At 48.7% G+C, this 41,603-nt stretch carries 30 protein-coding genes, 1 tRNA gene and 2 pseudogenes; 15 read left to right on the forward strand and 18 right to left on the reverse strand.

Translation table 11 applies throughout. The features are described from left to right. A partial coding sequence (locus tag R2Q26_RS12275; RefSeq protein ID WP_317536546.1) for a cadherin-like domain-containing protein occupies positions 1–963 on the reverse strand: 963 nt, incomplete at its 3' end. Positions 964–1,153: 190 nt separating this feature from the next. On the opposite strand from R2Q26_RS12275, the gene R2Q26_RS12280 reads away from it, so the two are divergent. Together R2Q26_RS12280 and R2Q26_RS15565 are read left to right on the forward strand one after the other, a co-directional pair. Further along, a complete protein-coding gene (locus R2Q26_RS12280) occupies positions 1,154–1,282 on the forward strand; it encodes a hypothetical protein (RefSeq protein WP_317536547.1) in 129 nt (42 codons plus the stop codon). Between the two features lie 121 nt (positions 1,283–1,403). Next, complete coding sequence (locus tag R2Q26_RS15565) at positions 1,404–1,553, forward strand: transposase (RefSeq protein ID WP_411182344.1); 150 nt, start codon at positions 1,404–1,406, stop codon at positions 1,551–1,553. A gap of 228 nt (positions 1,554–1,781) precedes the next feature. Here the strand turns inward: R2Q26_RS15565 and R2Q26_RS12290 are convergent, their stop codons facing one another. From R2Q26_RS12290 to adk, 12 genes are all read right to left on the reverse strand, one after another. Next, a complete protein-coding gene (locus R2Q26_RS12290) occupies positions 1,782–2,603 on the reverse strand; it encodes a class III extradiol ring-cleavage dioxygenase (protein WP_317536549.1) in 822 nt (273 codons plus the stop codon). A gap of 244 nt (positions 2,604–2,847) precedes the next feature. Beyond that, entirely contained in the window at positions 2,848–3,705 is an 858-nt protein-coding gene (locus R2Q26_RS12295; RefSeq protein WP_090569099.1) for a hypothetical protein, read from the reverse strand. 475 nt (positions 3,706–4,180) lie between these two features. Further along, positions 4,181–4,330 (reverse strand): hypothetical protein, encoded by a 150-nt coding sequence (locus R2Q26_RS12300; protein WP_176969689.1) that lies wholly within the window; start codon positions 4,328–4,330, stop codon positions 4,181–4,183. Between the two features lie 237 nt (positions 4,331–4,567). Next, complete coding sequence (locus R2Q26_RS12305) at positions 4,568–5,695, reverse strand: DUF1624 domain-containing protein (RefSeq protein WP_317536550.1); 1,128 nt, start codon at positions 5,693–5,695, stop codon at positions 4,568–4,570. Positions 5,696–5,735: 40 nt separating this feature from the next. Beyond that, entirely contained in the window at positions 5,736–6,077 is a 342-nt protein-coding gene (locus R2Q26_RS12310; protein ID WP_090569093.1) for a P-II family nitrogen regulator, read from the reverse strand. After that, positions 6,074–9,151, reverse strand: a complete 3,078-nt coding sequence (locus R2Q26_RS12315; RefSeq protein WP_317536551.1) for a CusA/CzcA family heavy metal efflux RND transporter — start codon at positions 9,149–9,151, stop codon at positions 6,074–6,076. Before R2Q26_RS12315 ends, R2Q26_RS12310 begins: the two co-directional genes overlap by 4 nt. Further along, positions 9,141–10,307 (reverse strand): efflux RND transporter periplasmic adaptor subunit, encoded by a 1,167-nt coding sequence (locus R2Q26_RS12320; protein ID WP_317536552.1) that lies wholly within the window; start codon positions 10,305–10,307, stop codon positions 9,141–9,143. Before R2Q26_RS12320 ends, R2Q26_RS12315 begins: the two co-directional genes overlap by 11 nt. Before the next feature lie 283 nt (positions 10,308–10,590). Next, positions 10,591–12,345 (reverse strand): hypothetical protein, encoded by a 1,755-nt coding sequence (locus R2Q26_RS12325; protein WP_317536553.1) that lies wholly within the window; start codon positions 12,343–12,345, stop codon positions 10,591–10,593. Between the two features lie 212 nt (positions 12,346–12,557). Next, a complete protein-coding gene (locus R2Q26_RS12330; protein WP_317536554.1) occupies positions 12,558–12,839 on the reverse strand; it encodes a hypothetical protein in 282 nt (93 codons plus the stop codon). 253 nt (positions 12,840–13,092) lie between these two features. Next, the gene (locus tag R2Q26_RS12335; RefSeq protein ID WP_317536555.1) at positions 13,093–15,150 is read right to left on the reverse strand and encodes a sodium-translocating pyrophosphatase; all 2,058 of its coding nucleotides are present in this window, start codon (positions 15,148–15,150) and stop codon (positions 13,093–13,095) included. A 143-nt stretch (positions 15,151–15,293) separates the two neighbouring features. Continuing rightward, on the reverse strand, positions 15,294–16,553 hold the full coding sequence (locus R2Q26_RS12340) for a 6-phosphofructokinase (RefSeq protein WP_090569075.1): 1,260 nt from the start codon (positions 16,551–16,553) through the stop codon (positions 15,294–15,296). Between the two features lie 88 nt (positions 16,554–16,641). Continuing rightward, positions 16,642–17,304: an adenylate kinase gene (gene adk, locus R2Q26_RS12345; protein WP_317536571.1), complete on the reverse strand. Its 663-nt coding sequence runs from the start codon at positions 17,302–17,304 to the stop codon at positions 16,642–16,644. 207 nt (positions 17,305–17,511) lie between these two features. Here adk and recA point away from each other — a divergent pair, with 207 nt between their 5' ends. From recA to R2Q26_RS12375, 6 genes are all read left to right on the forward strand, one after another. Beyond that, on the forward strand, positions 17,512–18,546 hold the full coding sequence (gene recA, locus R2Q26_RS12350; protein WP_317536556.1) for a recombinase RecA: 1,035 nt from the start codon (positions 17,512–17,514) through the stop codon (positions 18,544–18,546). After that, positions 18,546–18,995, forward strand: coding sequence for a recombination regulator RecX (gene recX / locus R2Q26_RS12355; RefSeq protein ID WP_317536557.1), 450 nt, complete (start codon positions 18,546–18,548; stop codon positions 18,993–18,995). The genes recA and recX overlap by 1 nt, the downstream gene beginning before the upstream one ends. A gap of 42 nt (positions 18,996–19,037) precedes the next feature. Continuing rightward, complete coding sequence (alaS, locus tag R2Q26_RS12360; protein WP_317536558.1) at positions 19,038–21,629, forward strand: alanine--tRNA ligase; 2,592 nt, start codon at positions 19,038–19,040, stop codon at positions 21,627–21,629. A 75-nt stretch (positions 21,630–21,704) separates the two neighbouring features. Then, on the forward strand, positions 21,705–22,367 hold the full coding sequence (locus R2Q26_RS12365) for a protocatechuate 3,4-dioxygenase (protein ID WP_317536559.1): 663 nt from the start codon (positions 21,705–21,707) through the stop codon (positions 22,365–22,367). 25 nt (positions 22,368–22,392) lie between these two features. Further along, positions 22,393–23,343 (forward strand): thioredoxin-disulfide reductase, encoded by a 951-nt coding sequence (gene trxB / locus R2Q26_RS12370; RefSeq protein ID WP_317536560.1) that lies wholly within the window; start codon positions 22,393–22,395, stop codon positions 23,341–23,343. Then, positions 23,340–23,900, forward strand: a complete 561-nt coding sequence (locus R2Q26_RS12375; protein WP_317536561.1) for a Smr/MutS family protein — start codon at positions 23,340–23,342, stop codon at positions 23,898–23,900. Before trxB ends, R2Q26_RS12375 begins: the two co-directional genes overlap by 4 nt. On the opposite strand, the gene R2Q26_RS12380 is transcribed toward R2Q26_RS12375, so the two are convergent. Beyond that, complete coding sequence (locus tag R2Q26_RS12380; protein WP_317536562.1) at positions 23,897–25,144, reverse strand: MFS transporter; 1,248 nt, start codon at positions 25,142–25,144, stop codon at positions 23,897–23,899. The genes R2Q26_RS12375 and R2Q26_RS12380 overlap by 4 nt on opposite strands. 30 nt (positions 25,145–25,174) lie before the next feature. On the opposite strand from R2Q26_RS12380, the gene R2Q26_RS12385 reads away from it, so the two are divergent. The 6 genes from R2Q26_RS12385 (at position 25,175) to R2Q26_RS12410 (ending at position 33,472) form a co-directional block, all read left to right on the forward strand. Beyond that, positions 25,175–25,250, forward strand: a tRNA-Arg gene (locus tag R2Q26_RS12385). A gap of 181 nt (positions 25,251–25,431) precedes the next feature. Further along, the gene (locus R2Q26_RS12390; RefSeq protein ID WP_317536563.1) at positions 25,432–27,780 is read left to right on the forward strand and encodes a TerB N-terminal domain-containing protein; all 2,349 of its coding nucleotides are present in this window, start codon (positions 25,432–25,434) and stop codon (positions 27,778–27,780) included. Beyond that, positions 27,777–29,090, forward strand: a complete 1,314-nt coding sequence (locus tag R2Q26_RS12395; protein ID WP_317536564.1) for an ATP-binding protein — start codon at positions 27,777–27,779, stop codon at positions 29,088–29,090. The genes R2Q26_RS12390 and R2Q26_RS12395 overlap by 4 nt, the downstream gene beginning before the upstream one ends. 16 nt (positions 29,091–29,106) lie before the next feature. Beyond that, positions 29,107–31,317: a DEAD/DEAH box helicase gene (locus tag R2Q26_RS12400; RefSeq protein ID WP_317536565.1), complete on the forward strand. Its 2,211-nt coding sequence runs from the start codon at positions 29,107–29,109 to the stop codon at positions 31,315–31,317. 406 nt (positions 31,318–31,723) lie between these two features. Then, complete coding sequence (locus R2Q26_RS12405; RefSeq protein WP_317536566.1) at positions 31,724–32,569, forward strand: transposase; 846 nt, start codon at positions 31,724–31,726, stop codon at positions 32,567–32,569. Between the two features lie 51 nt (positions 32,570–32,620). Next, on the forward strand, positions 32,621–33,472 hold the full coding sequence (locus R2Q26_RS12410; protein WP_317536567.1) for a PA4780 family RIO1-like protein kinase: 852 nt from the start codon (positions 32,621–32,623) through the stop codon (positions 33,470–33,472). Positions 33,473–33,514: 42 nt separating this feature from the next. Here the strand turns inward: R2Q26_RS12410 and R2Q26_RS12415 are convergent. From R2Q26_RS12415 to R2Q26_RS12430, 4 genes and pseudogenes are all read right to left on the reverse strand, one after another. Continuing rightward, positions 33,515–33,787: pseudogene (locus R2Q26_RS12415) on the reverse strand (integrase core domain-containing protein); the annotation flags it as partial. Positions 33,788–33,873: 86 nt separating this feature from the next. Then, positions 33,874–35,217: a GTPase HflX gene (hflX, locus tag R2Q26_RS12420; RefSeq protein ID WP_317536568.1), complete on the reverse strand. Its 1,344-nt coding sequence runs from the start codon at positions 35,215–35,217 to the stop codon at positions 33,874–33,876. A gap of 210 nt (positions 35,218–35,427) precedes the next feature. Further along, the gene (parC, locus tag R2Q26_RS12425; RefSeq protein ID WP_317536569.1) at positions 35,428–37,845 is read right to left on the reverse strand and encodes a DNA topoisomerase IV subunit A; all 2,418 of its coding nucleotides are present in this window, start codon (positions 37,843–37,845) and stop codon (positions 35,428–35,430) included. 6 nt (positions 37,846–37,851) lie between these two features. Then, positions 37,852–39,810 carry a DNA topoisomerase IV subunit B gene (locus tag R2Q26_RS12430; protein ID WP_317536570.1) on the reverse strand — a complete coding sequence of 653 codons (1,959 nt, stop codon included), beginning with the start codon at positions 39,808–39,810 and terminating at the stop codon, positions 37,852–37,854. A 778-nt stretch (positions 39,811–40,588) separates the two neighbouring features. Between R2Q26_RS12430 and R2Q26_RS12435 the strand changes: the two are divergent. Next, a pseudogene (locus R2Q26_RS12435) lies at positions 40,589–41,543 on the forward strand (RecQ family ATP-dependent DNA helicase); the annotation flags it as partial. Positions 41,544–41,603: the final 60 nt, after the last annotated feature.

Here is a 41,603-nt window from a genome sequence, read left to right on the forward strand (position 1 = left end):
GCCATTGAAGTTTTGTGTCGGGGTAATGGTAAAAGTGCCATTGAGATTATCGGTCACAGTGCCATCAGAAGCGATTAGTCCTGCTATTTTCAGCATATCACTAGTATCGACATCATTAAAGCCTGCTAAAAGATCAGCTGCACTAACAATATAAGGAGTATCTTCCGTGCCATCCGCCAATGCAGCAGTAGCTGCGCCAGTAGGTGCATCGTTAACGCCTGTGATCGTGATATCAATTACTTTCGTCGAAACTCCGCCATTTCCATCTGAAACTTCAATCGTCACTTGGTCGTCTGCGGTTTCACCCACTGCTAAATGTTGGAATAAAGAGCCAGGATTGTAACTAAAAGTGAACTCAGTGCCTGATCCCATATTAGGCGTGAGTGAAGACGATCCTGTTTCTGAGACACTCGCGCCACTTGCAGCAACTATTGAAGTGGTTACTGCATCACCATCGAAATCAAAGGCTGACAAAGAAAATGTCAATAAGGTATCTTCATCAGTGGCTTGTGAGTCCGCAGCGATCAATAAAGGAGCATTGTTTCCAACAACATTGAAAACATAATCATTAAATTGCAATCGCTCAACATGTTTCAGGGTGTCGATACCGTCGTCGCCGTTACTCGTATTTAAATCGGTGATAGTAACTTTTCCTTCAAACCAATCTGGGTGATCGCCATCACTTTCACCCTCTCCATCATCCTGAGTGATAACCCAACCGTAATCAAAAATTGAACCGCTAAATATAGCGGTATCAATACCTGCATTCCCATAGATTTTATCGTTACCAGCACCGCCTTCAATGACGTCGTTACCGTTATTACCATGAACAAAATCATCGCCAGCACCAGCAGTAATACTGTCGTCACCGTTGTTACCATTGATAAGATCAGCATCTGCAGTGCCTAGAATATTGTCATTACCATTAGAACCATTAATTTCTTTATTTTTTTTATTTGACACAAAAATACTCCTCGTAAATTATTGTTTCAAATGTAAATTTAAGTGATGACACATACTGCATGACATCGGAATACAAATTAACATGATTATCTTATATAAACAATATTTTTGTCGTTTAGATGAGACAGAATACTGGTTCACCATGGCTGGCATAAACTAGCGCCAGATACCACTCATCCTCAGGGCGATATTGCGCGAGGATTGGAAAAAACTTAAGGAACGGCTAGATGAAATGGTAGCTGCGTGGGATAATCTCGATTCGGAAGCATTGCAAACAGGCGTTATTGTTGGTGTTGCCGTCCAGATCGACCGATGGTGAGTGCCACGATGACGCAAGAGTATGCTTACTCTTACAGAGCAGTCAGGTCCTCTCGATGGAGCCTTCGATAGACTGGTGTTGCCCCATCAATAGCGATTACCTGCAGATTTTCATCAACGAGATTGCCCGCCGTTACCCCGGTGATAATGTTGTTATGATTCTTAATAGCGCCCGCTGGCATAAAAGCAAGAATTTCCATTTGCCTGAGAACATCCGTTTGTTATTCCTGCCACTGTATTCACCTGAATTGAATCTGCAGGAACACCTTTAGGGCGAACTGATAAAAAAATACTTTCATAACTGCGTATTTGACAGCATCGATGCCATCAAAAATTATTTGGATAGCGCATTATATGATCACGAGAAAATGCACCAGTTTTAATCAAAAGTATAACCGGCTGGGATTGGGATTATTAATGCAGTTTTTAGTGAAAATTAGAATAAGACCTTATCCCTTACCCTTTTACCCTTTTCTGCATAGCTACAGGATTACCCCATTCTATTGCCACAGTAAGCTCGTAACCCTTTTGCCCATGATTTCCTGATTAAAAACTACTTCGGCTATCGGCGTGTCGGCACAGGCGATACCGTAACAAATATGTAACGGTAATAAATGATCTTCTCTTGGATGACAAAATCGAGCAGACGGCGCTTTTTCCCACTCAATCAATCGCTGTTCGCGCTTTTCAGGTGAAAGATCCTGGCTGGTGCACGTTTCGATTAGCCAGCTATCAAACTCATTGTTTTCTTTGCTGCCATCAATTTCCCGCGAGAAAAATACTTTTAAATTATGAAACGACATACCTGAGCCGATAATCAAGATGTTTTTCTTTCGTAAAGACGTGATGGCCTTTCCTAAAGCGATATGCTTTCCAGGGTCTAAATTCTTGAGCAGCGATAACTCGATGCAGGGTATCTGCGCATTCGGATACATCAGCTTGAGCGGTACAAATAAACCATGATCAAAACCTCGCTGTTCATCAAGTCTTACTGGAATGCCATTTACTGCTATCAGTTCAAACACTTTTTTAGCTAACTGTGGGTGACCATCTGCAGCGTATTGAATTTGATAAGCTTCAGCAGGAAATCCGTAGTAATCGTAGATTATTCCAGGATGACTGCCACTTGTTATTGTCGCTATATCTTCCTCCCAGTGGGCACTAATGACTAGAATCGCTGACGGCTCACCCAGCTTGCTTACGATCTCTTTCAGAAAAGAAACCATCTTCTCATGTGTTTTATCACCTAGAATGGGCAATGGCCCACCACCATGCGGTAAATACAAAACCGGTGAAAGCGTTTCAGATGTTCGGCTGACCATATGAATTCCTAGTAGTGAAAAATGCTAAAGAAGGTCTGAATAATGAGCTGCTGTGGCACATTATTTCATTTCTAAATCAAACCTGACTTTGCCAACTTCTTTTTGCCGTATTATTTATACTGCCTGCGATTCGTTTTTGTGTCATGTTTAATTTGGAAATGAAATGAGTTCGTTGTGCGGTGCCTCTTCACCTAACTGTGTAGCTCCCCCAAAAGTATCTCCTGATAATGGGTTAGTTCTATGTTTAGGAAAGTAAAGTACGCAGTTTCTGTTCTAACGGATCGAGTACTCCGTCATCTACCCAGTATTGGGTATGAGATAGTGGATTCCAACTCTTTAAGAGCCAACCCATCATCCCTCCTCCTACGTTAATGGGGTGATCAACAACTACTTTTCCATACTGATCAGAAAGTACAGCTAATGGCCAACCCAGGACATCATCTTTGTCATAATAGTTATGCCATTCAAAGCTATTGTTTGGGTGGATGGGAAGGATGTCATCCTTTGCATGCGCGGCAACGAAGATAGGGATATTGCAGCCTGTCGTAATGAATACGCGAAAATGCGAGCCTCGAAGGAAAGCAACTTCTTCCTCTTTAAGATTTCTTCCCCCAGTTATGTCCGCCGCTGCATCTGAAATATTCTGCCAGATACCAGTCGTAGGCAGCTTGTCAGGAGTAGTCTGATTGGCATCCCAGAAGTAGCATGAAATTACCTCACAACCAAGAGATTGCGCCAGAAAAACTACAGGGCCGTCGCCCTCCATTGCATCCCGCGCTTTAAGCAATTCCTTCGCGATTGTGACTTGTGCTTTCCAATAATCACTACCATTTCTGTCCTTATTGCTTTCAAGACCTGTTGCGTCGGCAAAGCCAAAAAGTAAAAATTTCCGAAGTTCATCCCATTTTAATTGGCGGTCAACACTATGCCAGACGCGATCTTCATTTGATTGAAGAATATCTTGGTAATAAACTTTCCCCATGTAGATATTATCTGATAGTGATCCTAATCGTCTCTTTAGTTTCTGTACGATTTCCTGGTTGTAGTTGAGGTCGGTTCGTCCCATTCCATGAACAGTAATGAATGCAGCTTTCTTTGGCATAGGTACCTCCTTTATGTGGTAAGGGTTAACCAGAATTGGGTCTCCGAAATGAAACTTCACTTGGCCGGATCAAAAAGTAAAAAACAATCAACAAAGCAGATCGGCGCTTGAAACTCTGCAGAAGCAACAGATCAAACCAATTCACTTTTATTGCAAGATAATGCTAAGGGATGATAAATAGGCGGGCAATAATGCAACTGTATACAATTTTCACCCCTTGCCATAAAATTGAAAAAAGATCTATATTTGAGAAATTCTCTAAAATGTATAAGTTACTTCAATAACTTAATAAGATTTTTATAGGGGAATGGGAAAGCAGATAGTGTTCGTGGATCTGATTACCATAACGACATCAGACTCTGCGACATCAGACTCTGGCCCCGATTAAGACGCCAATAACAAAAACCGCCCTGAGAGGGCGGTTAAAATATTTTAATCATCATATTTGCATCATATTGGAGCGATATGTTTAGCTCTAGCCTTTTGATTTTTTCTCATCAGCTTTGTCCGGCATAGATTCACGTTCCATCATCGCACTTGGCGGATACTGCCCTGGTTTTGGTTCCATACAGGCAGTTAGGGAAGATGCTGCTAAGAGTACAGCTAGTATGAGTGAAAGTTTCATTTTTGCAGTCTCCTATATAGAGAAAAAAATAAAAAAACTGAAGTCAGAGTAGCTTAATTATTTGACCCCAATTTTTCTGATTGACACTCCTGAAGCAGAGCAGAAGCAACGCATCAAACTAATCCAGCTTCGCTTTATAGTAATGTTAAGAAATAACAAATAGGTAGGCAATAATGCAATTGCATACATTTTTATCCCTTCGTCCCTGAAACCATCAGGAAAGAATAGTCACGTGCCCTAAGAGATGCGTGCGCTTACGCCCTTCAAACAAACCGCAGGATACTGTCTGGATAACGCCATTTCAAGGCGCGATAGAGACAACAAACCGGGTAGAGCGCCGGCCAGCGTGATGATCGCAGCAAGATAAGCCTGTCCAAGTCCAGCGCGCTCCAGAAATAGGGTGAGCATAGCCAGCACGGGAAAATGCGCGAGGTAGAAAAAAAGTGCTGTCTGGCCGAATACCAGAATGGGACCATATGGACGGATGCTGATCTTCGGCTGCAACCATAGCATAGTCGCCAGCATGATCGCCATCAGTCCCACTTCTAGTGAAATATAGCTGATGCTCGGCGGATACTTGCTGACATGCAGCCACTGGATGAGCGAATGGTCTTCGCGATACAGCAACATGTTGCCGTAGCCGTTAAAGCCACGCACGAGCAGGAAGCAAGCTAAGGCCAGCAGGCTTCCCATCAATAGTACGCGAGCAACCGACCAGGCGCTTTTCTTGCGGGTTGTCAGCCAGTCGCCAAACACCCATCCCAGCATCATGATGGCGAGCCAGGGAATCACCGGATAGAGTACCGTAAATGATTCGCTGAACCAGGGAGCGAAGGTCAGTGCCAGCCAAAGCGGCACCTCACCTTGAGGCTGCCAGAACAAGACGGTGAACGCTTCCCCACCAAAGAGCAGGGTCAGCGCGCTGATCAATAGCACGCACTTACCCAAACGATAAAGCAGCGCCATCATCATCATGCTGATACCGATCGCATACAGTACTTGCAGATACAGCTTTCCACTCAGGAATGAAAACACTACGATATCGAGCAGCGCAATGAATGCGCCGCGAATGAGTAGATCACGATCAATGGCTTTGCTATCCATGCCTTTTTCACGTCGTTGCACAATACTGAGCGCCATGGCCGTTCCCGTCAGGAATACAAAGGTAGGCGCGCACAAATGCGTTACCCAGCGGGTGAAAAATTGTTCGGCAATAAAACTTGACCCGACCATATGCGTGACGATGGTATCGTTTGCGACACGCCCCAGGTTGAAAAAAGCGGAAGCGTGATCCAGCGCCATCAGTACCATGACTACACCTCGCATCCAGTCGAGAGCTGCAATGCGATTTATGTTTTTATCCATTTGCTCCAAGGCAATGAACCTTTGTTGCTAGTGATCATTTTTACACATTGTCGGTTGAGTCCCAGGAATATCCTGGAGCGCCCGCGCTAATATGCCCACTTTTTTCAACGTCAATGATGTAGACCCTGCCTGCACCAGGCTGATGCGTATTAGCTGCTGCCATCACTGTATTGAAAATAACATCCACTAATTCATCAGGAGCAAAAATTTCAATGCGCTTTCTCGGCATATACGGAGAATAATCCTGCTTACTGTTAATTTTCTTTTCTCCAAAACCTTCGCAGTCCGAGATACTCATCCCTGGAAAGCCAGGGATGGCTTGCAGGGTCTGGGTGAGTTTCGATAACATGAATGGCTGAATATAGGCACGAATTTCTTTCATGATATCCTCGTGTTGTGTTGTTTATCAAAATTGTGATAGAGCGCAGGAAGCAAGGTCAGAGTCGATATCGTCGCGGTTATCAGTCCACCAATAATAACCACTGCAAAAGGTTTGGCAGTTTCCGATCCCACACCAGTAGAAAGAGCAGCAGGCAATAGCCCCAGCATTGCCATCAACGCTGTCATCAAAATAGGACGCAATCTATCGACGGAACCCTGTAAGACCGCTTCAGAGATTGTCATGCCTTCGCGCCTTAGGGCATTAACATGAGAAACCAGGATTATCCCGTTCTGGACTGCAATACCGAACAACACGATAAACCCGACCGCTGCGGAAATGCTTAAATGGATGCCAGTAAGCAATAAAGTCATCAGTCCACCGATCATGGCGAAGGGCACAATCGACACAATCAGAAAGGCATTTCTGATCGAGAGGAAAGCCCAGAATAGCAACAGGAAAATCATGGTTAAACTGAGCGGTACGATAAACGACAGCCGTTTCATTGCACGCTGCTGATTTTCGAACTGACCACTCCAGACAGTACGATAACCGGGCTGCAGCACAACTTGTTCAGCAATTTTTTTCTGAGCTTCTCTTACAAAACTTCCCTGGTCACGTCCGATTAAATTGCATTTGATAGCGATACGGCGCATACCACCCTCGCGAGTAATTCGTGAAGCGCCTTGATTAATCCTGATATCAGCTAACTCGGCTAATGGGATATGACTGCCATCCGAAGACAGAACGGTGACATTCTCAATTGCCCCCACCGAATCGCGCGCTGAACTAATTAACCGCACTGTAATGTCAAACAGCCGTTCGCCCTCCAACATTTGCGTAGCCGCTTTTCCTCCAATTGCCATTGCAATCACATTTTCCACATCAGCGATATTAATTCCATAACGTGCAATTTTTGCCCGATTTATGGTAATGACCATCTGAGACAGACCTGCTTGCTGTTCAGCAGCCACATCCGTAGCACCCTCTATAGAACGTAGTATATGGGTGATTTGATTCGCTTTTTCTTGCAGGATTTTCAGATTTGGGCCAAAAATTTTGATGGCAATTTCACCCTTGACACCAGAAATGGCTTCCTCTACGTTGTCTTGTATTACTTGAGAGAAATTAAACTGCATGCCAGGGAATATTGCTAGACGATCCTTCATCCCTTTAATCAATTCATCCTTGCTTGCATACCGCCAAGTACTCTTTGGCTTGAGATCTATTAAGACCTCGATGTTATTAAAGCCCTTCGGATCAGTTCCGTCCTCGGGATGTCCCAGTTGTGTAAGCACAGAGCTTGCTTCGGGGAATTCAAGCAAGCGCATACGCACATCTGTTTCCAATTCTTTAGCTTTGCTCAAAGAAACTGAGGTAGGCATTGTGATTGTTAGCCAAATATTACCTTCGTCGAGCTTGGGCATAAATTCAGTACCAATCCATGGGATCGAAGCCAATGACAACGCCAGAGCCAAGCTCGCGCCTATGAATAGCCTGGAAGAATGGCGTAATACCGCTTCCAATAGCTTCTGGTACCATTGTTGCATGCTATGCACCAACGGATTATGTCGTTCAATCAGTTTAGGGCCAATGAAATAACTTAACAGGACGGGGATTAAGGTTAAACTGATGATAAGCGCACCTGCCAAGGCAAAGCTGATTGTGAGCGCCATCGGAGAAAATATCTTTCCTTCGACTTGCTGAAACGTAAAAATGGGTATCATTGCAACAATGATGATGGTCTTAGTAAACAATATGGGTCGGGCCATTTCTCCCGCTATTATCAGCATGGATTGACGCATATGCGCTACACTCATCTGTTGACGCATTTCCAACGTCATTTTAACCATGACCGCTTCGACCATGACTACCGCGCTATCGACGATGATGCCAAAGTCGATAGCGCCGAGGGAAATCAAATTGGCGGAAACATTCGCAATATCAATCAAAATAAAAGCAAATAATAAAGACAGCGGAATAACAATAATGATCACCAATGAAGCTAATATCCGGCGGAGAAAAATAAGTATAATCACCAGAACCAGTGCGATACCCTCCAACATATTCCGCTCAACTGTATGTACAGTTTTCTGGACCAGATCTGTACGATCATAAATGGGAATAATCTTGACCCCGGGAGGTAAGCCATAATGGTTAAGGTGGTTGATTTTTTCTTTTACCCCATTCAACACTTCAATGGCATTTTTTCCTTTGATAAGTAAAACTATCCCCTGGACTACATTATCGTATTTGTTATAGCCAACAATACCACTGTATGTCTGTGGGCCAATAATGACCTCGGCGATATTTTTGACAAAAACAGGCGTGTCCTCCTGAGTAGAAACAACAATTTCTTTAATGTCATCAACAGATTGCAACAAGCCAGTTCCTCGTACTATCAATGCTTCATCACCATACTCAATAAAACTGCCACCGATATTGGCATTACTGGCAGCGATGGCCTGATAGACTTCAGGAAGAGTGAGTTTGTAATTTTTTAGTTTATGAGGATCAATCTGGATCTGATACTGCTTGATGCCTCCACCGAAGCCCACTACGTCAGCTACCCCGGGAACACTGCGAAGCATAGGCTCAATCGTCCAATCTTGTATTGCTCGCTGTTCTATTAAAGAAACTCCGGGCGCTTCAATGAGATAACGATAGATTTCACCTATGCCGGTAGTTAAAGGGCCGAGTAATGGTGTTACATCCGCTGGCAAATGAATACCACGTAATCGTTCAAGTACCTGCTGCCGGGAAAAATAATCTTCAGCAGTATCGTCGAAAGTCAACGTTACAACAGATAAGCCAAAAATTGATACGGAACGCATATTGAGCAAATGCGGAAGACCATTCATTGCCCTTTCGATCGGTAAGCTAATCAATTTTTCCACTTCTTCCGGAGCCTGACCGGGATATTGAGTAACGACTTGTACAAAAACATTTTGTACATCTGGAAAAGCTTGTACTGGCAGACGTTCAAATGATCGAATGCCTAGTGCGATCAGTAGGAGGGATGCGCCAATAATAATCAAATGCTGTTGCAGGCAGAATGCGATGACTCTAGTAATCATTGCGTGTTTCTTCTTTTAGCTGCTCAGTTTCTTGCTCGGCGCGCAGCAAGAGCGCGCCATCGGTCACGAGGCGCTCACCAGGCTTCAGGCCTTCATGAATCACTACTTTCTCTTTGAGACGCAACCCCGTTTTGACAAGCCGTTTCTGGTAGTGATAATTACCGATATTGACATATACCCATTCAGATTCATTTTCAGTAAATAATGCTGTTAACGGTACAACTATTGCCAGATCTGTCGGATCGCTTTCCACTTTGACACTGGCAAACATGAAAGGTAACAGACGACCATCTGTGTTGGATAATGTGCAGCGCACCTTCACTGTGCGCGTTGTTTCATACACTATCTGACCAACGTAATCAACTATTGCAGTGAAATCTTCACTGGGAAACGCTTGGACGTTCAGCACTACTTTGGCACCGGTATGGATCAAACCAATATCCTTCTCAAAGATATCGATTTGTACCCATAATCTAGAGAGATCAGAAATGACAAATAACGGTTCGCTCAGATCAGGTTTGATTTCCATGCCTGGATTGATATTGCGCTCTGTGATAACCCCTGAGAGGGGAGCATGTAAAACAAAACGGTTATCCATACGAGGATTGTCGCGTATACCCAGGTTTGCAAGTCTGAGGCGGGCTCTTTCTGCTTCGCTACGAGCACGGATTAGATCATCTTCTGCTTGCTCCAATTGCTTACGTGGCGCGACATCATTATCGTATAGTAATCGCATACGCTGGAAAGTATGGTTAGCCAGGTTCAAATCAGCTAATGCTTCAGCGTAAGCAGCTTGCGCCTGCCCAAGCTCAGGACTATCCAATTCCGTTAATATGTCACCTATACGAACATGGCTTCCTACTTCGGCAATGGTTCCAACCACTCGCCCTGCAATCGGTGAAGAAACACGAACGGTGCGGGTTTCATCATAAGTAATTTTACCGGTTACTTGCTCCATGAGCGGACGCTGGATTAAGTCGATAACTGCTTCTTTGATATAGCTGTGCTTGGGTGATCTTTCGTCAAGTATCACCTCGTTCCTGGAGAGAACAGTAGTCTGCTGCAATTGTTCATTGTTTTTGGGTTGGCAAGCCAGCAACGAGAGGCATAACAATCCGACGATTAGTTGAGCGATATTGAGAGACATTGTGCTCATAATTTTTCGCCCTAAGCCTATGGAAGTCCGACAACATTTAACATTCTTGAAATATCTCCATTGTTAGGCAAGAAGATATAGATGAAAATCTTAACGCACGTTTTTCAACAAGAGTACTGTTTAGATGGATAAGAATTAAGGAAATTCTTAAGATGGATGCCTTTCAGAGATCACATGATTTTCGCATGGTGATCCACAGGTAAAGGATGTGATTTTCTATCCGGCCTGGAGCAGACAGACCAGCTGGTTCTAATGTACTTCCAGCAGATCTAGAGCGTTGTCATCACTCTCTTTTCATGACAATGGAGTCGACATCCCGCCCAAAGCGTGAGGCATTGAGCATGATGTCAGCACGCTCCCATGCCTTCTTGAAGCGAGCCTCGATAAGGACTGCCTGATCATTTTTCTGCTGAGCACGCAACGCTTGCAGCAGACCGTACAATGCCCAGCCATTATTGCGGTTACGCCGCAGGTCTTCCCAGTAAACTGTTTCTGCTTCGGCTGGACGCCCTGCTTCGAGCAGAATTGCTCCCAGCGCCAGACGTGGCGGGAAATGCCATTCAGCCGGTTCAGTATAAACTAGACCATCTTCCAGGCGAACAGCGCGATCGAGATGTGCAATCGCTTCATCGAACTTCCCATGGGCAGCTTTGATCTCGCCGGCCAATACCTCGGGGCCGATGGCGAGTACCGTGCGAGCTGTATTCTGCGAGAAGAGCGTTGCATCCAGGCTTGGGTTCTGCATGATCTTACGCAATGATGCGAGTTCTTGCTCCGCTTGCTGTAATTGGCCCATCGCCACGAATGCAAGGCCACGCACATAGTGCCAGCTACCTGACAGAAACGCATTGCTCGCAGACGGTGCCGGTTCCTGGAGCACATCTTGCCAGTGGCCAAATCGTGCCAGCGTCCAGTACGGGATGACACGAAATATCGCCGTTTCGGGTAACTCGTTCAGCACGGCATCATCAATTTTGGCTGCTGCCTTGCGGGCTGCCTCAATCGCAATCTTGCTTTGTCCATCCAGTGTGGCTGCAAACCAGAGAAAGTGGAGGTTGTGCGGATAGTAACCCATCGGATAGATCCCTTGCGCTTGATCTTGGGCAAGATAGTCTTCATCCGCAGCGATAGCGAGCTGGTTGCTTTTCATCGAGTCTGCATAGCGTCCGATCCGCTGATAAATATGCGAGGGCATATGCACCGTATGACCCGCATCTGGCATGAGTATCAACAAGGTATCCGCTGCTTTTTCCGCACGCTCAGGCGCGCAGGTGGGTTCCATAAGATGGATGTACATGTGCAAGGCACCGGGATGCTTCGGGTTTTTGCGCATGATTTCTTCGGTAATCGCTACAATTTCGGTTGTGCCGTCATAGGGATGCCCATCTGGCATCCAGTAACCCCAAGGCCGAAGATCCATCATCGCTTCGACATAGAGCATGGCGATATCGAGATCATCCGGAAAACGTTGGTGTGCTGATCGCATGGCTGCTGCATAAGCTTGGTTATTTACGCTGCGATCTTCTGCTTTACCCGAGTAACGTTTTTCCAGTGCACGAATAAGCACCTGTTCTCTCGGTGTTGCGGTCACCATCAATGAAATCGCTTTTTGAACAAGCTCAAGCGCCTGTTGCTCTTTTTTTGGATCCATCATTGCATTAATATTGGGCCCTAGCACGAGCGCCTGCCCCCAATAAGCCATTGCCAGGGTAGGATCGAGTCGCGCGGCTTCGCTGAAGGCACGGCCTGCTTCGGCATGATTGAATCCATAGGCTAGATTCAATCCTTGATTCATGAACAATTGCGCCTGCGGGTTGCTGGTGCTTACTGGAAAAGTATGAGTGCCAAGATTTTGCAGCCTGGGCGCGAGCTGACCGGATGGTTCTGAATGATGAGCTTGCTCCGTGCGTTCATGCTTATGAACCGATGTGGATTGATCTGGTCCCTTTACTAAATTTGTCTGAGCGTGTGCGCTTAACAAGGTAGCAACGGTGATTATGAAAACCCAGCTCAGGAAACGAATGATCTTGTATAACATAATTACCCTTTTCTAGTTTTTTTCCAACTCCAACTCAAAATTTGCTTTACCAGTTTTTCTTTGTTGCATCGTCTGGATAGAATGTGATTCCACCTGAGCATTATGTTTGATTTTGTAACGGAATGAGGTAGAGCTGAATGATTGAGTCGGGTCTGACTGATGATCAGTCAGACCCACAATAATTTGTAGAGTTTTTTAATTCCAGAATTTAGCTATTTGCCTTCTAAAACCAGCCTGCCATTTTTATCGACCTTCATTTTAAAAGTGTCACCGACATGTCTTTTGACATGAACCTCATAAGTGGTGACTGAATTCGCTATTTCCTTTTCAATCTTTTCAGCTTCCCCACCTTGTAAGTTTACAATGATAGTTTTCTGAACGGCTTCTGGAAGCTGATAGAGCTTGACCTCTGTTTCATATTTGTTAGCAAAGGCGAGCGTTACAAAAGAGGTAAGTCCGATCGCTAGTATAAGTATACGTGCTTTGACGTTCATCTTGATTCTCCTGTTAATGTTGTTAATACAAACAGTTACACAGAGTTTCTGATAAAGATTGTAAACACGAGTGATTGCTGGCGAGCAGATAGTACTTTAATTTGCTCACTGGCATTCACGATCAATCCTACGTAATGTAGCCAGAGAATGCAACGACAGGATGATAGCAATGAGGAAAACGCAGTTGATAGTTAGAAAAAAAAGCCCACCAGCTTTAAGTGGTGGGCTTTTTCAATGACCAACAATTATCCCCTTACAGCAACGGAATGATCAGTAATGCCACGATGTTGATAATTTTGATCAGCGGATTGATGGCTGGGCCAGCCGTGTCTTTGTACGGATCGCCAACAGTGTCACCAGTAACTGCCGATTTGTGAGCTTCACTTCCTTTGCCACCATAGTTACCATCTTCAATGTATTTTTTTGCGTTATCCCACGCACCACCACCCGTTGTCATGGAAATAGCCACGAACAGACCGGTAATGATAGAGCCCATCAATACACCACCAAGTGCTTGTGGGCCGAGGAATACGCCTACCAGCACAGGAACCAGAACTGGCAGCAATGATGGTGCGATCATTTCTTTAATGGCTGCTTTGGTCAGCATATCAACCGCACGGGAATAATCTGGTTTAGCCGTTCCTTCCATGATGCCTGGAATTTCCCTGAATTGACGGCGCACTTCAATGACCACTGAGCCCGCGGCACGTCCAACGGCTTCCATCGACATGGCACCAAACAAGTAAGGCACCATGCCACCAATAAACAGACCGATAATGACCAGGTGGTTAGACAAATCAAAAGTGAGCAACTTATTAGCATGCTCCAGGCCATAGGTATAATCAGCAAACAGCACCAGTGCGGCTAGCCCTGCCGAACCAATGGCATAACCTTTGGTTACAGCTTTGGTAGTGTTACCAACTGCATCGAGTGGATCAGTAATCGCACGCACGGACTCAGGCATGCCAGACATTTCAGCAATACCACCTGCATTGTCAGTAATGGGACCATAAGCATCAAGTGCAACAATAATACCGGTCATGGACAGCATGGCGGTAGCCGCAATGGCAATACCATACAGGCCCGCCAATGAATAAGCAATCAGGATACTTGCACACACTGCCAGAACAGGTGCTGCAGTAGCACGCATGGATACGCCCAGACCTGCGATGATATTGGTACCATGTCCTGTAGTCGATGCGTTAGCGATATGCTGAACAGGTGGATATTCAGTCGAGGTGTAATATTCGGTGATGATTACCATCAATCCTGTCAGAATCAATCCAATAGCGGCGCAAATAAACAAGCGCATGACCAGTTCACCGCCAGCTATATCAACACCATCATGATTTAACGAGAGACCACCCATAAACCAGACAGTGACGGGCAGATAGGCAAAAAACGCAATGCCGCCTGCAACGGCTAGTCCACGATAAAGCGCATTCATGATTTTGCCGCCTTCACGCATTTTGACATAGTAGCAACCTATGATAGAAGCGACAATCGAGACTGCACCCAGCATCAATGGATAAACAACAGCGCTGGCAGCATCCGACGTGAACAACAAAGAACCCAGTATCATGGTTGCGATGATGGTAACGGCATAGGTTTCAAACAAATCGGCTGCCATTCCAGCACAATCACCAACATTATCGCCCACGTTATCCGCGATTACTGCCGGATTACGTGGATCATCTTCAGGGATTCCCGCTTCTACCTTGCCTACCAAGTCTGCACCAACGTCTGCGCCTTTTGTAAAAATACCTCCACCCAGACGCGCGAAGATGGAAATCAGCGAACCACCAAAAGCGAAGCCAACCAATGGGTGAATGATGTCACTCATAGGCTGATCCGCGGTTGAATCACTGTATAACAGTGCACAATACCCTGCTACCCCTAATAATCCAAGCCCTACTACCAGCATGCCAGTAACTGCTCCGCCGCGGAATGCAATTTCCAATGCTTCATTCAGGCCAGTACGTGCCGCTTCGGCCGTGCGTACATTGGATTGTACAGATACGGACATACCCATGAAGCCAGCAGCACCAGAAAGCACTGCGCCTAAAGCAAAACCAAAGGCTGTGCTCCACGTGAGGGCCACGCCTATGGCAAGAAATAAAAGCACACCAACCATACTGATCGTCATGTATTGGCGCTTGAGATAAGCCGACGCACCTTCTTGTACGGCAGCAGCGATTTCCTGCATACGTGCATTGCCGGGAGACTGAGCATAGATACGCCGGATCCAGATGCCACTGAAAACCAGGGCAAGAATCGCGCTGAAAATTGCGATCGTTAAACCGTTTGCCATAAAGAACTCCAATTAAAGCCAGACCACCTGAAAAACATGCGAAATTTGGTCTGAAAATTTCGCATCAATCATCTAATTTGAACCAGAAACAGCAAGAGCGCCTATTCTATACGTTCTTGCCATCAGAATGTAACTGTATGAGATTAAAGCTTGAATTCACCCAATTTCTTACTGACCGCGATGTTCTGCAGCCGGACATAATCGGGCAATCCATTCTTATAGGGAGGATAATCTTCGCCCTCGATCAGCGGTGAGAGGTATTCACGACATTTTTCCGTAATGCCAAAGCCGTCCTCGGTAATAAAGTCTGCTGGCATCATTTTTTCTACATTGGCGACTTTGGATAATTCAGCCATGCCCACTTTCCAGCTGTAAGGTGTATTGGAGACACGTTCAACCGTTGGCATGACTGAGTTATGCCCGGCGATCGCATATTCAACTGCTGCTTTGCCCATTGCATAGGCTTGCTCCACATCGGCTTTGGAAGCAATATGTCGTGCTGCACGTTGGAGATAATCAGCTACCCCCCAGTGATATTTAAGACCTAGCCCATCCTTGATGATATTTGCGACTACCGGCGCAACACCGCCTAACTGTGCATGACCAAACGCATCACGTAGCCCCTGGTCAGAAAGGAAATTGCCATCCGCGCCTTTGACGCCTTCTGACACCACTACCGAACAATAGCCGAATTGCTTGACATAGCTATCGACTTTTGCAAGAAATTTTTCTTTATTAAAAGTAATTTCTGGAAACAGGATCACGATAGGTATTTCGCAGTCTTTGCTCGAAGCCAATCCGCCCGCGGCGGCAATCCATCCTGCGTGACGGCCCATCACTTCCAGCACAAACACTTTGGTGGATGTTTTGGCCATGCTTGCGACGTCAAAACTGGCCTCACGCGTCGATACTGCTATATATTTTGCAACCGAACCAAACCCGGGGCAGCAATCGGTAATGGGCAAATCGTTATCGACCGTTTTAGGAACATGAATGGCTTTGAGAGGATAACCGAGTGTGTCTGACAACTGTGATACTTTAAGACAGGTATCCGCTGAATCTCCGCCGCCGTTATAGAAAAAATAACCGATGTCGTGTGCCTTGAACACTTCGATCAAACGTTCGTATTCACGCCGGTTCTGTTCGAGGCTTTTCAGTTTATAACGACAGGAACCGAAAGCGCCGGAAGGCGTATGACGTAATGCTCTGATTGCTTCGGCAGATTCTGCGCTAGTATCGATCAAGTCCTCCGTTAGTGCACCAATGATGCCATTACGGCCAGCGAACACTTTGCCGATTTTGTCGCTATGCGCACGAGCTGTTTCCAGAACGCCCGCCGCAGAGGCATTGATAACGGCAGTTACACCGCCAGATTGTGCATAGAATGCATTTTTTATTGCCATATGATTTTTTCTCCTGATTGATTAAAACGTTAGCACATCTTTTTTATTTATTTTCGGAAAGAGCTCACAAAAACTTATCAAAAAAATTTTAGGACTTATTTGTGAGCGATGTCATGATGCTGCGGCAAATGGCTTCCACATCACCAATACCGGCGATTTTGATATAACGCGGCGCACCGGGCTTTCCACTGGCTGACCAATTCGAGTAGTACTGGATGAGTGGTTTGGTTTGATCATGGTAAACCTGCAAACGCTTTTTCACAGTTTCTTCTCGGTCATCGTCCCGCTGGATCAATGGTTCACCTGTTACATCATCTTTGCCGTCTACTTTGGGTGGGTTGAATTCAATATGATAGGTACGACCCGAAGCTGGATGTACCCGGCGACCGGACATGCGCTTGATAATTTCAGCATCCACCACATCGATTTCGACGACATAATCGATCGGTATATTGGCTGCTTTTAGTGCTTCTGCTTGAGGAATAGTGCGGGGAAAGCCATCAAACAAAAAGCCATTGGCGCAATCAGGTTCAGCAATACGCTCTTTGACGAGATTGATAATGATGTCATCTGACACCAGACCGCCTGACTCCATAATTTTTTTTGCCATGATACCAAGCTCTGTTCCGGCCTTGACAGCATTACGCAGCATGTCCCCAGTCGAGATTTGTGGGATACCAAAATGTTCTTTGATATGGTTGGCCTGAGTGCCTTTACCCGCTCCTGGGGCACCTAACAAAATGATTCTAATGATTTTCTCCCTATTATCGCCAAGAATATAAGAAAAGAATTGTCTCAATGTCAGCAAATGCAAATTATATCGCAGGCGAGCCATATACTTGAAGTTTTTGCTAATTTTTCGCGAAGCTTCATACGCATCGTGCAATACGCTGCTGCAAGTTTGTTTTTTCCTGTATTGAATATGCGATAATTCAATGAATTGTTAACAGGAAAAAAGATGGACGAAAATAGAAATAAAGCGCTAGCTGCTGCGCTTTCCCAGATTGAAAAGCAGTTTGGTAAAGGCTCGATCATGCGGATGGATGCTAGCGATGTGGCTAACGATATTCAGGTGGTTTCCACTGGCTCCTTGGGGCTGGATATCGCGTTGGGTGTAGGTGGATTGCCACGAGGACGGGTCGTTGAAATTTATGGTCCTGAATCATCCGGTAAAACTACGCTGACTTTGCAGGTGATTGCTGAAATGCAGAAATTGGGCGGGACGGCTGCCTTTATTGATGCTGAGCATGCGCTGGATCCGCAATATGCCAAGAAAATAGGAGTCAATATTCAGGAGCTGCTGATTTCGCAACCCGATAATGGCGAGCAAGCACTCGAAATTACCGATATGCTGGTTCGCTCCGGCTCGGTCGATATCGTCGTGGTGGATTCTGTGGCCGCCTTGACACCGCGTGCAGAGATCGAAGGCGAAATGGGTGAGCCGCAGATGGGGCTGCAAGCAAGACTGATGTCGCAGGCGCTGCGTAAATTAACTGCCAATATCAAGCGAAGCAATACCATGGTGATTTTTATCAACCAGATCCGTATGAAGATCGGTGTGATATTTGGTAGTCCTGAAACGACAACCGGTGGAAATGCCTTGAAGTTCTATGCTTCGGTACGACTGGATATACGCCGCACTGGCTCGCTTAAAAAGGGAGATGAAGTGATCGGCAATGAAACCCGAGTGAAAGTTGTCAAGAACAAGGTGGCGCCACCATTCAAGGAAGCTGATTTCGATATTCTCTATGGGGAAGGCATCTCGCGGGAAAGTGAAATCATTGAATTGGGTGTATTGCATAAATTGGTCGAGAAAGCAGGTGCCTGGTATTCCTACAATGGCGAAAAGATCGGTCAAGGTAGGGACAATGCGCGCGATTATCTGAAAGAGCATAAGGAAATGGCCAAAGAAATCGAGCAAAAAATCCGGATTGCTGCGGGTTTGGCTGAGCTGCCTAAAGTTATTCAAGCAGAAGAGAAATTCGGTGATTGATGAATATCAAGCTGAGTTTACAAACCCGGGCAGTGAGCCTTTTGGCCAGACGGGAATATTCTCGGCTTGAACTGGAAAAGAAGTTAGCCAGCCATGCTCAGACACCTGAAGCACTGTCGGAAGTACTGGATGTGCTGGAACAACGTGGCCTTCTTTCAGCGGAACGGCTAGTCGAGCAAGTAGTGCATGGTCGCAGACACAAATATGGTGCACAGCGAATCCGCCATGAGTTGAAAGAAAAAGGCATTGCCGATCATTTGATCAGTACGGCCATGGTTGATTTAAAAGAAACCGAATTACAGACTGCTCGTGAAATATGGCGCAAGAAATTCGGTGTAATTCCTGAAAATCTGAAAGAACGCAGTAAACAGGCACGCTTTCTGGCAGGAAGAGGGTTTTCCGCAGAAATCATCCGCCAGATTTTGGTTTGCTCAGATGAAGAAGAATAAAGACTTACCCTCATTGATACGTGTATGTGAAATGGAACAAACATGAAAAGCAGTGAAATAAGACAAAAATTCCTTGAATTCTTCGAGTCGCATGGTCATACCATCGTCGCGTCCAGTCCGCTCGTTCCTGGCAATGATCCTACCTTGCTGTTCACTAATGCTGGGATGGTGCAATTCAAGGATGTTTTTCTTGGATTGGACAAACGGCCCTATGTGCGGGCAACTAGTTCACAGCGCTGTGTGCGGGCGGGTGGTAAACATAATGACTTGGAGAATGTCGGCTATACCGCACGGCATCATACGTTTTTTGAGATGCTGGGCAATTTCAGTTTTGGTGATTATTTCAAGCGTAATGCTATCCAGTATGCCTGGGAGTTTCTGACCAAAGTGCTGGAAATTCCCGAGGAAAGACTATGGGTGACAGTCTATGTCGAAGATGATGAGGCGGCTGATATCTGGTTGAACGAAGTCGGTATTGCGCCCGCACGCTTTGTGCGCATTGCTACCATGGATAATTTCTGGCAGATGGGTGAGACCGGTCCTTGCGGCCCTTGCTCTGAGATTTTTTATGATCATGGTCCCGAAGTAGCTGGGGGACCGCCGGGCTCAGCCAATGCAGACGGGGATCGGTATATCGAAATCTGGAATCTAGTATTCATGCAATATAATCGTGATACTAGCGGCACGCTACATCCTTTGCCAAAACCTTCTGTCGATACCGGCATGGGATTGGAGCGGATTTCGGCAGTTATGCAGGGAGTGCACAGCAACTACGAAATCGATCTGTTCCAGGATTTGATCAAAGCGGCGGCACGCGAGACGCAAACTGATGATTTGTCAAACAACTCCCTCAAAGTGATCGCGGATCACATCCGTGCCTGTGCCTTTCTGATCACTGATGGAGTCATTCCAGGTAATGAAGGACGTGGTTATGTATTGCGCCGTATTATCCGGCGCGCGATCCGGCATGGTTACCGGCTGGAACAGAAAGTGCCTTTCTTTCATCGGTTGGTGGATGATCTGGCCAAAGTAATGGGGCAGGCTTATCCTGAGCTCGTGGCCGCTAAAGATCGCGTCGCCAGCGTACTCAAGCAAGAAGAGGAGCGTTTTGCGGAAACATTGGAAAACGGTATGCAGGTGCTGGAAGCGGCTTTGCGCGAACAAAGCGGTATGTTGGCTGGTGATACCGTTTTCCGACTGTATGATACTTTTGGGTTTCCGGTCGATCTGACAGCCGATATTGCCCGGGAACGCGGTATCAGTATCGATTATGCCGGTTTCGAGAAAGCCATGACAGACCAGCGCGAGCGTGCACGGGCCGCAGGCAAGTTCACCATGCAGGGCGGTATAGAGTATCACGGCATCCCTACCGAATTTTATGGCTATGACAGCTTGCAACAGGAGGGATGCGTTCTGGCAATTTACAAGCAAGGCAGTCAGGTTGATTTTGTCGAAGCTGCTGAGGAAGCAGTGATCGTGCTCGACCGCACGCCCTTTTATGCGGAATCGGGTGGGCAAGTCGGCGATTGTGGTGAGTTGCTGGCGGCCAATGGCACCTTTATGGTGTCCGATACACAGAAAATTCAGGCAACCGTGTTTGGTCACAAGGGATTACTAAGCAGTGGACGGTTGGTCGTTGGCGATTCAGTGTTGGCGAAAGTCAATCCAGTCGCACGTGCCAATACCGCCAATAATCATTCAGCCACACATTTACTGCATGCGGCATTGCGCAAAGTACTTGGTAATCATGTTACGCAAAAAGGCTCGTTAGTTAATGCAGATCGGCTACGTTTTGATTTTTCTCATCATGCACCGATGCAGCTCAATGAGTTGCGTACAGTCGAGCATCTGGTAAATGAGCAAATACGTCGTAATCATAACGTAGATACGCAGCAGATGAGATACGACGACGCTATCAAACGCGGTGCAATGGCGCTGTTTGGTGAAAAATACAGTACTGACGTGCGCGTGGTGGCAATGGGTGATTTTTCGACAGAGCTATGTGGCGGCACCCATGTGGCCCATAGCGGTGATATCGGATTCTTCAAGATTATCAGTGAATCAGGCGTTGCTGCAGGCATCCGGCGGGTTGAGGCCGTTACTGGGCAGACTGCAGTGGATTATGCGCAGCAGCGCGAGACACAATTGCTCGAAATTACCGATACCCTAAAAGCACCACCCCAGGAAGTCAGTCAGAAATTATCGCAACTACTCGACCATGTCAGGCAACTGGAAAGAGAGCTAACCTCATTGAAATCAAAGCTGGCTACGCTGCAAAGTGGCGAACTTGGTAAGCAAGTGCGTGAAATCAAAGGAGCGAAAATATTGGCGGCCAGCTTGGAAGGTGCAAATGCAAAAATCCTGCGTGAAACTCTCGATAATTTTAAGTATCAATTGAAATCATGCATCGTCGTTCTGGCAGCGACAGAAGGCGGAAAAGTGACACTCATTGCTGGGGTTACCGATGATTTGACAGCAAAAGTAAAGGCAGGAGAGTTGATCAATTATGTTGCCCAGCAAGTAGGTGGTAAAGGGGGCGGACGGGCGGATATGGCGCAGGCTGGCGGTACCTTGCCAGATAAACTGCCCGGTGCATTAGAGAGTGTGGCCGGTTGGGTAGAGCAAAAATTATAACAATAATATTCAGTCACTCGACTCAAGCAAGCCTAACCGGTTGATAGTAAATTAATCTGGTCTGAGGAGAGAAGAATGAAAAGCCTATCCAGAAGAAAGCTAATCAAGTTCGGGATAACGGGTGGGTTAGTAGGTGCTTTTACTACGAAAGGAAGTATGGCCAAAGCACTGCTGCCACCTACCCCTGCTGAAACAGAGGGTCCGTTTTATCCAGTCACACCACAGGACGATAAAGATTTTGATTTGACGCGCGTGCAAGGCCGCGATGGGGTGGCAAAGGGTAAATATATCATCGTTATGGGAAGTGTGTTGGATAGTCATGATCAGCCAGTATCTCAGGCTACCGTGGAAATCTGGCAGGCAAATGCCAAAGGACGTTACCGTCACCCGCGTGATCCCAATCCTGCGCCACTGGATCCAAATTTCCAGGGCTGGGCAATTGTGTTGACGAATGAGAATGGTGAGTTTCGTTTCAAAACAGTCATGCCAGGCTCGTATCCGGCATCACCAACTTGGGTGCGGCCACCTCATATTCATTTCAAAGTATCCAAAAAGGGCTACGCTGAATTGACTACCCAAATGTATTTTCCCGGAGAAGCACTGAATGAAACCGATTTGTTGCTCAACCAGAAAAAACCTTCAGAGCGTTTGTTGATGATAGCCAAAAAAAGAGGTCCATCAGAAACAGAAGCGCTGGATGTTTACGAGCACGCTATCGTGCTCAAACAAAAATCTTAAATTATATTTTTATTAAAACAAAAACATGACCACCAAACATTCCCAATTGCTCATTCTTGGTTCTGGCCCTGCAGGCTATACGGCCGCGATCTATGCTGCGCGCGCCAATCTTAATCCTGTTGTTATCACTGGGCTGGCACAAGGGGGGCAGCTCATGACGACTACTGATGTTGATAATTGGCCGGCTGATGTGCAAGGCGTTCAAGGCCCGGAATTGATGGAACGTTTCCAGAAACACGCGGAGCGTTTTCAAACCAAAATTATTTTCGATCATATTCATACGGCCAAACTCACGGAAAAACCCTTCGTCCTGATAGGTGATCAAGGTACTTATACCTGTGATGCATTGATTATCGCTACGGGTGCTTCAGCTAAATACCTGGGATTGCCTTCAGAAGAGACCTATATGGGCAAAGGTGTATCGGCGTGTGCGACCTGCGATGGCTTTTTCTATAAAGGCCAGGATGTCGCTGTAATCGGTGGCGGCAATACCGCAGTGGAAGAAGCCTTGTATCTTTCTCATATCGCTCGCCAAGTGACCGTGGTGCACCGGCGTGATAAATTTCGTTCAGAAAAAATTCTGATCGATAAACTGATGAACAAGGCGCAAACCGGTAATGTTAAGTTATCGCTCAATCACGTGCTGGATGAAATACTGGGTGATGAATCTGGTGTGACTGGCATTCGCATCAAAAATATTCATGATGGCACCACACGTACGCAGGATTTAAAAGGTGTCTTTATCGCCATTGGACATCAGCCCAATACCGATCTTTTTCAGGGGCAACTGCAAATGAAAAATGGCTATATCGTCACCCGCGGCGGCAATGAAGGTAATGCCACCGCCACCAGTATTGAAGGTGTATTTGCTGCGGGCGATGTGCAGGATCAGGTTTATCGCCAGGCGGTAACCAGTGCTGGCACCGGTTGTATGGCTGCGCTGGATGCGGAGAAATATCTTGATGGTTTAAAGTGAAGCAAGACAAAAAAGCATTTACTTCCGAAAAGACAAGTAACGAGGAGGAGATTGCCTTATTTCGTGAGGCGATGCAGGATGTCATCCCGCTTGCTCCCTCTAAGCAAATCGTTCATCGACAAAAGCTGCCGCTGCCGATACCTCGGCCTGCGGTGGAAACAGCTGCTAGCAAGGATACGCTGTCAGATCATATCTCACTCGAAATCCCGGAAGGTGGTGAGTGGTCTTATCTACGCCCTGGCTTATCGCGCCAGATGCTGCGCAAATTGCGGCGAGGCCACTGGAAAATTCAAGCTGAGCTGGATATGCATGGGATGACACGGGATGAAGCACGTTATGCTCTGGTAGCATTTCTCGATGAGTGCGGCAAGTATGGTGCTCGCTGTGTATGCGTCATTCATGGGCGAGGGTTGAGCTCGAAAAACGGTGAGCCTGTGCTGAAATCGAGGGTTGGCAGCTGGCTCGCACAACGTGATGATGTGCTGGCGTTTTGTCAGGCGAATCCTGAGCAGGGCGGCAGTGGTGCCGTACTGGTACTTCTTAAATTATCTGCTTAATGGGATGGAGTATTTTTGGCGGGCCAAGCGTATAGCCGCAATAATATCGCCGCCAAGGCAGCAAGTCCGCCTGCCACAAAGAACGCCAGCGAGGCACTATGTAACTGCCATAAGGAGCCGAACAGTACACCAGCAGGAATGGCCGCCAGTCCGACTGCCAGATAATACCAACCAAAGGCAGTGCCTCGTTCCAGAGGAGGAGCATAATCACTAATTAGGGCACGTTCAGCACCTTCACTCATACCAATAAACAGGCCGTAAAAAATACTGACCAGCCATAATTCGTTACCACTTGTCACCAGACCAAACAGTAGGAACGATACCGCAAACGCAACCCAACTGATCAATATCAAACTGCCTCGTCCATAGCGATCAGTCAACTGCCCACCGGCAGTCGAGGTCATGGCTTTAGCGAGGCTGATGGCAGACCAGATCAGCAACAACTCTACTACCCCCACGCCTAATTGATACCCTAACAATAAAATAAACGTTTCGGAGGCGCGCGCAAAGGTGAAGAGCGTCAGAACCAGCAGATACCGCCGTATTGGCAGAGATAATAATGACCAGCGTAAGGAAGGTAAAGGTGGCATGGTTTTGGATGTGGCATCTTTCTCATGTGCAATAGTGCGCTGGTTTTCTTCCTTGATACCCATACTCAGCAGCAGGACTGCAACAAAGCCCGGTACTGCAGACCATAAAATCACCTCGATCAGATCCAGCCCCGACCAGGCGAGTATGGCTGCCGCAGCGAGACTCCCTGCCACTGCTCCGCCATTATCCAGCGCGCGGTGAAATCCAAAGGCGTAACCGCGCATATGTGAAGGCGTAGCATCTACCACCAGCGCATCGCGCGGTGCGCTGCGTATCCCTTTACCCACACGATCGATGCTGCGCAGCAACAACACTACCGGCCAGGAAACAGCCAAACCCAGCAGCGGGCGGGCAATGTTGGACAGTGTATAGCCCATTAATGTCAATTTCTTGCGGCGGCCACCCATGATGTCAGAATGCCGCCCTGACCAGAGCTTCAGAAGACTGGCCAACGCATCGGCAATGCCTTCGATCAAACCCAATGCCACCGGCCCAGCCGCTAGGACGGATGCCAGCAAAATCGGAATAAGCGGCACGACGATATCAGATGCAAAATCATTGAAAAAACTGACCAGACCAAGTACAACGACGGTACGCGGTAATTTTTTTTGTGCTGCAGTGGTATGCTCAGGAAACGGTTTCTGTTTATCCATTCCTACATAATAGCGTAAAATGTAAGCTTAGCCCTGGTAGCTCAGTGGATAGAGCGACCCCCTCCTAAGGGGTAGGTCGGACGTTCGATTCGTCTCTAGGGCGCCAATAAAATCAGGTGATTAGCAGAAATGCTAGGTCTCTTTTTTTCTGGGGCTACACAACTTTAAACAAAAACGATTTTTTTAGTATTCACGTCAGGTATTGCTATATGACTACCCAAAGTCAGTCGAACAAGTCCATCAGCTGGCTTCGGTGAGTAACGGTCACTAAGACCAGGGAAATGTACATGGCACACAAGGGAAAATCGAGCGCTGGAGAGTTGCTCGGAGCTACTGTGATTGGAACTCTAGCGCTTATTGCGTCAATTCCTGTCGAAGCATGGGTTGTCATAGGTATGACTGTTGTCGCCTATATCACCTATCGCTACAACAAGAAGTCACCAGATAGCGAGCAAGTAGCGCAAGCACTTCCGTTTCATGCTCCATATCAAGTCCCAGAAACGCAAAAGTTCATTGACGAAGACGACCCTGTTAGCGTTTACCGCCCCCAATCATCGGAAACGGAGGAATACCGTATCCCGCAAGCACCCACAGGGCTTGGAAATGCGATGTGGGTGGGACCGGGACAACCAATCAACGTGGCAGGTTTCTCATTGCCCGATGGCATGATTTATGTTGGTTCACAGCTCAAGACGCCTGACGGCAAAAATGATCCTTGTCTTATTGATCCAACCCAGAACGTCAGCAAGCATGGCGATTACACCGAGCAAGCAATGAGCTACTGGCCCAGCTACTCGGGAATTTCAAGTGAGGCACGATGCGCCTATCTGAAATGGCTGGCTGGTGGCCGACAAGACCCGAGCGCCGACATCGGCTATGTATTCTTATTTTTTTATGGACTTGAGCGCCGGGCTGTGCTGGATGCCGCCAGTGATCCAACCGTGCAAGGAGACTGGCCTCCAATCGCAGCAGAGCTCCGGCGGTTGCTAAGTATCTACGGCGAGAAATCCTCTTCGTTTCGACGCTATGCGAGCGAGCTACTGAATTGGGTTTCCCTTGCTGATCATCCCGCAAAACTCTACCAGCAGGAAGAGGTTCCGAGCTTTCCTCGCAGCTATGAGCTGCCTCTGTACATTCGACTGGCACTGGGACAAACGGCTGTAGACGAGGTTCCAGTTCCAGCCCACCTGGCACTAGCCTGGGCTAAGTTGGAGCCGGGAATAACTCTACGAACACCCGCCACCCGATGTGCTGAACAGTTCGACATTCTCTTCACACAGAAGTACACCCAGTTCTTTGGCGCAGGTATAGCTTTGCCTCGAAACCGCACCAAGCTCAAGCTCGTTTACCGGCCAGCGTCTTCTGGGTTCAGGGGCTACAGCGAGCCCACTCTGACCTTCGGTAATGTTCCTGACGTCACGGTTCTCACGGTCCCTCTCAAGAAGATCCAAGAGCTCGTGGAAACAGCCACTAAAGAGCTTGAGCCTTACAGTCGTTACGTTGGCAAGAATGCCAGTAATAAAGATGCACTGGAAGGCTTGCTGGTATTGCCAGCAACTTTGTGGCCTTGGAAGGTCCAACAAGCTCTTGCCCAGATCAAGGCGCGCATGGTTGACGGCATAGTAACCATGCCCTTCCAGGAGCTTTTGAATTCGTTAGGCGCCCAAGCCAGTTTTACAAAGGACAAGACCTTAGCACTAGCCCGTGCGCTGGAGTCCATGAACATTGGCATCGAGCCTGATGTGCTGGGAGGAGCAAAGATTCCAAAGTCAGATGAACGCATCGTACTGTTCGCAGTTCTACCAGAGGAAACCGCATCTAGGGCTACTCCCGCATACCAAGCTGCGATGTTAACGCTGCAGCTAGCCTCTACGGTAGCTAGCGTGGATAGTGAATTCCACGTCAAGGAAATAAACCATCTTCGCGAGCAGGTTCAAACTTGGACTCACCTTACGCCCAACCACCTGTGCCGACTACTTGCCCACTTACAGTTACTGATGATCTCCCCTGTTTCCCTCGCCTCTCTCAAGAAGAAGCTCGAGCCCTTAGAGGTATCCACTAAAGAAACTATTGCTACCTTTATGGCTACGGTGGCCCAGGCAGACGGGATCGTTTCCCCAGATGAGGTCAAGATACTCGAGAAAGCTTACAAGGCTTTGGGCGTTGAGCCAAAGAAGGTATTTTCTGACGTTCACGCGGCAGCAGCAGATGCCAAATTGCATGAAACAGATCGGACGAACACTGGCGGATTCAGGCTTGATCCCGCACGCATTGCCGCACTCCAGCAAGACACTGAAAAAGTCTCGGCCTTGCTGTCTAATATCTTCAAGGAAGAGGAATCTTCGACGATGCACGGAGTGGAACCAGAACCTGTAACACAAACCGAGGACGAAACATTTTCGAATGCTATCATGGGGCTGGACGAACCGCTCACCGCCTTAGCGCGTATGCTATTGTCGCGACCACAGTGGAGTCGACAGGAACTGCTTGATGTTGCAGCGGATCTAGATTTAATGCTAGATGGCGCACTTGAACGAATCAATGAAGTTTCATATGATACCTACGATATGCCCTTTACCGAGGGCGAGAACCCGGTTGAGGTCAACACTGATATTCTGGAGAAACTGGAAGCATGAGCACTATTCGCCCCAAGGATCGCGATGCGGTCATCCAATCTTTACGTGCTGGCGTTGTCCCTCGTTCGGGACAGCATCTCATCCAAGTTGGCCGAGCACAGGAAATTAAAGCTTTAGTAACAGACATCGACCGCATTGCAGGCGGCAGTTCTGAAGGTAGCTCTGGGTTTCGCGTGGTTATCGGGGAGTACGGCTCGGGTAAGACATTCTTCCTGAATCTGATCAGGGCGGTAGCCATGGAGAAGAAGCTGGTCGTTGCCAGCGCAGACCTTAACCCTGACCGACGTCTTCATGCCAGCGGCGGACAGGCTCGCTCACTGTATGCAGAGTTGATGCGCAACCTTTCCACCCGAAGCAAGCCCGAAGGTGGCGCTATGGGTGGCATCGTCGAGAAGTTTATCGCTACGGCGAAATCGGAAGCAAAGACTGTAGGACAAACCACTGAAACAGTCATCCGCGGGAAACTGGTTCACCTCACTGGGTTGGTCAACGGATATGACTTTGCTGACGTCATCGCAGCCTACTACCGCGGATTCGAAGAGGGTAACGAAGCGTTGAAATCAGATGCGATTCGATGGTTGCGGGGTGAATTTTCCACTAAAACAGATGCGAAACAGGCCCTAGGCGTACGAACAATCGTAGACGATGCGGCGGTGTATGATCAACTTAAGCTGATGGCACGTTTCGTTCGCTTGGCAGGCTATGCCGGCTTGCTGGTAAGTCTCGATGAGCTCGTCAACCTATACAAGTTGGCCAACGCACAGGCTCGCAACGCCAATTACGAGCAGATTCTTCGTATCCTCAACGACTCACTCCAGGGTACTGCCGTTGGCTTGGGCTTCGTACTCGGGGGAACACCTGAATTCCTACTAGACCGGCGCCGTGGTCTATATAGCTACCCAGCACTGCAAAGCCGTCTTGCGCAAAACACATTCGCTGTAGGCGGCTTGGTGGACTTCAGCGGTCCGGTCATTCAATTGTCCAGTTTGACCCCAGAGGACTTCTATGTTCTTTTACAGAAGATTCGCCATGTGTATGCTGCCGGCGACGTGACCCGACATCTCCTACCTGACCAGGGTATCTTCGGCTTCATGGAGCACTGCTCGAAACGTATCGGGGATACTTACTTCAGAACGCCTCGCACCACCATTACGGCCTTCATCAATCTCTTGGCTGTGCTTGAGCAGAACGCCGGAACAACGTGGCAAGACTTGCTGGGTAGCATCGAAGTTGTCGCAGACAATGGCGCCACTGATGATCAGCTAGTCGAATCTGAAGGGGATGAGGAATTCGCCTCTTTCAAGCTGTAAGCTCGAATTTGCAGGAATGACAGCATCAGTACTCAGCTCTTCATTCGCTTTGCTTGATGAGCGTATCCAGCGCTTTATCTGGGCTGAAGGGTGGGAGTCACTGCGTGATGCTCAAGAGGCGGCGATCCCGCTCATCCTTCCTGCGGAACGCGACGTCATCGTGGCTGCGGCTACAGCAGCAGGGAAGACCGAAGCTGCATTCCTGCCGGCACTTACTTACCTCCTGCAAGCAGAGGAGCATAGACTTATCGTCTACATCAGTCCGCTTAAGGCGCTCATCAATGACCAGTTCGGCCGCTTGGAGCAACTGTGCGAGCAGCTTGAGATTCCAGTCTGGCCCTGGCACGGTGATATTTCATCATCCAGCAAGACACGTTTTCTGACCAAGCACCAAGGTGTTTTGCTCATTACGCCTGAGTCACTGGAAGCATTACTGTGCAACCGCGGCACAGCGGTCAGTGCGGTCTTTGGGCAGACAGCATTTTTCGTGGTGGATGAGCTTCACGCCTTTATCGGCAGCGAGCGCGGCAAGCAGCTTCAGTCTTTGATGCACCGTATCGAAATAGCTATCAATCGACGCGTACCTCGTATCGGACTGTCCGCCACGCTGGGTGATATGCGCCTAGCTGCGGACTTCCTTCGCCCAGGTTTTGGAGAGCGCGTGGTGCTTGTGGAGTCGAAATCCTCTAGCGCGGAACTCAAAATTCTCGTCAAAGGCTACGAAGAGCCTTCCGTACTGGAAGATGAAGGAGAAGACATCGAACCGACGACGCCTGGTCTCATTGCTGCGCATCTCTTCAAGGTGTTGCGAGGTTCAAACAATCTCGTTTTCCCTAACTTACGGCGCGAAGTTGAGCGCTACACACACCTGCTCAACGAGATGTGCCTACAGCAGCGGGTCCCCAACGAGTTCTGGCCGCACCATGGCAGCCTTTCGAAAGAGATTCGCGCAGAGACCGAAGCTGCCCTCAAGCAGAAGGAGCAGCCGGCTTCGGCCATCTGCACCAACACGCTGGAGCTCGGTATCGATATTGGGGCAGTCAAGAGCGTCGTGCAGATTGGGTCACCTCCCCAGGTAGCCAGTTTGCGGCAACGACTGGGGCGCTCCGGCCGCCGTAAAGGAGAGCCTGCCATTTTGAGGGGCTACTGCATCGAAAGTGCCCTTGATCCCCGGTCCTCGCTGAGCAGTGCGCTTCGACTAGATACGGTGCAGATGACGGCGATGATTTCGCTACTGCTGCAAGGTTGGTACGAACCACCCCTTTCGAAGGGAATGCACCTGTCCACGCTGGTACAGCAAGTGCTTTCAGTTATCGCTCAGTACGGCGGGGCAACCATCGGCCAGTTATACTCCACCCTCTGTGCGCAAGACACGCCCTTTCAGGGGCTCTCCAAGGAGGAATTCGCCCAGCTTGTCCGGCACCTTGGAAGCAAAGAACTGTTGATCCAGGATTCGACTAGCCTTTTGCTGCATGGCCGGCTCGGAGAGAAGATTGTAAACCACTATTCCTTCTACGCAGCCTTCGCCACGGATGAGGAATTTCGCATCGTCAGCTTGGGACAGACGTTGGGTACTTTGCCTGTATCCCAGATACTCACCCCAGGCCAGCGCATTCTCTTCGCTGGCAAAACCTGGTTGATCGAGGATGTCGATGAACCCCAGAAAACGATTTTTGTGGTGCATGCACATGGTGGCGTGCCGCCGTCGTTCTCGGGCGGAGGCGGGCGAATCCATACTCGAGTGCGCCAAGAGATGCGTCGACTACTGGAGTTGAGTGAGTTGCCTCCCTTTCTCGATGAGATTGTCGATGAGATTGCCAAACGATTCCTGGCAGAAGGGCGCAAATACTACGCTGATCGAGAGCTGTCGGCCGAATACGTAATCGACCAGGGACGAGAAATCATGCTGCTCACATGGCTGGGCGACTCCGCCAACGAGGCTATTGCGGCCTTGCTAGCCCGCCGGGGCTTTATAGCCAATCCGGCTGGTCCCGGCGTAGAGGTGCGCAAGGGCGAGCATACGGTCGGCAAGGTGCTAGAAGCGCTCAGAGACGCAGCCGTGGATAAGCCTCCGCCCTTGGATATGCTACTTAAAGACGCAAAAAACCTTCAACGCGAAAAGTGGGACTGGGCCCTTCCAAACGACTTGCTGCACAAAACCTACGCCAGCCATTACCTGAATATAGAGGAGGCGTTGGAGTGGGCGAAAAGTGTTGTGGGAAGGTAACATGTCTCGGCAAACAAGCAGCGCTGTAATAATTCAGAATTAGAGCACATCAGAGATCTTCTTACTGAAAAAAGGATGGGAAGGAGAAAATTGCTGGAAAAGAAGGCGTTATGTCATCGGCAATGTAAAGCTGACCCATTAACGGTAATTTAAAATTGACCCATATCCAAAATTGACGCTTTTGATGCTTCTAAAGGCGGTGTAAATTCAATGTTAATCAGGAGTTATTTGTGGAAATTCATGCGCTACACCGCCAAGGTCATAGTATTCGCCAAATTGCAAAAACCTTAGATATCGTCGTCGCGAATATAAAATTAATTAAGAAAAAAGGTGTCAGTCATTGCATAGTGCATGAAGTGCATTTATGATGCGTAGCCATAAAATGAATATGGAGAAGAATGGTTTTATGGCACGTCCGATCAGACTGGAATTTTCGAATGGTTTATACCATGTCATGTCAAGGGGGAACGGTGGAGAAGCTATTTTTAATGAAGATGAGGATAAGCAGCAGTTTCTTGATTTATTAGCAGAGCTGATAACACGCTATGAAGCAATATGTTATGCCTACTGCCTGATGGATAATCACTATCATCTTTTGCTAGAAACGCCCAAGGCAAATCTATCTCAAATAATGCGAGGACTAAACGGGCGTTATACAAGATTTTTCAACAAAACGCGTCAACGAATGGGGCATGTGTTTCAGGGTCGCTATAAAGCAATTATTGTGCAAAAGGATAACTACTTACTTGAACTGTCGCGCTATATCATCCTCAATCCAGTGCGTGCCGGCATAATTGATGTTCCAGAAAACTATAGCTGGTCCAGCTATAGTGCAACCATAGGTCGGTATGCATGTCCTGACTGGCTTGCTGCTGATAATTTACTCAGTTTGTTCGATCATCGAAGAAAAGAGGCCATTCGCTTATACAAGGTGTATGTCAGCCAGGGTATTGATCAGCCTTTCTCAGGAAAGGTATTACAACAAACCTATTTAGGCGATAATGCTTTTATTGGTGAGGTACAAAAACATATTAGTTTGAAACAAAGTGATAGTATTCATATTACCAAGCGATCGAAGAAATCGCCCAAGAAACTAATGGATGAAATTGTTGCCAGCATTACTGATAGAGGAGAGGCAATGAATGCGATATACAAAACGGGACATTACACAATGTTTGAAATTGCAGCGTATTTTAATGTTCATTACAGTACTGTTAGTCGGTTAATTCGTTCATTTTGCAAGATGCAATGACTGACACCTTCTTTAAGATGAGCATCAAAATATAAGCGTAGTATTACACCAATGAAAACTCCCAAAAGAATTGAACCACTGATCCAGGATGGCTTTGTCGATGAGGTTATCCGTCAATTAATGAGTGGCAAAGAGGCCTCGGTTTACGTAGTTCGCTGCGGAGAAGAGATACGTTGCGCTAAAGTATACAAAGAAGCCAACAAACGCAGTTTTCGCCAAAGTACGGATTACACCGAAGGCCGCAAAGTAAAAAACAGCCGTCGTGCACGAGCCATGGAAAAAGGCACTAGATATGGACGCAAAGCACAGGAAGAATCCTGGCAAAACGCCGAGGTGGATACCTTGTACCGACTCGCTGCAGCTGGTGTGCGTGTGCCAAAGCCGTATAACTTCCATGAGGGTGTGCTACTGATGGATCTGGTGACTGACAGCAATGGCAATGCAGCCCCGCGGCTCAACGATCTTGTGCTTACTGCAGAATTATCTCGTGAATACCACCGCATATTAGTTACGCAGGTAGTACGCATGCTCTGCGCCGGGATCATTCACGGTGATCTGTCTGAATACAACGTGCTGGTCGACAGCGCAGGGCCTGTTATAATCGATCTGCCTCAGGCTATCGACGCCGCCGCCAATAACCAAGCCTGTAAAATGCTGCTACGGGATGTTGAAAACCTGGCTATTTACTTCGGTCAATTTGCGTCTGAATTGCTAGCTACCAGTTATGGTATGGAAATATGGTCACTCTATCAGAGCGGCCAGCTACATCCGGAAAGCGTTTTGACTGGGTGCTTCGAACGTATTGAGAAACCAGTCAACATTAAAAGCGTCCTGCGTGAAATCAATGACACACTTAAGGAAGAAGAAGCACGGAAACTTTATCGTACTTTACATTCACATTAATGACGTGCTGACTAATATTTGTTGAACGCTCTTCTTCAGAAATTATAGGAAAATGGGGGACAAACCACGGTTTTCTATTAGAGAGATGTTTAGTCCCACGATGTGCTGGAAAGGGTCAACGTTAAATCGTTCTGGCTCTTTTGTCCATATTTTGCAAATGTATTCGTAAGGCGTGAGGCCCTTGAGGGTTTTCAGCCGTCTGGCGAAGTTATATGCCATCACAAAAGTATGTAGGTGGGCCTTCAACTGGTCATGTGAATCATAGTAATAGCGTTTCACAGTCGCTTCTTTGATTGTTCTATTCATGCGCTCGACGCAGAGTTTTATCCCCTGGCTGGATAAGGTGGTCAAAGGAGCGCATCTACTCGGTCATGCAAAAACTTTGTGACAGAACCCATTCATCACACCTGGCTGAACTGCTCGCGCAGGTTTTTGACAGCATCGGGTTCGCCACGGACCAGGAAGAAGGCGCCCTCACTGTCTGCGCGCTCCTCCAGCACCTGACAGCTCGCGTAAATTCCCCCACGCAATTGCTGTGCCGACCAAGGAAGAAAAAGCTCGGCCTCAACCAGATCCTGCTGGAAAAACGCGACGATCTTCTGGCGTAGCTTCGCTACCTCATCAGGTCGGCGTGCGCTCATCACGACGCAATCCGGATACTGTGTCTGCAAGGCCGCTTCGTGTTCAGCCTGCGCCATTGCATCACCGATGTGGTCGATCTTGTTGAAAACGCGGATGCGCGGCACGATATTTGCTCCGATCTCCTCAAGCACTTTATCGGTGACCTCAAGCTGGCGTTCAAACCCGGGATCGCTTGCATCAATGACGTGGAGCAGCAGCGATGCATCAAGCGCTTCGTCCAGCGTTGACTTGAACGAGGCGACGAGTCCGTGGGGCAGGTTCTTGATGAACCCGACCGTGTCACTGACAAGCACGCGTGGCACGCTCTCCGGGTAGAGGGTCCGCACCGTGGTATCAAGCGTAGCGAAGAGTTTATTCGCAACCAGCACCTCGCTTCCCGTGAGCGCCCGCATCAGGGTAGACTTGCCGGCGTTCGTATAGCCGACGAGTGCCACGCCAGCGAGCCTCTGACGCTCTTGCCGCCGTGCGCGTTGCGTCTTGCGCTCGACATCCATCGCGACAATTTCCTGTTGAAGCTCGGCGATACGGTCACGGATCTTGCGTCGGTCCAACTCAGTGTGCGACTCGCCGCCCCCCCGGCCACCGACGCCGCTGCGCTGCCGCCCTTGCGGACCCGCAAGCTTCGCCGCCTCGCGTAGGCGCGGCGCCATGTAGCCGAGGCGTGCGATCTCCACCTGGGCGCGCGCAGCGCGAGAGCGGGCGTTGCGGTGAAAAATTTCGAGGATAACCATAGTGCGGTCCATCACCTCGCAGCCGACCTCCTTTTCAAGGTTGCGCGCCTGCGAGGGTGAGATCTCGTGATCGACCAGGATAGCATCGATGATCCGGCTATCAAGGTTGGCGGCTGTTTCCTCGAACTCGGCGGACTCGGATTCGTTGTTGACGAAGCAGCGTATTTCCTGCCGCTTGCCGGTGCCAAGGTAAGCCGTCGTGTCGAAACTGGCGCGCTTCTGCACGAACGTGCTGACGACCTCGTATCCCAGTGTTTTTGCGAGCTCGCGTAGCTCGCTCAGTGACGCCTCGAACTCAACATCGCTCACGCCCGGCAGTTGAACGGCCGCCACGACAGCGTACCTGGATTTTTCTTTGGCTTCTATTTGCATTTGGAGACAGTATCTTTTGAGTGGGTGAAATCAGATAGTACCTGAATTGACCATAATAAGTAGTACCGTGAGCAATCCTTAATCAACACATCGTCTAACTCCTCAAATAGCAAAATCAGAGTCACCTGTTAGAACAAGCTTTCACGCGGCAATGAACTAGATCACATTGAACAGGCTTCATGGGTGTTATTCCTCAAATATCTTGAGGAGTTAGAGCGGCCCGTCCACTGAATCAGACCCAGTTCTGAATACTTCAATCTTCTCTGGCTTGAACTTGACCGGCGCCAGCATTCCCTTGCGTGCCCGGTGTGACACGAACGGTTGCAGTTCTCCCCATTTCAGTACCCATTGCGACGACTTGCTACCCCTGCCTGTTCCCCTGATCAGGAGTGATGAACCTTCCGGGAGCACCACTGTGGCAATCAACGTCTCACCCGCATTCAGTCCGAGAATGATGACGCCCTTACCACCCGACAATTCCTTCATTTCGCTGACCGGGAATGACAGCAGCTTGCCATTGCTGCCAAGTGCCACGATCAGAGCACCGCTGGCGACATTCGCTGGTTGCAGCACGCTATCCTCTTTGTTCAGCGTCATGAAGGCCTTGCCAGCCCTCTGGCGTGATACCAGGTCTTTTAGCGTGGCAATAAAGCCATAGCCACCGGATGAGCTGAACAGATATTTGGTATCCGGTGCTGCGGTGCACATAACGGCCGCTTTTACCTTGGGGAGCATGTCCAGCAAGGAAGTTAACGGCACACCGTCGCTACGCCCTCCAGGAATATCAGTCGTGGACAGGCTATAGGCACGTCCCCTACTGTCCAGCACGACAAGCGGATAAGTCGTGCGCGTTTGCCCAATAGCCAGTAATTGGTCGCCATCCTTAAACGAGAGTGCGCCCATGTCCACTTCATGGCCAGTGCGCTGACGTATCCAGCCGTTTTTCGACAGGATGACAGTGCAGGGCTCATCCGACACGGATACCGCCTTGGCAACTACACGCTCCGCAGCTTCAATCAGTGTGCGGCGGTCGTCGCCAAATTTCTTCACGTCAGCCTCGATCTCGCTGATAATCAAGTTGCGCATTGCAGTTTCATTGCTCAGCACGATCCTCAGCCCTTCTTCTTCTGTTTTCAGCTCATTCATTTCATTCTCGATGCGGATGGCCTCCAGGCGGGCCAACTGACGCAATCGAATTTCCAGAATATCGTCTGCCTGAATGACAGAAATCCCGAACTGCAACATCAGGTCGGCCTTGGGATCTTCCGCTTCACGAATGACTCTGATGACTTCATCAATATTCAGCAGTACCGCCCTGCGGCCTTCAAGGATGTGCAGGCGCTTTTGCACCTGATCAAGCCTTGTCTGACTGCGACGGGAAACCGTAGTGGTACGGAACCGCACCCATTCGGCAAGTAATTCCAGGATGTTCTTCTGATTCGGTCTGCCATCCAGTCCGATGGCGACCATATTGGCCGGTACCGTGGACTCCAGGCTGGTATGCGCGAGCAGCAGGGCGATGAACTGCTCCTGCGGCATACGCGAAGAACGCGGTTCCAGAACAATACGCACGGAAGCATCTTTGCCGGACTCATCGCGCACCGTTTCCAGTGCCTCGAGGAACAATTGCTTCATCTGTTTCTGCTCTATCGACAAATCTTTCTTACCCGTTTTTACCTGCGGATCGGCGTATTCGCCAATCTCTTCCAGCACTTTCTTGACTGAGACCCCCGGCGGCAATTCATGCACCACCATACGCCACTGGCCGCGCGCTTGCTGCTCTATGGTCCAGCGTGCACGCACACGGAAGATACCCCGACCCGTCGCATAGGCTTCCCGTACATCCCTGGTACTGGAAATCAGTTGGCCACCGCCTGGGAAATCCGGCCCCTGGATGTGCTGCAATACGTCATTAATGCCAAGCGACGGGTTATGTATCAGCGCAATGGCAGCATTGCCCACCTCACGCAGGTTGTGCGGCAGGCATTCCGTGGCCATGCCGACTGCGATGCCAGATGCACCATTCAACAACAGGAAGGGGAGACGTGCTGGCAGATCCACTGGCTCCTGCTCTGAACCGTCGTAATTGGGGCGGAAATCCACTGTCCCCGCGTCTACTTCGGACAGCAGTAGTTCAGCATACTTGGTGAGCCTCACTTCGGTATACCGCATGGCTGCAGGGGAGTCGCCGTCACGCGAGCCAAAGTTACCCTGGCCATCAACCAGGGGATAGCGCAACACAAAGTCCTGTGCCATGCGCACCATCGCTTCATAGGAAGCTGAATCACCATGTGGATGGTATTTGCCAATCACATCACCGACCACGCGGGCCGATTTAACCGGCTTTGACCCTTGGGTTAAACCCAGGCGGTACATGGCGTAAAGAATGCGGCGCTGTACCGGCTTCTCGCCATCCGACACGGAAGGCAGCGCCCGTCCCTTGACCACGCTGATGGCATAGCGCAGGTAAACCTGATGCGTGTATTCGGCAAGGTCGAAGCTGCCATCGTCGTCGCTATCGCCTTGAGAAGACGCGGGCGGTGCGGGCGGAGGCGGTCCTGCTTTTTGCAGTATTTCTTGAGCCGGCAAGGGGGAGTCCAGAACGTCAAACAGATCCATGTTCTTCATTTTTCTTTAAATATCCGCTTCAACTTCGTTGCCATGTGTAGTAATCAATTCCTTGCGCTCGCTGGCATGTGATTTACCCATCAGGGTGTCGAAGGTCTGAACCGCCTCTGCCACATCGCCAATACTAATCTTCACCAGCCGGCGCGTGTCCGGGCATAATGTGGTTTCCCAAAGCTGAACAGCATCCATTTCCCCCAGACCCTTGAAGCGGGAAATGGTCCAGCTGCCTTCTTTAATACCTTCCTGGCGCAGGCGTGCTTCAAGTATGTCCAACTCCACCTGGTCCAGGGCGTACAGCTTGCGTAGCGGTTTGCTTTTGCCTTGTGCCGGCACATCCACCCGGAACAACGGTGGTTTGGCAATATAGACATACCCATGCTGAATAATCTTGGGGAAGTGCCGGAAGAACAGGGTAAGCAGCAACGCCTGGATATGGCTACCATCATCATCGGCGTCGGACAGAATGATGATCTTACCATAGCGCAAGGTGCCCATATCCACATCGCTATCAAGCTTGTGCGGATCAATAGCCAGCGATACAGCGATATTGTGGATCTCCTGGTTAGCAAGTATCTGCGACTGCTCCACTTCCCAGCTGTTCATGCCTTTGCCGCGCAACGGCAGGATAGCCTGAGTCTCTTTGTCACGTCCCGCCTTGGCCGAACCACCGGCGGAATCCCCTTCCACCAGGAACAGTTCGGCGTTAGGGCCGGTCAATTCGGAATCGGTGAGTTTGCCTGGCATCACCGCCACGCCGGAACCTTTTCTGCGCTCGACGGTTTTGGCGGTCTTGCCGCGGTCGATGGCGTTCTTGATAGCCTGCTCGGCAATCTTCGTCGCTTCTGCCACATGCTCGTTGAGCCACAAATCCAGCGCGTCCTTCATGGCTGCCCCCACCAGCTTGACTGCCTCGCGCGAGGACAACTTTTCCTTGGTCTGGCCAGAGAAGCTCGGATCAACCATCTGGACTGCCAGGACGAAGCGTAGCTTGGCCCACACATCCTCGGCCGCCAGCTTTACGTTGCGCTGCATCAGGCCATGCTGTTCTGCAAAAGTACGCACGCTGTTGAATACCACATCACGCAAGCCGGCCTCGTGCGTCCCACCTCCTAGCGTCGGGATCAGGTTGACATAGGACTCTCCTCCACCTGAACCTTCAACCCATGCCAGCGCCCATTGCGCTCCCTCACCGTTAGAGAAGGTTTCGTTAGCGGCCAGATACTTTTTACCGCAGAAGGCAGGCGCGATCGGCTCATCCGCGGCAATCATCTGATCGAGGTACTGCGCGATTCCCTCGCTAAAATGCCATTCCTTGACATCGAAGCCAGTGGCGGTTTCGATGTTGAGCAGCACTTTAACGCCTGGCAGCAGCATCGCCTTGGCACGTAACAAGTGCTCCAACTCTCCCCGATGAAGGGAGGGGGAATCGAAATACTTTGCATTAGGCCAGATGCGCAGTACCGTCCCGGTGTTACGTGCGCCACAATGGCCGATCACGGTTAACGGCTCGATGACTTCACCCTCGGCAAAGACGATGCGGTGCTGCTTACCTTCGCGTTTGACTTCAACTTCCAGACGGGAGGAGAGCGCATTAGTCACTGAAACGCCAACACCGTGCAGGCCGCCGGTGAATTTATAACTGCTGTCCGCCTCACCTTTGGCAAACTTACCGCCGGAATGAATCACCTGGAACACGACCTGTATGGTCGGGACTTTTTCTTCCGGATGCAGGCCGACCGGAATGCCGCGCCCATCATCTGCGACGGCGACTGAACCATCCCGGTAAAGGGTTACTTCGATATTTTTGGCATACCCTGCCATCGCCTCGTCAACAGCGTTGTCGATGGCTTCCACCACCATGTGCGTCGGGTCGGTGGTGCGGGTGTACATGCCCGGTCGCAACTGGATAGGCTCCAGCTTGCGCAGGACTCGGATTGAGGATTCGTCGTAAGTTTGTTTTGCCATGGTTGCCAGGTTGGTTTGAGCGCGGGTTACGCTCCGATATTTTCCCACAAAAATCCATGAACTTAGTGCGCCCACAGAGTCGCGCATAGTCTGCCCCATGTTTTAGCAGGGAATCAGGATTGAGCGGGGTCTGAGTGAGTGAACGGACAAGTCAATAAAAATCAGTGATGCATGAGGTCAGAAACGGATTTTTCCTTTGCATAGCTAGTTATCAGCGCAGCCATCGTCAAAGTCTGCGTCACACGATTTTCCATCGACCAGCCAGCAATTTAGCACGTGTATAAATCTTGGATTGCGGCTAAACACATTCTTCGCGATTGATACTGATATCTTGTGTGTAAAATCTGAATAGTTTTGGGATAACTCGAACAAAAATTAATTCCTTAATTTTATCCCCAAATTATCCCAGTAAAATTCTTATTTTATACAAGACAAAAAATCTACTCAAGCAGTTGATAGTTAATACTTTTTTAGAGATATACCGGAATTGACCAACTTTTAGCTACTATTATTATGGTTTATTAGATGAAGTTAATAAAAGCGAACAAGGATCTTTTTCCCTGTCTTACATTTCAGGGAAATGTCTGGATAAGGTTGGGTAGCGTTTCTTCATTTAGGCCTGACTGATTGAAAACAAATTCAGACTGGTGCCCCGAATGCTAATATCAGGGCAGTGATTTGCTTCATTTACGATATTATTCCACTGGTAAATATTGATTAAATGTAGAGAACAAGTAAACTGCCCCAAAATGAGTTGCTACGTCCCTTAGTTCAAATGATGTCTCGTCTTACCCCCGAACAAATTCTCCATGACGTTTTCGGTTACTCAGTCTTTCGAGGTGAGCAACAAGACATTGTCGAGCATGTTGCTAGAGGAGGAGATGCACTGGTACTGATGCCGACCGGGGGAGGCAAGTCTTTGTGCTATCAGCTACCTGCCTTGCTGCGACCGGGTGTAGGCATCGTGGTGTCACCACTAATCGCGTTGAGGCAGGATCAGGTAGAAACGCTTAATCAGCTTGGTATGCAAGCCGAATTTCTGAATTTCAGTCTCGATGCCGGGGCAGCGCGGGAAGTGATCAACCGTTTTACTGCATGGCGAACTCAAGCTGCTGTATGTCGCACCTGAGCGGTTGTTGACAGAAGGTTTCCTAAGTCTGTTAGAACGCCTGCAGGCACGCGCTAGTCTAGCGCTGTTTGCCATTGACGAGGCTCATTGCGTTTCGCAATGGGGGCATGATTTCCGTCCGGAATATCGGGGGCTGACAGTATTGCACCAACGCTTTCCTGCTGTGCCGCGCATCGCGTTGACGGCGACCGCCGATGCGCCAACACGGGCAGAAATTGTCGAGCGTCTGGCGCTGGAAAATGCGCGGCAGTTTATTGCAAGTTTTGACCGTCCCGATATCTGCTATCGCGTTGCAATCAAAAGCAATCCACGCCAGCAACTGCAAGCCTTTCTCGAAGCCGAGCACGCCAACGATGCGGGTATCGTCTATTGCCTATCGCGCAAAAAGGTGGAGGAAACAGCAGCCTGGCTAAAAGCGCGTGGCTGGGATGTATTGCCCTATCATGCCAGGCTTGACAATGCAACGCGCAACCAGCATCAACGCAGATTCCTGCGTGAGGAGGGGGTTTATCATGGTGGCTACCGCGTGGCCTTTGGCATGGGTATAGATAAGCCTAACGTGCGCTTTGTGGCGCACCTCGATTTACCTAAGAAGCTGTTTGGAAACTCCTGCTCTAGGTTAATCGCCTCGACATAATACGGGTCATAGCGATGTAAATCCAAG

This window comes from Nitrosomonas sp. Is37 (assembly GCF_033063275.1).
Taxonomy (GTDB): Bacteria; Pseudomonadota; Gammaproteobacteria; order Burkholderiales; family Nitrosomonadaceae; genus Nitrosomonas.

What these genes read in the sequence shown, in the direction of transcription:
- R2Q26_RS12335 (WP_317536555.1), bottom strand. Translation starts at nt 15,150, where the DNA reads ATGGCAAACGGTTTAACGATCGCAATTTTCAGCGCGATTCTTGCCCTG.
- R2Q26_RS12310 (WP_090569093.1), bottom strand. Translation starts at nt 6,077, where the DNA reads ATGAAAGAAATTCGTGCCTATATTCAGCCATTCATGTTATCGAAACTC.
- alaS (WP_317536558.1), top strand. Translation starts at nt 19,038, where the DNA reads ATGAAAAGCAGTGAAATAAGACAAAAATTCCTTGAATTCTTCGAGTCG.
- recX (WP_317536557.1), top strand. Translation starts at nt 18,546, where the DNA reads ATGAATATCAAGCTGAGTTTACAAACCCGGGCAGTGAGCCTTTTGGCC.
- R2Q26_RS12315 (WP_317536551.1), bottom strand. Translation starts at nt 9,151, where the DNA reads ATGATTACTAGAGTCATCGCATTCTGCCTGCAACAGCATTTGATTATT.
- recA (WP_317536556.1), top strand. Translation starts at nt 17,512, where the DNA reads ATGGACGAAAATAGAAATAAAGCGCTAGCTGCTGCGCTTTCCCAGATT.
- R2Q26_RS12320 (WP_317536552.1), bottom strand. Translation starts at nt 10,307, where the DNA reads ATGAGCACAATGTCTCTCAATATCGCTCAACTAATCGTCGGATTGTTA.
- R2Q26_RS12330 (WP_317536554.1), bottom strand. Translation starts at nt 12,839, where the DNA reads ATGAACGTCAAAGCACGTATACTTATACTAGCGATCGGACTTACCTCT.
- R2Q26_RS12390 (WP_317536563.1), top strand. Translation starts at nt 25,432, where the DNA reads ATGGCACACAAGGGAAAATCGAGCGCTGGAGAGTTGCTCGGAGCTACT.
- R2Q26_RS12305 (WP_317536550.1), bottom strand. Translation starts at nt 5,695, where the DNA reads ATGGATAAAAACATAAATCGCATTGCAGCTCTCGACTGGATGCGAGGT.
- R2Q26_RS12300 (WP_176969689.1), bottom strand. Translation starts at nt 4,330, where the DNA reads ATGAAACTTTCACTCATACTAGCTGTACTCTTAGCAGCATCTTCCCTA.
- R2Q26_RS12395 (WP_317536564.1), top strand. Translation starts at nt 27,777, where the DNA reads ATGAGCACTATTCGCCCCAAGGATCGCGATGCGGTCATCCAATCTTTA.
- R2Q26_RS12380 (WP_317536562.1), bottom strand. Translation starts at nt 25,144, where the DNA reads ATGGATAAACAGAAACCGTTTCCTGAGCATACCACTGCAGCACAAAAA.
- R2Q26_RS12295 (WP_090569099.1), bottom strand. Translation starts at nt 3,705, where the DNA reads ATGCCAAAGAAAGCTGCATTCATTACTGTTCATGGAATGGGACGAACC.
- trxB (WP_317536560.1), top strand. Translation starts at nt 22,393, where the DNA reads ATGACCACCAAACATTCCCAATTGCTCATTCTTGGTTCTGGCCCTGCA.
- R2Q26_RS12340 (WP_090569075.1), bottom strand. Translation starts at nt 16,553, where the DNA reads ATGGCAATAAAAAATGCATTCTATGCACAATCTGGCGGTGTAACTGCC.
- hflX (WP_317536568.1), bottom strand. Translation starts at nt 35,217, where the DNA reads ATGCAAATAGAAGCCAAAGAAAAATCCAGGTACGCTGTCGTGGCGGCC.
- R2Q26_RS12325 (WP_317536553.1), bottom strand. Translation starts at nt 12,345, where the DNA reads ATGTTATACAAGATCATTCGTTTCCTGAGCTGGGTTTTCATAATCACC.
- R2Q26_RS12365 (WP_317536559.1), top strand. Translation starts at nt 21,705, where the DNA reads ATGAAAAGCCTATCCAGAAGAAAGCTAATCAAGTTCGGGATAACGGGT.
- R2Q26_RS12410 (WP_317536567.1), top strand. Translation starts at nt 32,621, where the DNA reads ATGAAAACTCCCAAAAGAATTGAACCACTGATCCAGGATGGCTTTGTC.
- R2Q26_RS12400 (WP_317536565.1), top strand. Translation starts at nt 29,107, where the DNA reads ATGACAGCATCAGTACTCAGCTCTTCATTCGCTTTGCTTGATGAGCGT.
- R2Q26_RS12430 (WP_317536570.1), bottom strand. Translation starts at nt 39,810, where the DNA reads ATGGCAAAACAAACTTACGACGAATCCTCAATCCGAGTCCTGCGCAAG.
- R2Q26_RS12290 (WP_317536549.1), bottom strand. Translation starts at nt 2,603, where the DNA reads ATGGTCAGCCGAACATCTGAAACGCTTTCACCGGTTTTGTATTTACCG.
- parC (WP_317536569.1), bottom strand. Translation starts at nt 37,845, where the DNA reads ATGAAGAACATGGATCTGTTTGACGTTCTGGACTCCCCCTTGCCGGCT.
- R2Q26_RS12405 (WP_317536566.1), top strand. Translation starts at nt 31,724, where the DNA reads ATGGCACGTCCGATCAGACTGGAATTTTCGAATGGTTTATACCATGTC.